Raw genomic sequence first — 43,978 nt, 5'->3', positions numbered from 1 at the left:
CCGGTGCCGCGAACGGCCCCGGGAGCAGTGTGCTCCCGGGGCCGTCGGACGTTCAGTCGGTCAGGCCGCCCGACGACGCGCACGCATCGCGACGAGGACACCACCGAGGAGGACTAGCAGGACCCCCGCGCCGATCGTGCCGAACGGCAGCTCGGTACCCGTCGTCGCGAGCGAGCCGCCCGACGCCGAACCGTCGACGCTCGTCCCGTCGGCCGCGACGATCCGCACCTCGGTCCACCCGATGAGCGAGCCGTCGGCCGCGTAGACCGCGACCCGGTGGTCGCCCAGCGTCGCGTCGGCCGGGATCGTGGCCGACAGGTCAGCGGCGGCGTTCGTCGTGCCGGTGGCGATTCGCGCCGGCGTCGAGTACAGCCACACCTCGACGGCCGTCGCGGCGAAGCGGTCCTCGAGTCCGACCGTCACGGTCTCGCCCCGCCGCACCGTGTCGGCGAGCGTGATCGCACCGCGGTTGGCCTCGGTGAAGCTCGTCCCGGGCAGTGGCGTGACCCCACCGGTCGGGGGCGTCACGGGCGGCGTGGTCGTCCCTGGCAGCGACCCGAGACGCAGGGCCTCGGAAGCGTAGCCGTCGGCGAACCAGTACACGGGACGCTTGCCGTCGACTGACAGCGAGGCCGGCGCGGTCGCGAAGCCCTCGTTGTTGAGGTTGGGCAGTCCCGCCGGACGCTCGACCTGAGCGATCCCGGGCTGCTCGGTCCCGTTCAGCGTGATCTGTGCACCGGTACCCGCACAGCCGTCGTCGCACACGGCCCACAGCACGCCGAGCGTCGTGTCGTAGTCGAGCGCCATGACCGCTGGGAGGCCCGGGTCGATCGTCGAGATCAGCGTGGCCGAGCCGTCGGCGTTCAGTGCGAAGGCGTACACGTCGCCGGTGTCCTCGACGCCGACGAAGAACAGTCCGTCACCATGGCCCGCGTAGTTCGCCGGGTCGTACGTCGCCTTCGTGTTGTCGTCGAAGAGCTTGCCGGCGAGGTCGCCGTCGGCCACCCACTCGACGGCCTCGACACCGAGGTTCGCACCGACCGTCGGCAGCAGGACCGTGAGGTCCCACTCCTGGGAGGCGACGACGTCGGGGCCGGGCGCGTTCGGGTCGACCTTGAGCACGGCGTTGAGCGTCGTGCCCTTCACACTGTTGTCGCGCTCGACGCCGACATAGACGGAACCAGCGCCGTCGACCGTGATGCCCTCGGTGTCGGGGCCGGCAGCGGACGGGTTCGACGCGTCCTTCTGGAAGCGGGCGCGCTTGCCCTTCTCCCAACCGTCGACGAACGAGACCGAACCGTCTGCGGCGATCGCGAGCTTCCAGAACGAGCCGGTGCCATTGTCGACCGCCCAGAGGAACGCGCCGTCGGCGGTGACCTGGGTGTCGAGGCCGGAGCTGTCCTCGAGGAACATCGGCGTGGTGTCGAGCACCGTCACGTCGGGCGAACCGGGCCACGGGCCGACCGGGATCTCACCGGCGCAGACGTTGGCCGCACCCTTGGTGGCCTCGGCCGTCGCTGCGAAGGCGCCGGTCGCATCGGGGCAGCGTCCCCAGGTGTTCGCCGGGTGGCCCTCGCTCCAGGTGGTCGAGTCGAGCAGTGCGTCGCCCTCGAAGAGACGGACCGTGTCGCCGCCGCCGAGACCGAAGCCGAGGGCTGCGCGCTCGATGACGAGGTAGCCGCCGGCCGCGATGCTCGTGCCGGTGGGGATGGCGTAGGCGTGAGTGTCGTCGTCGTCCTTCACGACGATGCCGGAGACGTCGAGCGCGGCGGTCGTCGGGTTGACGAGCTCGATCCAGTCGTCGGGCGATCCGCCGTCGGACTCGACCTCGTTGATGCGCACCGGGTTGCCGCACGCGTTCCGCAGGCCCTTGGTGGAGACGGCGGTGTCGACGAACTCGCCCGTGCCGTCGGGGCAGCGCGCGAAGACGCCGTCCGCGTGGGCCGCGTAGGTGTACTCGGCGACCGTCGCGCCGGCGGCGTTCCGCACGGTGGTGGTGTCGCCGTTGCCGAGCCCGAACGCGAAGTTCACGTTCTGGTCGAAGACGAAGTAGGCGCCGGGCTCGAGGATCGTGCCCGCGGGCAGCGGGGTCGTCTCGGCGGCGTGGCTCACCGGGTCGTTGTCCATGAGCGTCCAGCCGGAGATGTCCAGCGCGGTCGCCTCGAGGTTGACGATCTCGACCCAGTCGGTCGTGTCCTTGTTCGACTCGACCTCGTTGATCGCGACGTTCGGGAGGACGCAGTCGTTCGCGGCACCCTTGGTGATGCGTGCGAGCGTGAAGGCGCCTTCACCGTCGGGGCAGCGGGCGAGCGTCGCAGCGATGAAGTCGCCGTCGATGGCCGCGTGGCCGCTCCACGTTCCCGAGCGGTCGATGAGCGTGCCGGTCGCGTCGAACAGGCGGATCTCGTCGGCGCTGCCGATGCCGATCGGGTCACGGAACGCGCCCTGCGTCTCGGTACCGCCGACCAGGCCGATCGTCGCTTCGTCGACCACGAGGAACTCGCCGGGAGCAATCGACGTGCCGGGCAGGAACTGCCAGCGGTGGTCGTCGGAGTTGTCGCGGATCTCGTAGCGCGAGATGTCGAGGGCCGTCGTGCCGGGGTTGAAGAACTCGACCCAGTCGGATGGCTGGGAGTCGATCTCGTTGATGCGGATCTCACCGTCGGTCTCGGGGACCTCGGGTGCGGTGAAGACGTTCGTGGCGCCCTTCGTCGACTCGGTGGTCTCGGCCCAGCCGGCGCGGTCGGCGGTGACGCCGTAGGTGACCGGCGCGTGTGCGGTCCACGAGTACTCGTCGGCGATCGCCGCGGTCGGGTCGAACAGGCGGACCGAGTCCTCCTTGCCGAGGCCAAACCCGAGCTGGTCCTCGTCGACGACGAGGAACGCACCGGGCTCGACGACGGTGCCGGCCGGGAACGCGTAGTTGCTGTCGTCCTTGTTGTCCTTCACGACCCAGCCGTCGAGCGTGACCGCGGTCGACGCGGTGTTGGTGAACTCGATCCAGTCGCCGGGGACGCCCCCGGAGGACTCGACCTCGTTGATCTGGAGCCCCGGCGCTGGGGCGGCGATGGCGGCGGCTGGCGTCGCGATGAGGGCGGTTGCACCGATGGCGCACGCGGCGGTCATCGTCAACACGCGGTTGAGGCGGGGCATGGGTCTCCAGGGCACGAAGGGACGGGGATCACGTCCCATCCCATCGGCGTGGGGTGGCCGGGTGGAGGAGCGGCGGTGACCGGGAGGTGAACGGCGGGTGGCTTCCCAGGCGGGACGTGCCACGATCCAGCAGATCGGCCGCAGCGACCAGGACTACGCTCACCCCATGACCGACGATGCGACCACCGACACCGCTCCGCGCGCAGACCTCACCGGCTGGGTGCGGACCCCGTTCACCGGCGGCGGCGTCACGCACGACCGCTTCGAGAAGGGGTCCGGGCCGGGCGTCGTCCTCATCCCCGAGCTGCCCGGGCTCACGCCCGAGGTCCTCGGGCTCGCGGAGCACCTCGTCGCGGAGGGCTTCACCGTCGCGATCCCGTCACCGTTCGGGACGCCCGGACACGAGGGGACCCTCGGCTACACGCTCGCGAGCGTCAGCAAGGTCTGCGTCTCCGCCGAGTTCAAGGCGTTCGCGACCGGCGCCCACCGACCGGTCGCCGACCACGTCCGGGCACTGGCCGGCGACCTCGCGGCCCGCACGCCGGGCCCTGGCGTCGGCGTCATCGGCATGTGCTTCACCGGCGGTTTCGCGCTCGCGGCTGCCGTCGACGAGCACGTCCTCGCGTCCGTCATGAGCCAGCCGTCCACGCCGTTCCCCGTCAGCCGGGCCCGCCGCATCGACCCCGGGATGTCCAGCGCCGAGTTCGACGCCGTCGCAGCCCGCGCAGCTCAGGGCTCGGTCTGCGCACTCGGCCTCCGCTTCAGCGAGGATCGAGCCGTCCCACGGGAGCGCTTCGCGACCATCGCGGCCAAGCTCGGTGACGCGTTCGAGGTCATCGAACTCGACTCCTCTCCCGGCAACGCGGCCGGCTTCTCGAAGACCGCGCACTCGGTCCTCACGGGCGAGGTCCGCGAGCGCGACGGCCACCCGGCGTTCGAAGCACGCAAGCGCGTGGTCGCCTTCCTCCGGGAACGACTCGCGACACCGTCCGCGTCGGCCTGATCTTCCCAGCCGCCCGTCACGCTGCGATCATCGACTCCATGACCTCGACACGACACGACCGCGCGACACCGAACCTGCCGTCACGCAGCTTCGACGCGACGGAGACGTTCTACTCGGCGTTCGGCTTCGAGCGCACGTTCCGAGACGAGGGCTGGCTGATCCTCGTCCGCGGTGGTCTGCAGCTCGAGTTCTTCCCGGCACCCGACCTCGACCCCGCGTCGAGTAACTTCATGTGCTGCCTGCGTGTGGCCGACGTCGACGAACTCTACGACGCCATCCGACGTTCAGGAGTCCCCGAGGCGACCGTCGGCGCGCCTCGCCTGCACCCGGTCCGGATGCAGGACTGGGGACTCCGAGCCGGATTCCTCATCGACCCCGACGGCACGCAGCTCACCCTCATCGAGCAACGCGACTGATCCGCGACAGCGCGATGTCCGCGGGTCGCTGCTCGGGACCGCCCTAGAAGAAGGTGATCCCGTGCGGCGCGCGCGGCGTCTGGAGCATCGATCGCAGCAGGAGCGGCGCAGCGGGGTCGGCCGCCTGCAGCACACCGGCTGCGGCGAGCGACACCGGGGAGACCGCGCCGAGCAGGAGCGAGCCGAGGTCGGCGACGTCGAGCGCGAGGTCGGCGCCGGCCGCGTCGGTCTCATCGCTCAGCTTCGTGGCGGTTCCACGGCCACCGGTCACCTCGAGGCGGAAGGTGCCCGCCGCGTAGCCGAGGGCGTCGGTCACGGCGATCGTCAACGTGCCGTCGACCGCGAATGGCCGTGACGCGAGCACGGCCGGGAGGTCGAGGACGCGCAGCCACACGTGGTCTTCTTCGTGCTCGATGTCGTAGGCACGGTTGTCGCCGAGGGCCGAGACGATCGGGTCGTCGAGCCGGGCGCGGTTGTACTTCACGACGTCGTTGAGGTCGATGGAGAGCAGGAACTCCCAGAGCGACAGGTAGGCCGCGTCCGTTGCGTAGACGAGGTCGATGATCTCGATACCGGTCTGTCCGCCGGGCTGCTCGACCATGCGCCACGTGACGTAGCCGTCGACCTCTTCGCCGTCGGCGGGACGGTGCACGGCGGCGCGGGTGTCCTTCGCCGGTTCACCATCGCGACCCAGTGTGCCCAGGACCAGCGGCCAGGATCCGGTGTTGCGGACCATGGACCCGATCGAGCGCTCGTCGAAGCGATCGAACACCTGTCGTGCGACGCCGTCGACCAGGTACTCGGGGGTGACGACCGACACGATGCCGCTCGTCGGCGCGAGGAACGGCAGCGCCTTCGCGCGCTTCACGACGACGTTGCGCTCACGGATCGCGGAGCCGAACCCGAAGCGACGGTAGATGGTGCCCTCGCTGGCGGTGAGGGCCGCGATCGCATAGCCGTCGGCGACGCCGCGCTCCAGAGCCTGCGTCATCATGCGGCGCAGGATCCCGCGGCGGCGCTCGGTCGGGCGGACAGTGACGTCGGAGATCGCCTGCGTGTTGATGCTGCTGCCGTCGCCCCAGCTGAGCGCCTTCGGGAACCAGGAGAAGGTGCCGGCGGGCCAGGTCTCATCGACCGAACCGGGCTGCGGCTTGCGGACATAGGCGCCGAGCAGGACCGCTTCGTCGGCGATGAGTTCGTTCACCTTGCGCTTGCGCGCCTCCGGCTTGGGGGTGGACTCGTGGAAGCCGAATCCGATGGCGTCGAGGGCTGCAAGGCTCTCGGGCGTCGGTTCGCCGTCGGCCCCGTTCGCGAACGGGAACTCACGGAGCTCGTACCGGGTGTCGAAATCTTTGCTGTTGGCCACGACTCCAGCCTAACGACCCGGCCTGACACGCCCCCGGGAAGCGCGGTGGGAGAGCGACCTCACGGCAGGGTGATCGACACCTCGACCGTGTACTCGTCGGCGGTCTGGCCGAGCACCCGCTGCCGGAGCTCAGTGGTCGGCATCGTGATCCCCCGCTCCGCGATCGCGTCGAACAGGGCGACCACCGCGGGGTGGGTCGATCCCTCCGGGAGCTCGACGCCCGGTTCGGATCGCCAGACCGCGGCGAGCTCGGTCCGCTCGGGCAGCACGTCGACCGTGGTCTCGTCACCACCCCACGTCGGTTCGAGCTGCGACGAGGTCGGCCAGCAACAGACGATCTCGACCGCGCCCTGCTCACCCGGACGGAGCGCGGTCCAGAACGTGCCCGTCGGGCCGACGCCGGCTTCCTGCAGGGCGACGTAGAGCTGCGAGAACTGCTCGTTCGCGTCGTCGTCCGTCACGGCGTCCTCATCACCGCGGGGCACAGTGAGCACCCGTCCGACGTAGGGCTGGGGTGGGAGCGCCCGTTCGAGGATCTCGACCGGTGCCGCGAGCGACGCGACGACCGAGCGGGCCTGCGCGAACGCGTGGTCCTCCTGCTCCCGCTGTTCCAAGACCAGGCGATGGTGCACGTCGATCGCGGTCGACGGGTCGGCGCCGGCGACGGAGACACCCACCGCGGCGAGGGGAACACCGGCATCGCGGAGGGCCTTCACGATCACGCCCGAACGCACCTGCTCCTCGCCGTAGCGGCGGTAGCCGGAGTCGGGATCGACGTCGGCCGGAACCAGGACACCCTTCTCGTCGTAGTGGCGGAGCGCCTTCACGCTCAACCCGGTCATGCCTGCGAACTCTCCGATGTGCAACATGCTTCAAGCATCACGCCTCCCCCTACGGGAGAGTCAAACCGGCGCGTCTCATTGGTGCTGGCGACGGCTCAGAGCGCACCTCGGCGCCCGACAGGCTTCAGCAGGGAGGGGCGTTACTGAAGTTTATGGAGCCATCCTTCAGTAAGGACGATCGTTGGTGAAGGATACGGTCCGAGCATTCGCTGTCGCCCCTGCCCCCACGAACGCCGCGACGCAGTCCTCGACTGCTGTGCCCCAGGGGCCATCAGTGCTTCTGGGCTCGGAACCGGCGCGACACTGCAACCCACAGCAGACCGCCGATCATCGCGTACGCACCTCCGAGGATCAGCCATCCGACCGCGGTCTCTCCGACCGATGGCCGGATGACGATCGCGGTGAGCGCGACAGGCGCGACCATGACCCCGAGCGATGTTCCGAAACCGAAGACGCCCTGGTAGGCGCCGATCCGCTGCGGTGGCGCGTAGGCGTAGCTCAGGGTCCACCCGGCGGCCGACGTCAACAGCTCGGCCAGGGTGAGGACGACGACAGCCCCGCAGAACAGCGAGGCGCCCGGCAGGTCAGGGACCAGCGTCGAGGCAGCGAACAACGCTGTCGCGCCAAACAGGAGTCCGCCCGCGAGAGCGAGCGCACGAGCCGACCGTGAGGGTGTGTCGGCGAGGGAGGAGATCGGGACCTGCAGCAAGACGACCAGGACGGTGTTGACAACGATCGCGACGGGGATGAGGACGTAGCGATCCTCAGTTCCGGTCGACACCCACAGCGGCAGCAGGAAGTCCAGGATCAGGTAGAACGACGACAGCGCGGCGATCCCGAGGACGAAGACCGTGAATCCGTGGTTGGCGAACACCGACAGCGGCGATCCTTCCCCAACCGGTCGGGCGTCGACCGGCTTCGGCCGAGGGGCGCGCAGCAGCAGGAAGATGCCTCCCATCTCAGCTACCGCCATCGCAAGGAACGCTGCGCCGTACGGAGTCGGGTCAGGAAGTACGAGGACGACCGCAGCGAGCGCGGCTCCGATCGCGATGCCGAGATTGCCGACCGCACGCATCAGAGCGCGACACCTCGTCGCGGCCGCGGTCGGCAGCCGCTGACCGATCCACGTCGCGAGAGTCGCCGCGGAGCTCCGGTCGAATGCAGCCACCACGCTGAACGCGATGACAGCCATCAGCCAGTCGTCGTAGAACACGAGCGAGCCGTACCCGACTGCGACACCGCAGGACGAACCGACGGTGACCGCCTTCGGGCTGAAGTGGTCGGCAACGAACCCGCCGAAGAGCGACCCGACAAGCCCGAACGCCCCTGTGATGAAGACGGCGACCGCGACCGTCTGCTCATCGATGCGCAGCCCACTCGACAGGTAGATGACCGACAGCGCCACGAATCCTCCGCGCGCCACGGCTTTCGCAAGTCCGTTGGACAGCATGGCGACGACCGTCCGCCGATCCCCGTCACTGAGATCGTTCGGAAGATGCCAGCCGGCGCGCAGTCCGTGCAGCAGCGAGGTCACTGATCCCCCGACCGGGTATGCAGACCGAAGGTCCACTCCGACTTCACTGCCTCGGAGAAGTGCACGCGTTGCCAGGCCCGAAGCCCGGCGGTGTCCGACGCCGCTGGTGCGATCTCGGCCTGGTCTGCGAACCAGGACTGGAGCAGGCGGACCCGCTCGTCGAACTGGGCGAGATCGGGCGCGGTGATGAGTGCCTCAGCGGTACGGATGTGCGTTCCGTGGGCGGCTCCGTGCCGCAAAACCGATCCGGGGGCGAGAAAGTACCGGGCGAACTCGACGCCGCTCTGGCGGTGGACCTCGTCGAGCGTCGGAACCGTCAGGATCGTGCCCTCCGACGTCAGCAACTGCGTCGTGCCGACGATGCCGGAACGCGTCGCGGTCGACTGCTGCGGTTGTCGCCCGAGCGCGCAGCGGATGGCTGCCTCGACGATCGAGAAGCCGTACTTCAGGAGCAGCTGCTCGAAGGTGAAGGCCCCTCCACGCCGGAGGGCGCACTCACCGAAGACGTAGCCGTCGGTCGGCGACCAGAAGATCTCCATATGGAATGCCCCGCGCCAGGCGCCGAGGGCGGACAACGCCGACTCAGCCATCGGCGACACGTCCCTGTACACGTCAGGCGCTTGTGCCGGGTCGAGCTTCACCATCGTCATCGGCGCACCGGCACTCAGCGATTGCAGCGGCGGAGCACCGTAGTGACTCATCGAGAGGAACTCGATGCGACCGTCGAAGACGATCCCGTCGACCACCCACTCCTTCGCGACGTCGACGCACGATTCGAGGAGGAAGTCCTTGTCGCCGGCGTCGGACTCGCCGAGGGCGATCAATGCCGCACGGAGCTCGGGCTCATTCCGGACGATCGCGGTGTGCATCGTCCCTGCGCGCGATGCCGGCTTCAACACGTACGAGCCAGGCCAGGGTACTGAACCGGCGTCGAACGTCCGCACATCTGGAATCGGCCAATGGGCGGCGGTCGGGATCCCCACTGCCTGGACCGCGCTCTTCTGCACGCGCTTGTCCCGGAAGACCGAGACATCACCCGAGCGGGTGAGCCGCGACGTGTCGGCAAGCGCGGCGAGCGCGTTGCAGGCGCCGAGCGCGAACTCGTCCGTCGTGTATACACCGTCGAACTGCTCGGGACGCGAGCCGGCGAGCATCAGAGCGGCGAGACAATCGTCGAGTCGACTGTGGTCCTCGACCAGCAGGACTGGCAAGTCTCCAAGCTCACGAAGCCCAGCTCGCGCACTGGCTCGTGAGCAGATGACCACCGTCTCGACGCCGAGGGCCGCTGCAGTATCGACCGCCGGCCAGTCGAGCCCGATCATCAAGAGCCGTGAACCGGCGACGTCGCGGGTGCGGTCGTTCGAGCTATCGGCCATGAACCGTCTCCAAGTACCACTGCTGCACAGTCCGTCCTATGTCTGTCTTCGGCAGCACGCGCCCATCCACGCTCCGGACCGGGACGACCTCGTACGCAGTGCCACAGACGAAAGCCTCATCCGCCTCGAACACCTCACTCGGCCGGACATGGCGTTCTTCCGTTCGCAGACTCAAGGACTCAGCACCGTTCAGGATCGTGCGTCTCGTGATACCTCCGAGAAACGTGTCTGCGATTGGCGTCACCAACGTGGAGCCGAAGACCAGGAAGACGTTCGCTCCCGTGACATCCGCAAGCCGGCCGTCATGCGTCGTGAACAGCGCGTCGTCGGCACCCGCCTGGCGCGCTTCCTGTGCGGCAAGTGTGCCGATCGTGTAGACCGTCGAGCATTTGGCCAGAACCGGAACAGTGTCCGGAGCTGGCCTCCGCCACTGCGACCAGCTGAGGTCGATGCCGTCTCGGGTGGCGAACGGAGCGGGCCACACCGCCGCAGCGAATGCGAGATGGACGGGCGCCCCCTCTCCGCCGAGCCCCAGCGCCTCTCCGCGCCAAGCGATGATCCGGAGGTAGCAGTCGCTCACGTCGAGCACTGCGAGATAGCTCTCGATCTCGAGGCAGATCCGTCGCCCGTCGAGCGGCAAGCCGAATCCGAGGTGCTCAGCGGAAGCTACGAGACGCGAGACGTGACGGTCAAGCTCGAAGGCCCGGCCGCCGTAGACGCGAATGCCCTCATAGACCGCCCCCGCGTAATGGAGGGCGTGGGACATCACCGAAGCCGTGGCATGCTCCGCGGGGAGAATCCGGCCATCCACCCACAATTGCTTCCGAGCCATCATGCGTACACGACCGAGATGTCTGCGTCGAGCTGATGGTGGAAGTCCCGCAGCTCACCGAGATCCGCGTGTGCAGAAAGAACGAAGGCCGGGTACCCACTGAAGGCAGGGTAGGGGAGGATGACTTCGCCGGGCCACATCATTTGGACGATGTCGAGAACGGCTGATCGCTGGCTCACCATATCGAGTCCTCGAATCTCCTGGATCACGCCGCTGCCGCGACAGGGCACGATGTAGTTACCGGCTGCTTGCACCACCGAGGTCGTCTCGTAATCGAACACGCTCGGGCGCCGCCCGGTAGCGGCAGCGAGTACCTCCGCGAAGAAGTCGATCCCGGTCGCGGCGCTCACGAGGGTGGCAGAGACACCTGAACCGCCGATGCGGGCGCCGATCTCCAAGATGTTAGGGGTGCCGTCCGCATCGAGACGGAGCTCGGTGTGCGTCGGACCACTGTCAATATCAAGCGCTCGGTGTGCCTCCAGAACGACTCGGCGGATGTCGTTCTCGCTTTTCAGGTCCAGGCCTGACGGGATCTGGTAGATCGACTCCTCGAAGAACGGACCCTGGGGCTGTCCTTTGTATCCGATGGACAGGATGCGGCTTGCTCCGGCGAAGGTCATGGCTTCGACCGCGAACTCCGGCCCTGCGATGAACTCCTCGACGACCACCTCGGTCGACGGACCGAGATCGGTCATCGCGGCGGCCGACCGGACAATCGCATGAGCAAGCTCATCGTGATCGACCACAAGCTCGACCCCTGTGCTCGAGAACCCGTTCGATGGTTTGACGACCACCGGCAGGTCGAGTGACTTGGCTTCGGCGAGCAACGCTTCACCTGCGGGCCCCGAACAGTATCTCGGGCTGGGTAGTCCGCTACGCACCAAAGCCGACCGCATAGCCCCTTTGTCTCGCAGGCGTGAGATGACCCGAACCGACAGTCCGGGCAGCTGATGCATCGCTGCTGCACGACTCACCGCCGGTAGCGAGGCCTCATGCATGCCGAAAATACCGGATGCGCGAAACCGACCGATGACATCACTCAAGAACTCGACGAACTCTGTTCCTCCGATCGGGCCCGACCAGTGCGCGATCACGACATTCGTACTCTGTTCTCCGAGATCCCAATCGGAGGACTCGTCTTCGCGAGGAATCACGACCACGCGGCATCCGAGCTTCTGCGCACTTGAGATGAATCCGTCGAAGCGTCGTCGTGGATGAACGACGACGGCCACTTCCGGTTGATGCTCCCCGGTCACGCGGAGGGTGTTCTGCTGAAGTCCAACGGGGGTACGGCATCGAAATGTTCGACGTGACGGCGAAGAATGCGCTGTTCGTCGGTCAGCGCATACTTGTCACCCGCGACAGTACTTTCGACGAGGTACCGGCGCACCATCTGGGTCGCGTTCCAGCGGTACTCGTCAGGCGTCAATGAGTCACGTTCCAGGGCTTCAATGTCCACGACCAACGCACGCAATGCCTCGACCGCGCCGCCTTGGTCGATACCGATCACCCCACCGCGGATCTCCAGAGCTCCGCGATCCTGGAGGTACGAGAACAGGAAGATGCCAGTGCCCGCGTCGAAGTTTCGCTCGGGGTGAGGCTCCAGTGGATAGCGGAACACCCGTTCAAGCAAGATCATGCTGAAGAGCTCGTCGAAGTAGGGAACGTCACCTTCACGCGCCATCAGGAGCAGCTTGACGTCAACCTTGATCTCTTCAATCACACCGATGAACCAGTGCATCTTCAGCACCGCGTTATCGGCCATGGACCACGGGCCCGAGAAGTGTGCACGGTCGTGCAGATACCCCCACAGACTTCGCACTTGAAAGCAGAGGTACTCGTCGAGTCGGGCTGAGCTCGAGAAGCGGTTGGGATCGTCCAGCAGGAGGCCGGCATTTGCGGCCGCGATCGTGCGGTGGATGTCGAAGAACTTGCTGAAGAAGAAGACCGCGTAGAACTGACGCTCGATCGGTCGGAGCGCGGCGACACTCTCTGGAAAGAAGACGAGGCAGTTACCGAGAGTGAACCCCTCGGAACCAGCGAGCAGGATCACGTCCATGTGCACGTCGTGGTCGTGCGGGTAGGTCGATTCCACCTCAGCCAGCAGCCTGGACTGATGGCGTTGGATGAAGAACAGCTCAAGTCGGACACCGGAGGGTGTCGTGCTGTTCGTTGCGCGAGTGACGCCGACGAAGAGGGCAGCTTCGCCGTCGCCGACACGGGAGAAGGCATCACGCGATCGGTCGAAATATGGCTTTTCGTCGAGTCCTCTATCGAGCCAATCGGCAATGTCGTCCGCGAAGGCTTGCGCCTGAACGTCCCGACCAATGTCCCCGAACACTGCAACGACTTGATCTCGGATACGAGTCAGTAGCTCTCGGTCCGAATCGGTCGGATCAGGGATGACCCCCAGGGCAGTTTGACGCAGTCGAAACGCATCGATGAGGGGCACCACCTGGTCGCGAAGAACGTCCGCTGTGGCCGCGTTGGCAGGCCGGATCAAGTTCTCCAAATTGGTTTCGAGCATGTTGGTCCTCTTCTTTAGTCGGCCATCAGCACGTGCGGAGAGACGGGTGAGCGTGCAAGGTGAAAGCCATGTCGACAGGCCCATGGTCGATGAGTGTCGTCAGCCCGAAGCGGTCAGCCGCCGCTTGTGTGGTGATACACGAGTCGGCGAGTCCGGCCGCGCAATCGGCTGCTGCTTGCGAGTTGCTGCTGCTCGAGATCCACCTGACCGCACCTGGAACGAGTGCTCGCGGTGCGGGGTGAGCCGCGCAGGTGGAAATGACCGCACCTTCAGTCGCATCGGTGCGCGCGAGGACCATCGAGTGCGTCGGCATGAGAAACGTGTCGATGATCGTCAGCTCCCCAAGGTTGCTGAACACGAGGTCATGGAGAGCCGGGTAGGCAGCGCAAGCCATGACCGCTTGCGACGCATCTTCGAGCGCCTGGACCGCTCGCTCCACACTGCTGTGAAGCTCCACTCGGCCCGTCACCTGATGATCGCTCAGCCATCTCCGCGCAGCCGCCTCGAGATTCGAGCCCTCCGGGCCCAAGGTATGAATGCGACTGATCGTGCCGAGATACTGCGGATCCACGTAATTCCCCCGTTGTTGGACTCGTGCATTGGGGTGTCTGCTCTACGGAGGCTCCCCGGCACGATGCGAGATGGCATCCAGAGTGCTCGGAGCCAGCAAGATCGAGCATAAGGTGGGCGAATAACATATATCAAGTATCAGAGGGATAACAGGCGACTGTTGCCGTTTCACCTCCACCTCGCGGTGAGGCCCGAAGACGGCGACACTTGCGCGAGGTCCCGGGCAAGGCCGTCGGTGAGTGACCTCAGCACCGCTCAGCGGACCTCGCGGTCTTCGGCCAACCGGTAGCCTTCACGCGTGAACATCGATCCCACCGCATTCACCATCTTCTCCGTCACTGCCTGGCTGCTCGGCTTCATCCTGTTCGTGCTGCTGTGGATCTTCATCATCCGGACCGCGGTCCTGTCGGCGCTTCGGAAGCACCACGCGGAGACACAGGCCGAGCGCCGAGCCGCCGCAGGACGCGGCCTGCCGCAGTAGAGGCCGCGCAACTGATGCCACTTCCCCACGACACGGAGCACCTCCGGTTCCGGCGCATGACACCGGCGGACCTCGACGAGATGGCGAAGCTCCTCGGCGACCTTGCGGTCATGCAGTTCTACCCGGCGCCGAAGACCCGCGAGCAGGCCGCGGCGTGGATCGCCTGGAACGAGGACAACTATGCCCAGTACGGTCTCGGCCTGTGGATCATCGAGACCCGCGACGGCGACTTCGTCGGTGACTGCGGCCTGACGTGGCAGCGGGTCAACGGCGATCTGAAGCTCGAGGTCGGGTACCACGTGAGTCCTGCCTGGCAGGGTCGAGGGTTCGCGACCGAGGCCGCCGCCGCCAGTCGGGACTTCGCCCAGGAGCACACGGACTCGTCAGAGCTCGTCGCGATCGTCCACCCCGACAACCGGGCGTCGTCGCGCGTGGCGGAGAAGATCGGCATGCGGCGCGTGGACGACGACCTCGGGGCAGACGCGTCGGTGCGGCACGTGCTGAGCATGCGACTTCGATCGACGGCCGGCCTCAGCGACGCCGATCACCTCACTGAGTAGCCGCCGCACCTACCCCCGCGCCGCCACGAACGCCGCGACGCAGTCCTCGATGTCCTGCTCACTGTGGGCGGCACTGATCTGCACCCGGATGCGGGCCTCGCCGCGGGGCACCACCGGGAAGCTGAACGGGATCACGTAGATGCCCTGCTCCAACATCCGCGCCGCGACCTGCACCGCCTGCTGCTCGTCGTCGAACATCACCGGGATGATCGGGTGCGAGCCTTCCAGCAGCCGGAAGCCCTCCTCGGTCATGCGGGCACGGAACAGGTCCGCCTTGCGGAACAGTCCCTCGCGCAGCTCGTCACCCTCCGCCGCGAGCTCGACGGCCCGACGCGCCCCGGCGACGAGCGACGGCGCCAGGCTGTTCGAGAACAGGTACGGCCGGCCCGACTGCCGCAGCACGTCGACGATCTCCTGCTTCGCGCTCACATACCCGCCCGACGCACCACCGAGCGCCTTGCCGAGGGTGCCGGTCAGGATGTCGACGCGGTCCTGCACCCCGAACAGCTCGGGCGTCCCGCGACCGCCCGGGCCGACGAAGCCGACGGCGTGTGAGTCGTCGACGAGCACGAGCGCGCCGTAGCGGTCGGCGAGGTCGCAGATCTGGTCCAAGGGCGCGTAGAAGCCGTCCATCGAGAACACGCCGTCGGTGACGATCACGGTGCGACGTGCGTCGGCCGCGTTCATGAGCTGCTGCTCGAGGTCGGCCATGTTGCGGTTGCGATAGCGCAGGCGGCGGGCCTTGCTCAGGCGGATGCCGTCGATGAGCGACGCGTGGTTGAGCGCATCGGAGATGATCGCGTCATGCTCACCGAACAGCGCACCGAAGACCGCTCCGTTCGCGTCGAAGCAGGAGGAGAACAGGATGGTGTCCTCCGTGCCGAGGAAGGCGCTCAGCTCCTGCTCGAGGTCGCGGTGGATCTGCTGCGTGCCGCAGATGAAGCGGACACTCGCGAGCCCGTAGCCCCACTCGTCGAGCGCCAGCTTCGCCGCATCGACGATCGACGGCTCGTTGGCGAGGCCGAGGTAGTTGTTGGCGCAGAAGTTCCGCACCTCGCGGCCGTCGATCGTCACGTGACTGCCCTGGCGGGACGTGATCGCGAACTCGCGCTTCGTGAGGTCGTCGGCCTCGATGCGGTCGAGCTGGTCGCGCAGCTGCGTCTTGATGGTGCCGTACATGTCGTCTCCTCGGGGTCGAGTGGGCGGTTGAGCTGAGTGTGGCGGTCGCTCAGGCGGCGGTCGCGGCGTGGGCGGCGACCGGTGCCTGCTCGTCGACGACGCCGGTGATGACGACGTCGCGGGTGTCGGTCCAGTCGATGAGCACCTTGCCGGCCGCTCCCCCGCGCGCGGTGTCGAACGCGTCCTGCCAGGAGGCGAGCGGGAAGCGGGCAGTGACGAGCGACTCGAGGGCGTTGCGGAGTTCGGGGCTGTGGTCGACCATCGCGCTCGCGTGGTGCCAGGTGTCGAACATCTCGCGGCCGTAGATGCCCTTGATGGTGATCATGCGGGTGATGACCTTGGTCCAGTCGATCTCGATGTTGGTCGAGGGGAGACCGAGGAGCGCGACCTTGCCGCCGGTGTTGAGGTTCTCGATGAGCTCGCTGGCGGCGGCGGCCTGTCCCGACATCTCGAGGCCGATGTCGAAACCCTCGAGCATGCCGAGCTCGGCCTGGGCGTCGGCGACCCGTTCCTTCGAGACGTCGACGACGCGGTCCGCGCCGACGGCGAGGGCCTTCTCGAGGCGGTCGGCGACGACGTCGGTCGCGACGATGTTGCGCGCACCGGCGACCCGACAGACGGCGATGGCCATGAGGCCGATGGGGCCGCAGCCGGTGATGAGGACGTCTTCGCCGAGGATCGGGAAGCTGAGGGCGGTGTGGACGGCGTTGCCGAGGGGGTCGAAGAGGGCGCCGAGGTCGGGCGTGACCTGGTCGCCGTGGACCCACACGTTGGTGGCTGGCAGGACGACGTACTCGGCGAAGGCGCCGTCGAGGTTGACGCCGAGGCCGCGGGTGTGACGGCACAGGTGGCGGCGGCCGGAGCGGCAGTTGCGGCACGTGCCGCAGACGAGGTGCCCCTCACCGGAGACCGCTGCGCCCACGGGGATCCCCTCGACGCGGCTGCCGACCTCGACGACCTCGCCGGAGAACTCGTGGCCGGGCACGAGCGGGGCATCGACCGCGCCGGCCGCCCACGGGTCCCACGACTCGATGTGGAGGTCGGTGCCGCAGATGCCGGTGCGGTGGACGCGGATGAGGACGTCGTCGGAACCCATGGCCGGCATCGCGCGCTCGACGAGTTCGAAACCGGCGGTGTCGGGTCGTTTCCAGAGGGCGAGCAACGGCGTTCCTTCCTGCGGGAGCGGCGACGGCCGGTGGTGCCGGCTGTCGCGGACGGGCGTCCTTGCGCTGTCCTGGTGACCAACGTAGTCAGATCGATCCGTCATGAATATTGAGGGTTTCCACGCGACCAGTTAGCTTGAGCTGATGAATCTCTCTCAGATGCGGATCATGCGCGAGCTGGCCGAGCGCGGGACGATCGCGGCGGTCGCGCGGCACCTGCATGTCACGGCGCCGGCGATCTCGCAGCAGCTGGCCGCCCTGCATCGCGAGCTGGGCGTCGCGTTGACGTATCGGGTGGGGCGGGAGATCCGTCTGACCGAGGCGGGTATGGCACTGGCCGAGATGGCCGGGACGGTGCACACGCTGATCGACCGCGCGGCCGAGACAGTGCGCGAGTACGGCGGCGACACGGGTGCGCGGGTGCGAGTGGCGGCGTTCCAGAGTGCGGGGCAGGCGTTGCTGCCGGAGTTACTGGAGGACGCTGACGGCGGACCGTCGCTGGTGTTCGGCGAGCACGATGTCGCGCAACCGGAGTTCGCCGGGCTCGTCGACCAGTACGACCTCGTCATCGCGCACCGGATGGACCATGACGAGCCGTGGCCGTCGGAGCAGCTGTCGGTGACGACACTGCTGAGCGAGCCGTTCGACGTGGCGATGTCGGTGGACCATCCGCTCGCGGGCCGGTCATCGGTGTCGGCGGCCGAGCTCGCGGACGAGTCGTGGATCGCAGCGCACGCTGGCTTCGCGCCGGATGTCGCGCTGGGGGTGGTCGAGGCGACGGCGGGCGTGCGGTTCCACCGGGCGCATCGGGTGAACGACTACCACCTGGCGGCGTCGCTCATCGTGGGCGGGGAGCTGCTGGCGCTGTTCCCCCGGTACACGGCGCCGCGGGCCGACCCGCGACTGGTGCTGGTGCCGCTCGAGGACGTGCGGATCGCCCGCAACATCGACGTGCTCGCGCGGCCGCATGCACTGGCTCGGGTCGCGGTGGCGGGGACGCTGGAGCGATTGCGGGAGGGCGCTGATGCGCTGCAGCGGGCGCGTCCGTCGGCGCCGGTCGGGCCCGGGGTGCATCACGTCGAGGTGTGGCTCGCGGACGTGGAGGCGGAGCGTGCGAGCTGGGCCTGGCTGCTGTCGCGTATCGGGTTCTCCATGGAGAGCGAATGGCCGGGCGGCGAGTCCTGGGAAGCCGGCGACACCTACGTCACGCTGACGGCGTCGCCGAACCTCGGTGCGGAGTCGCACGATCGGCGACGTCCGGGCGTGAACCATCTCGCGTTCCGCGGCGGCACGCGGGAGGCTGTCGACGCGATCATGACGGCGGGCCCCGAGCACGGCTGGCGGCCCCTCTACCAGGATCGCTACCCGCACGCCGGTGGCGAGCAGCACTACGCGGGCTGGCTCGAGAACGAGGCGGGCTTCAAGGTCGAGGTGGTCGCGGGTCCCGCAGTCGACGCTCTGCACAGCCTCAACGCCGCCGTCCCACCATCAGCGCCTGAATGCTAGGCTTCACTCACCACATCCCCCACGCCTCTCATTGAAGCGCACTTGGGGGATTTTTTGTTCAGCATCGCCACCCGCGTCTCGACGCTGACGATCGCGATGATGACCAGGCCGACGCAGCCGAGCCCGGCGATGGTGTTGCCGCTGAGCAGGAAGATTCCGCCGAGCCCGAGGCAGACGAGCAGGAGATCATTGAAGCTCCCGGCCCGGGCTGTGACCGATAGGTCACGCTCAAGACAAGCCGACTCGTCGACCCGACCCTTCGCGAGGAGACGATCCCGGAGCATGTTGGATCCCAGGCCCGACGACATGACGATCACCGCGTAGGCAGCGGTCACCATCGGCAGCGGGACCTCCTGCCAGAGAACCGACTGGACGAGCCACACGAGCACGATGGCGGCTGCCACGGCGGCCGTGAAGATGTACCAGAGCTTCCCCATCAGGCTCCTCCCTCGCTGCGGTCGGCCGATGCCGAACATCTCATCGACGCTAGGCGCAGGGTGAAGTGACGTCAATGCACTGGTGACATAAGCCACACGCGTGGTCCGCGAGACCAGCTACTCCGCCGCTGATCGCGCGCCTCATGACGGTGCGGCGCAGGGTCAGCTCGCGACGACGCCAACGCCAGCGGGTCCGCTCAGAGTCGGTGGTCGGTCGCCCTCGTCACCGCTTGCCGAGATAGATCTCACTGGCACAGAGCGCAGCGACCTCTGGAAAGGTGAGGCCCGATTCGGAGGAAGCGAGCTCTGGCACGCACAACATGACCTCCATCGGCTCGATACCGAGCTTGTCGGTGACAGCGAGGACCGAACTCCAGGCTCTGGAGAAGTTGTCGGTCGTGACCGGCGTGCCGGTTGCGACCAGCGCCGCGGCAGTCGCCTGCTGCACTCGCTCGGAGGAGTACGAGCCGCCAACCACCTCGCGTGCTTGTTCTATCGGATCATCCGCAGTCTGCAGCGAAGGAGCGTCAGCTGGCGGCGACTGCATCGAGGACTGGCTGTCCGACTGGACGGCTGGAGGACGCGATCCGCCGACGACAACGCTGACGACGACGATCGCACCGATCGCCGCGATGATCGAGCACGCGATCAGAAACCGTCCCGCCTTCGTTTGCCTGAACTTCAGCGGCGCGGGTGGGTCTCCCCCGGAATCCGTTTCGGATAGCGGTTCAGCCATGCGGAGGTCACTCTCCATCGGGTCAAGTCGGAGTGGTCGATGCCGGCCGGGGATACCGGGCTCGTCGATCCACCTTGCGCCAGCCTCCCACGACTCGGGCGCGTGACCCATTCTGGGACTGATGACCCCCGCCCCTCCCCCGCCAGACTGTGCTTGGCCCGGTTCGCGGGTCCGTCACCTGCCGTCGATGATCCGATGCTGCTGCGGGTCGCGTTGACCCGATGCAAGGACCGTCCCCATGAGCTCGACCACCCCGCCCTCTGCCACGCCCGCCGGCTGGTACCCCGACTACGCGGACCCGACGCAGCAGCGCTACTGGGACGGTGCCGCATGGACCACCCACACCGCGCCCGCCGCAGTCATGTCTCCGCAGCAGGCGGCGACCACTCCGCTCGTCAGCCAGCCGCTCCAGCTGCAGAAGTCCGCGCCGCCCGCGTTCGCCGCCGCGCCGGTTCCGTCCCCGTACGCCACACAGCCCGGCACCACGTCCGGCATGAGTGGCAAGGCGAAGGGTTGGATCATCGCTGGCGCTGTCGTCGGTTCGCTCCTGCTTGTCGGTGGTGTCTCGAACGCGATCAACGGCGGACGGACCGAGCCGGTTGTCGTCGCCCAGACCGCAACCCAGACGCCGACAGCAACACCGACACCGGTTCCGACCGCGACGGTCGAGCCCATCGCCGAGCCCGCTGCGCCGGCCGTGGTCGATGTCGCCGCCTTCCAGGCGGGCGCAAGCAAGCACACCGCCGACATCGACAAGGACCTCGACGACATGGTCACCACGCTGGCCGAGGGCGGCACGTGGCGGTTGATCTCGAACACGGCCGAGATCAGCTTCAACCTCGGTCAGCTGGAGTCGCTGGACGTACCGGCGTCGATCGCCGCCGAGTGGGCGCCCGCCCTCATCGGGCTGCAGACCAACCTCGACACCCTGACGACGGCGGTCTCGGGCGGCGACCCCGCAACGATCCAGGGCGCGATGGACGGCGTCCGCGCGTCGGCCGCCGTGCTTCGAGACATCGGTACTCGGGCGGTGTAAGGCCTAGCCTGGCCGTGCTTCGCGACGTGGGCACTCGGGCGGTGAAAGTTGACGCTCAAATCCGACCGCATGATCGAAGGATCGTTTCCTGGGTGGGGAGATCAAACTGGCCGAGATGGTTTGGCAATGACGGCCAACTGATCGACGTCTACTGACTCCTCGGCGCTACCCGCGGTACCCGCGCGACCGAAGGATGCGCTTGATCTGCCGCATCGCGTCCAAGTGTTCCTGCTCAAACTGCCACGGCGACGCCGTGAATTTGAGTCCACAAACGCCGACGAGTACAGCGGCAAGCGCCACGAGGATGGCCGCGGGACTGAACTGGCCTTGGATCATAACGATGACGCCCGCTGTGCACAGGAGCAGCGCCAGCAACGCTCCGGCCACGGCCATCCAACGTAGTCTTGGGCGACGTTCTGCCGCGGCACGTTCACCCCGAAATGCTCGTTCAAAGACGAGATCCTCGTTGCTCAACTGGTTCAGCGGCTGACCAAGCGTTGAGTGGTCATTTAGCGTCACGTTACCCGTCACGTGCCACTCCCCCTTGATGTCACGCATGTCTCCCCCTACTTCACTCTGTCGGTGGCGCGCCGCGGCTTGCGGCACTCCCGGAACGTGAACCCAACATAGAAGCAAGGTCTGACATCGGCAGGGCGTGAGGCGTACTGGAGCGTGCGGCGCTCGTCTCAGGTGTGAAGGGCGACGATCGTGTCCTCGCCGTTCCGCGCCAACCTCCCCGATGCCAACCCGAACTCGAGCGCCTCGTCGAGGCGGGCTCCGATCGCGGAGGTGACTCGCTTGCCACCGAAGATCGCGAGGGTCTCGCGTCGGAGTTCGTCGGGCGAGAGGCCGGCCGACTCCTCCGCGGCGATCGCCATCGCGTTCGCGATCTCCGCCAGGGAGATGTGCTCGATCGCTCGGGCCGCTTCGGCCGAGGACTGCCGCGCACCACGCCAGGTGAGTGGGTCGATCGACGTCGGCCAGGCGAACGGTTCGTCGGAGCGATCCAGCAACTCGGCCGGGACCTTGTCGAGGATCGACTTCGCCCGCGAACCCACCACCCGGTCGAGACCGAACGCACCCGCGACCAGCTTCGCCAGACGCGTCACGTGGATTGGCCCCTCGGCGTCCACCGCCGCACGGATCGCGCCCTGCACCGCGACGACCGACTGACGACCCGGCAACCGGTCGAGCACTTCGATCCCGCCCAGCGTGGGTGCGTCCCAGGGCTGGTACTCGGACAGCTCCGGGTGCCGGTCGGACGTGTCCGCCACCGGCACCGCCTCGACGGGCTGCGCCACGCCGACCTTCCGGTCGCGGAACTCCGACAGGGTCTCCAGCGACGCCAGCCGCTCCGACCACTCGCGCACGCGGGCGCTGCGAACGGGTGCGGGCGCATCCAAATCATCGGGAGCGACATCGGCATCATCGGCAACCGACGCATCAGTCGCCTCCGACTCCGCAACACCCGACACCTCGGCCGCCGCGCTCCCCGCAATAGCCCGCTCCGCCGCAGCCTCAACCGCCGCGACCAACCGGTCCAGCACCTCCTCACGGTGGTGCAACCACTCCGGCAACCACACGCGCTCGACGCCCGGCCACCGCATCAGGCCGCTGAGCACTTCGACCGGCAGTCCGTCACGGTCCGCGACCGTACGACGCTCACGCCACGACGCCCCGTCGAGCAGCACCGCCACCAGCGGCCGGTCGGGCTCCGCCTCCGTCGCGATGCTGATGTCGACTCGGAAGTCCGACAAACCGACGTCCGTCCGCACGGCATGCCCTGCGTATCGGAGCTCGTCGGCGATCTCGTCGCGGTGGCGGTCGATGATCGACTGACGACGCCCATCCTCGCCGGCGGCTTCGCTGCCCCGCTGCGCCAGCTCCAGATACGCCTTCAGGTGCTTGATGCCGATCGACGACGTCTGCTCCGCCCGCAACTCCGACGGGTCGAAGCTCGCGAACAACACCACCTGCCGCCGCGCCCGCGTCACCGCGACGTTCAACCGCCGCTCGCCACCGGCTCGCGTGAGCGGCCCGAAGTTCAACGGGATCACGCCCTTCTCGTTCGCACTGAACGCGATCGAGAACAGGATCGTGTCGCGCTCGTCGCCCTGCACGTTCTCCAAGTTCTTGACGAAGAGTCCGTCCTGCTCGTCGAGCGCCAGCGCGATCCGCGGGTCGGCACTGTCGCGCAGCAGATCCTCGATCAGCGTCCGCTGCTGCGCGTTGAAGGTGATGACCCCGAGCGACGGCGTCTCGTCCGGCGAGGCCTCGAAGCGACGCGAGATCTCCTCGACGATCGCCTGCGCCTCCACCGGGTTCGTCCGCAACGACTTGCCACGACCGCCCCGCTCGAATTGCCCGTCGAGCCGCACGAACGCCAGCCCGTGACCCGCGACCCCACCGTCGCCCGCACCCGCGAACGGCGCCGGGAACGACGACAACTGGCTGTCGTAGTAGTGGTGGTTCGAGAACGCGATGAGCGACTCGTCCTGGCTGCGGTAGTGCCACGACAGCCACTTGCTCGGCACCCGCGCCTGCACGCACTCGGAGAGGATCGACTCCTCGTCCTGCAGCACCTCGCTCGTGTAGTCGGCGTCGTCGTCGATCGTCGCACCAGCCTCGGCGAACGTCGTCGGCGGCATCTGCTTGCTGTCGCCCACGACCACGACCGAGCGCGAACGCCCCATCGCCCCGATCGCGTCGGCGACCCGGATCTGCGACGCCTCGTCGAACACGACGATGTCGAACAGCTCGGCGGCGGCCGGGAAGAACCGCGCGACCGACTCCGGGCTCGCGAGCGTGCACGGCATGATCTGCGTGATGAGCTCGCCGAAGTTCTCGAGCAGCGCACGGACGCTCATCCCGCCGCGCTGGCGGTCGATCTGGCGACGCAGACCACCGACCTGACCGCTCTCCGACTGCGAACTGAACGTCCGCAAGCCGAGCACCGACGCCGGGATCGCCCGAGGCAGTTCCTCGCGCACGGCCTTCACGCTCGTGGTGAAGCGGGTGACACTGCGGTTGTGAGCGGTGGCGTCGAAGGCGTCGAGCGTGGTGGTGCGCTCGCGCTCGTCGATCGACGCCTGCGCGAGGCCCTTCTCGAACGCGAGCGTCGCGTCCTCGGTCTCGATGCGACCGACGAGGATCGCGGCACGGACGTCGTCGAGACCGTGGGTGCGGAGCGGCTCGATGACCCGCACGAGGTCGAGCCAGCGTTCCAGGACGACGGGCTCGGCGGCGTCGAGACGGCGGGCGTCGCGCGTCGACCACCAGGCCTGCAGGAAGCCTTCGCCACCCGACCACGCCGACAGGCGCTCGGTGCTGACGGACGCGGTGCGCAGGAAGTCGCTCCAGGTGCTCGCGAGCGTCGTCAGTGCCTGGGCCGCCTGCTGCGACGGCTGGGTCGTGGCATAGTGGTCGCGGACGGCGGTGATGAACGCGTCGTCGGGCGTGCCCGGCAGGCGGAAGCCCTCCGACAGCCAGCGGTACCAGCCGAGGAGTTCGCGGACGGGTTGGGTCGGCTCGACAAGGGGGTTCCAGCGGTCGCCGACGAGCGGCAGGGCGGTGGACCGGAGCGTGCCGCGCAACTGGACGAGACGGCCCTGCGCCGCCTTCGCCTCGGTGAGCTGCGGCACGAGCTGCTTGACCTTGAATGAGGTGGCGTCAACGGCGAGCTCATCGCTCAACTGCGCGAGCGCGGCCCGGAGCCGCTTCTTGCGACCGAAGAAGCTCGACGCAGCGGCCTGCTCGGCGGCGTGGAGGGGGCCGGCGATGTCGCGGTCGAGGATGGCGGGCGTGAAGGTCGAGCGCCACTCGGCCTGGGCGTCGCGGAGCTGCTCGGCGGCGGCGAGGGCGTCGTCGAGCCGGGTGAAGTCCTCGGGCCTGGTCCCCGCCATCAGCGCGCCGATCGGCAGACGCGGTGCGGCGACGGCGGTCGACCAGAGGCGGAGGTCGGGGCGCGACGCGAGGCGCAGGGCGTCCATCGGGAGGCCTGCGTCGAGGGTCGCTGCAAGGGCTGCGTCCAGCGCTCGGCCGGCCTGCTGCACGGTTGCGGCGTCGAGCCCGGGAGCGGACGGGCCGTCGAGGAACGCCCACGGGTGCGTCGTGCTCGGGCGTGCGAGGTCGGAGCGCTCGGGGAGGTCCCGGAACACCTGCCGCAGCTGCTCGAAGGCCTCGGACGTTCCGGCGGCGACGAGCTGCTCGGGGATCGCCATCGGGACGAGGTCGTGGTCCATCGCGAGCAGTCGACTCCGCGCGGAGTAGAGGGAGAAGCCGGCGGCGTTGACCTCGTGGAGGCGATCGGCGTAGCGGGTGAGGGTGCGAAGGCCGGACTCGGACAGCTCGCGGTTGGTGCTCAGCGCGTCGACGTCGGCCTTGGTGCGGAGGTCGAGGCCCGTCTTGATCTGCGCACGGACGACGTTGGGCCGTGCACCCTTGTCGTGGAGGTCCAGCGAGAACGCGCCGAGTCCGACGTCTTCGAGTCGCTGCTTCACGACGTTGAGCGCCGCACGCTTCTCTGCGACGAACAGGACCTTCTTGCCCTCGGCGAGCGAGCGGGCGAGGAGGTTGGTGATGGTCTGCGACTTGCCGGTTCCGGGAGGGCCTTCGAGCACGAAGGTGCGGCCGGCGACCGCCTCGGCGACGGCGTCGAGCTGGGAGGAGTCGGCGGCGACCGGGCAGTCGAGGCCGAGGCGGTCGAGGTCGGTGTCGGTCTGCGCCGGCATCGGGTCGGCGTAGGCCTCGAGCGGCGAGTTGATGAGGTGGTCGACGAGGCTGTTGGAGGCGAGCGTCTCCCAGTTCTCGTCGAGGTCCTTCCACAGCCGGTACTTCGCGAACTGGAGAATCGACAGCGACGCCGTCTCCTCCACACGGAACGGGAGGCCGGCGTCGAGGATCGCCTGGCGCACCGCGGTGAACGCGGCCGGGAGGTCGATGCCGGAGCCGTCCTCGACGGGGTTCGCGAGTCCGGGGATCTCCAGGCCGAAGCTCAGCCGCAGCTTCTCGAGCAGGCAGTAGTTGGGTGTGGAGGAGCCCGACTCGTCGAGGGTGAGGCGGTAGGAGGAGCCGCGGCTCGTGGTCGTGAGCGTGACGGGCACGAGCACGAGGGGTGAGCGGAGGTCGCGGTCGCCGAAGCGCCAGCTCAGCATGCCGAACGCGAGGTAGAGGTTGTTGGCGCCGGTCTCCTCGACGATCGTCTTGGCTTTGTAGGCGAGGGCGCGGAGCTTCGTCGGGTAGGCGGCCTCGGTGACGTCGATGAAGGCGCTCTTCTTGTCTTCGAGGAAGGTGATGCGGTCGCTCTCGGCGAGGTCGCGGCCGAAGCGGATGCCGCGCTGCTGGTCGATCGTCGCGACGGTGTCGGAGGCGACGAGGGTGAGCGGGGTGCCGTGGTTGATGCTGTCCTCGAGGCGGCCAAGCGCGGGGCCGGGGACGGCGAGCTCGAAGCCGGAACGGTCGGTGTAGTTGATGAGCTTGTTGCGGAGGCTGAGGTCGAGGAGGGCGTTCTTCCAGGTGGACACGCGCTTCGGGACGTCGGGGCCGTGGCCGGCGGCGGTCGATTCGGCGGTGGCCGGGGCGTCCTGCGTGAGGGCGCGGGCTTCGGGTGCCTGGTAGAGGGTGACGACAGGTTCGCCCTCGGCGTTGATGCGGCGGCTCGGCAGCGGGTAGATCTTGCGGAGGCGGGCCTGGACGACGTCGGTGATGCCGATGAAGTCGTCGAGCGGGCCGGCGAGGTGTTCGGTGTGGGGCCGGCGGGAGGCGTCCGCGAAGGTGATGGAGGTGCCGGTGAGCATGGTGGTCTCGATGACGCCGATGCGGCCGAGTTCGAGGGAGTTGACGGCTTCGGAGACGTCGGTGCTGGCGACGACGTCGAGGGTGGTCTGGACTCGCCAATAGCCGAGGAAGATGTGGTCCTTGAGCAGCCAGAGGAGGGGGTGGATGCCGATGGCTTCGAGGACGGACGCAAGCAGGATGGTGGTGTCGAGGCAGGTACCGAGGTGGCTGGTGAGGACTTCCTCGGGGGTGCGGACCTTCTGGCCGCTCTGGCCCCAGCTGGCGGGCGGTTCGGCGTAGCGGATGTCGCGGGCGCGTGCGGTGTCCCAGACGGCGGCGACGATGGCGTCGATGCGGGCGGGGTCGTCGAGTTGGTAGGTGGCGAGGGAACTGTTGCCGGTCTGCTTGTCGAGGAGGTCGGAGACCTCGAGCATGAGCTCGCTGACGACGAGGGCGTTGGGTTGCACGTGGGCGGCGAGGAGTTCGAGGCCGAGCTGCACGGGTGCGGCGATCCACTGGTTGGACGCGAGCACGGTGACCGGGCTCTCGACCATGCCGAGCTGGGTGCCGGCGGCGTCGCGGACGGTGACACGGATGACGCCGGGACGCTGCTCTTCGACGAGGAGCATGCGGCGTGGGTCGAGGAGGACCTCGGGGCTGCGGAGGAGGGTGGTGCGGTCTTCGCCGAGGTCAGCGAGGAGCACCTTGGTGTCGGCGAGGGCGCCGTCGGCGGTGACGACGTCGATCTCGACGGACGCCGCCCGGCGTTCGCCACCGTGGTTCTCGAGGACGATCTCGTCGATCACCGCGATGCTGCAGTGCGCCATCGCGTAGCTGAGCGTCGGCGTAGCGCTGACGCGGATGGAGACGGATGAGGGGCCTGCGGCGTCTGCGGCAGACGAGGAGCCTGCGGCGCCGTCAACGGAAATGGAGCCTGCGGCGCTCTGCCGGTCTTCCGCTTCGCGACCGTCGGCCAACCCTGTCGACGCATCCGCCCCGGTCCCTGAGCCTGTCGAAGGGCCCATCTCGTCTTCGCTCGCCGTCTTCGTCAACACACCCGTCTCGGTCCCTGAGCCCACCTCTCCGGTCCCTGAGCTTGTCGAAGGGCTCAACACCCGCCCCTTCAACTCCCCAACAACTGCAGCCTGCTCCGCGGCCCCGACGCTCTCCAACAACAGCTGCATCGAATCCAACGCCCGATACGCAGACTGCTCCGTGAACCCCGCGTTATGCGCCCACGCGTTCCGAACCTCCCGAAGTTCACTCGCGTACCCGCGAGCGCTCCGCGACAACACGCGGTCGAACGGGTACCCCAGCTCCCCGATCCGCTCCGTCATCGCCCGAAGCATGAGCGACACGTCGGTCGCGGAGTACCGCCCGGGCCCGCCCCCGGCGGCGCGGTCCTTCTCCTCGAGGATCCGCGTCCACTCAACCCCGGGCACTGCCTCGGCGAACGCACCCTCGACGACGGGGCGAAGCCCCAACCCAAGCTGCTCGAGCCCCTGGCCGACGGCGGAGTTAAGTTCAGAAGCGTCCACGTGTGGGCCTTTCATTGGGATGATCCGAATGAGTTGACAAGGCGCGACCAGCTCGGCGCCACAAGAGTACGCGACCACCAAATCGCTTGATGCTGGCTGTCCTGAAGCGAACCAAACTGAGGCGCGTCAGCTCACACGGTGACGGAACTTGTCCATGTACTCGTTCCGACCATGCTCACTCTGACCGGTGAAGCCCTTGAACGCTCCCAGCTTGTATGAGGTGACACCCGATGCAGATGTCTGTCGTTCAAGCTCAAAGTCCTGTTCGAGAACAGCAAGCCGTCGCTCAACAGCGGCATGGTTGAACTCACTTAACGCGGCGATGAGTCTCTCAACGCTCACGAAGTCCTCTGCGTTAGCGAGAGCACGATATACCGGGTCATGCACGTCTGCGGAAAGCTCGGGCAGCTCGCCCGCGACCCCTTCGTGGTTCAGGGCGGCCCGGATCGAACGGCCAACGGCCTCGGCAACAGGCGGTGGGAAGGCGTTGCCGATCTGTCGATACTGCGCCGTCTTGCGACCTGCGAACTCCCATCCGTCAGAATCCTTCCACCCCTGAATGCGAGCGACCATCGGGATCGTTAGCTTTGGAAGCTTCTCAGATGGCGGCGGCGCGTCCGGGCCCGGCGCCGCATCAGCAACGCCCTTTCCGTCGACACCGAGAAGCTCCCAAGCGCGCTTGGCGCGGGTAGGACCAAGGTCCGCGCCACCATGCTTCTTGCTTCCGCCGACAAGGGTGGGACCGATTCCGTTGGCCATCTCTACCCACTCATCCACGTGTGGCCAGCCGTTCGCGCCCATGAGGTCCCTCAGAGTCTCGCCGACTGTGACCGTGCGCGGCTCCGGCTCGGGCCACCGGAAATACGCAGCCTCTTCGGGACGCATAGCGACGAGAACGAATCGCGGCCGGAGCTGCGGCACCCCGTAGTCGGCGGCATGCAGCAGGCGCCAGTCCGCAACGTAGCCAAGCTGCGCGAGGCGGTCCAGCACGCGCTGTCGGTACCCGGAGAATCGCGCAGCGGCGAGTCCGCGCACGTTCTCGAGCATCAGAGCTCGGGGTTGCACCACAGCCACCTGCTCGACCGCCCAGGCGAACAGATCCCGTTCATCAGATGAACCGAGCTGTTTGCCTGCAATCGAGAAGGGCGGGCACGGAACGCCACCCGCCAGCAGATCCACGTTGGCAAAGTCCGCCGGAGTCCACACGCTCGGATTCGCAACGTCCCCGACGGCAACCTCTCCTCCAGAGTTCTGACGGAGGGTCTCCGCTGCCGTCTCGTCCAATTCCACGGCGAACGCGTGATGGAACCCAGCGTTTCGAAGACCTAGCGCCTGCCCGCCAGCGCCGGCACAGATCTCGACGACCTGCAGATCTACCATGTCAACACTCCAATTGAGCCTTAGGCGGCCAAACCAGCGCGTGCCCTCGCCCGACCGAACTAGAACACACCTTCGATCCTAGGATACCTGAACCTTGCCTCCACCAGCACGACGAAATCAGGCCATCATGCTTGGCGAGTCTCGCGATCGAACCGCTCAAATCTGCCTCATCGACGATGAGGCCACAAGCAGCGCCTCGACACGCGGGCGATTCGCGCAGTCGCCCCATCCGATCAACGCGGCGACGGAACCTTGAGACCATAAAATGCGAACGACTCCTCACGGACGGCTACCCATGCCTCCCCCGAAATATCGAAACCCAGTTCCGCCGCCAGCCGCCGCTCAACCGGCCATGTGCCCACAAGAACAATCAGGCCACGACGGCGGAGGTCTGACTTAGCTTCCCGCGCCCGCTTCATTGGGTCACCGAGACCCGCGCCGACCACCGCGATTGACCCGCGGGGAATTACAACCTCTGGAAGCGCCTCAAAGAGAGCAACCAATCGGCGCCGAAGACCAGCCGGTCCGAAAACTACATCCAGATGTTCAGGAGTCAGCTGTCGCAGCGGCTCCGGTGGTAGAGGCGTCTCCGGCACCACGATGAGAGCGTACCTGCGGACGGCGCCAGCAATGGGGGATCGCTTGAGATCACGGTTGCCGTTTCCGCCGGTGAGCCACGCGCGGTGAGTGCGCATTAACCACACCTCGAAGGTGTGACGTCTTGCGTTAATGCGAAAAAGAAGAGTGACTTCACACTGACCCTCTCGCGGGATCATCCACGTCCGTCCGACCGTACCTTTAATCTCCACCGCTATTCCAAGAATAGAGGTGTCGAGCGGCGGCTCCTTTATTAGCCCCAATCGGTTTATGACGTGATACTGAAGCTTCGTTCCGACCGATGCGCGCTCATCCGAGTCAACCTCAGGGCTCATGAGGTCGAATCGCCACGTTCGCGGTCCGTCGAGGACATATTTCACAGCGTCATCTACCGCCGCACTCAGAAGATCGGTGATCGGCAGCGATCGGAGCCACCGGTAAACAACCTGTAGGTCATGGTCGACAGAGGGATCCTCAATTGCATGGGCATCATACACACCAACCCTGCGCGCCTCGGGCTGGCAGATATCACCCGGACCAGGTATGTCCTGTCTCGAGTGATTCATTGCACCCTAAGCCTGACGTGCGTACGGCGCGCCAGGTACGGATTCCCTAGCATGGTTCACGAGAGCTCTTTGCAAGGGCGCGGGCATCAGATTCCATCATGCATGCACGGTAGATGCAATTAGCGCTCGATACGAAACACAAGATCTTCGATCCTTTCAGTGAACGCCAGGGCCATTTTGTACAACGAGATCACGTCGTCCGGGGTTAGCGAAATAGGAAAGGTTGCATAGTCGTTGTGCACGACCTGATTACGGAGATTACCCAGTCGCATGAACGCATCGTGCTCGTTTTTCATGTCGTCGTCCGAACTCAGCTTCTCCTTGAATCCCGAAATGCATTGTTCGCCGAAGCTCGCAAAGAAGGGTGCTGCCTTTTCTTCTTTCCACGCAAACAACGAGTGATAGCTTCTCACCATGACGTTGACCTCGACGAACTTGGACAACTCGATGGATCCATGATCGCGGAAGAGATCAATTGTTATCCGCTTCACGCGTTCCTCTAGACTACTGGCGGCAGCGACAAGGAGATGCTTATGGAAACTGCGATTTAGGGCGGTCAGCCCTGAGGGACTACTACTCAAGTCGGCAACCAGCGCTTCGTAGTCTTCGTGAAGCACGCCTACCGCAAGGTGAGATGCCAGCCCGTCCAGGGCATCCTTTCCCTCGCTTGTCGGAGAGTCCACGGAAGTCACTGCGTCGCCGCCAGTTCCCTCTCCACCGCAGAGATGCGGGCCCGGATGTTGACTGGCTTCGTCGAGCCCTCCTGAAGAGTACTCGTGAATTCCGTGCTGGCTTTCGCGCGATTGACCGCCGCTACCAGGACCCTCGTCGCAACATCGGGCTTCCCCAGACGAATCCACGCGGCGAAGAAACTCTCGAACAAGACCCCGCTGAACTTACTTCCCCGCATGAATACATCAGCGGGGGCGGTGTCAAATTTTGCCAAGAAGCTCGTAAGGTCAGCGATTGCTCCGTCGGACTGCTCATCTGTATACTTTTGCGCTTCAAGGCAAAATGTGTTGATAAATCCAGCCATCGACCCTGCGTACCTATCGAGACCCCTAGCGAGCGCGAGGCCCCGGAGGAGAAATTCCGTGTCGCGCATACGCGGGTCGGGGCTAGCCTGACCCACAATCGAGCGCCAAGAGGAGCTCAGGTTGACCTTCAGTACGCCGTCGAATAAAGCCGAGTGGTAGAGGCTGGCACGAATCTCCTGCGGAGATAGGTTTACACCACCAGTGTTGAGTCGACTGAAGATTTCAAAGACAGCAGAATTTCCGGCTGGACTAGTTTGCTTCACGACAATGTTGCGAATTGTACGCAAGTCGAGGTTTGTTCTCTCGTCTTTCAGGCCTTTATACATCAGGCCGTTGTAGCGATTCGAAGTACCACTCGCCGACTTGGCAAGGGCGAGTTTGAAAGGCTCAAATAGAGCATCATTCTCGAGCACTTCTTCATCGAGGGTACCAGCGCCCAAAGTTGACCGGAGCTCTCCCCTTATGCTGGGCCTAGGGAATCTCCCTTTCGCATAGAAGTAAATGGTCAGTAGTCGCTGCTGACCATCTATGACGAGAAAGTTGTTTCTACTCTCCTCGTAGAGAAACACCTGCGGGACCGGGAGGCCAATAAGTAGCGATTCGATCAGTTTAGATGCACGCTTCTTATCCCAAACGTAGTTTCTTTGAAAAGCCGGAATCTTCATTGCGCCGGACTCGATAAAGTTGACGATAGTTGAAAAGTTCCAGTCGTTGGGCGACGACACGATGTCAAACTCGTCGACTTCCAGCTCGTCAATTTCCTGCGAAGCATCATCGAGCCAGGAATCAGACGCAGGTAGGTCAACGACACCGCCTTCACGCATTTGACCTTCTAGCTCGTCAGTCTCGACCACTGTATTCTCTGGCATAGTTCCCCTCACCCGCGCCCACCGTCGGACGTTCCCGCCTTAGGTTAGCGGCATAGCGACCGTGGTGGTCAAGCTGATCTTTCAGTGACACCTCAGACAACAGAGTCGGCGAGCACCGCGGCGTTCAGCTCTCAGGGCACGCGGGTACCGACATCCCGATCCTGGGAGCTCGACTTACGAGCCAGAGCTTTTCGTATTGCTTGAGGAGAAATGGAGGTCAGCCCGGAGAGTCGACCACCGGGCCGCTGCCAAGGCAGGGTGAACAAATTGGGAGCTGTTAGATATTGAGTGAGGATTGTATGAGCCGCTGTCGCGGCATACTGCGGCTCGGACTGACCGATGCTCAAGTTCCTCGCTCCACATCCAACAGCGCATCCACAGACCCCACCTCGGCAACGAGCGCATCCCACCCACGCTCCCCCGCGACCGCGGCCTCGCCGTCCGTGAGCAACCGCAGGGTCCGCACGTGTCCGATCACCTGGCCGGCCTCGTTCCGAATCTCGTCGAACGACGCTCCCCAGCGCGACGGCGTCACCAGGAGTGCAGAGATCGCCGTCCCGTTGAGGAACGGCGTGCCGTTGCGCCACGGCGCGAGCACCGGGGGCACCCGCCGGTTGGTCGCGATCTCGTTGATCACGATGCGCAGCGCGACCATCGCGGCACCCTGCTGACCGTCGACGACCTCCACCGCGAGCTCGATCCGCTCACCGGAGTCGGTCTCCAGCCGAGACACCCCGGACGTGAGGATCGTCACCGGCCCGTTCTCAGGGCGCTTCTCGATCACCATCACCGACCCACCGATGCGGTCCTTGAACACCACCGGATCCAAGCCCAAGGCATCGAAGATGTGGAGCGGGAAGGCGTTTTCGCCCGGGACAAGAGGGACATCGTTGCTCATGCGGCGAGCCTAGCCAAACAGGTGATCGGCGAACCAGAGGGCAGGCACCGAGCCCACAGATCGAACTGGAGCCGAGCCGCCCTACGGCATCACCGGCAGAGCACCCGAGGCGTGCTTGCTCAACAGCTTCACCGACTCCTCGAAGACCGCCCGGTTCTCGGCCGGCAGGACGGAAAGCAGCAGCCGCTCGATGTTCCGGGCATGCAGACCAGCGGCCTCGACGACCGCCCGCTCACCCTCCGCCGTCAGCTCGATGAGCTGCACCCGGCCATCGTCGGCAGAGGCCCGGCGACTCACCAGCCGCTGCTCGACCGCGCGATGCACGAGCCGCGTCGCCCCTCCGGACGTGACGACCTTCGCCTGCGCGATGTCCCGCACCGACAGCCCGCCAGCGCCGGCACGACCGACGATCAGCAACAGCTCGAACAGCGAATGGCTGAGGCCGGTCTGCTCTTCGAGCTCCTTACCCAGCAGGTACTCGAGGCCGTTCGCCGCACCCAGCAGACGACCGAACACCAGGATGCGCGGATCACTCGCCGCCTCCTTCGCCGAAGCGAACTCCTTCTCAGTCGTCACGTCTCCACAGTAGACGCCGGGGACAGGCCGCCGACCGGTCGGGAGATCTCCGTGCAAGGATCGGGAATAGCTGACGAGTCAGCTTTTGTTGCACCTTCATGTACGCCGCACCGCGGCATCGACTCGGGCGCACCGAGCCTCGTCCAACCGAAGGATCCACCACCATGACGCTCAACTTCGACGTCTTCGACCTCGACTTCCCCGCCGGTTCGAAGAACAAGTCCGCCGTCCTCGTGACCGGCGAAACCGAGGCGCTCCTCGTCGACGCCGGCTTCACCCGTGCCGACGGCCACCGCCTGGTCGCGGCCATCCTCGACTCCGGCAAGACGCTCACGACGGTGTTCGTCAGCCACGCCGACCCCGACTTCTACTTCGGCCTCGAGGTCGTCGCGGACGCCTTCCCCGACGCGGCGCTCGTCGCCACCCCCATCGTCATCGAGCACATCAACACGTCGTTCGATGGCAAGTTGACCGCCTGGGCCTCCCTCGGCGCGAACCTGCCCACCCGGCTCGTCCCCCTCACCCCGCTCAGCGGCGACGCACTCGTCGTCGACGGCCAGCGCCTCGAGCTCAAGGGCGCTTCAGCCGCCCTCCCGGACCGCCAGTACCTCTGGAATGCGGAGCACCGCGCCATCCTCGGTGGCGTCCTGCTCTTCCAGCAGGAGCACGTGTGGACCGCAGACACGGCGACGCCGGAACTCCGCGCAGCCTGGATCGAGCTCCTCGACGAGATGCAGGCCCTCGACCCGCAGCTCGTGATCGCCGGCCACCGCCTCCCCGACACCGCGAACGACGCGACCGCCATCGACTACACGCGCTCGTACCTGCAGGCGTTCGAGACGATCGTCGCAGCGTCCGCCGATGGTGCTGCCGCGACGCAGGCGCTCGTCGAGCAGTACCCGTCCTCGGGCATGCTCATCGCCGCCCAGATCGGACCGAAGGTCGCGAAGGGTGAGATGACATGGGGCTGAACGAGACCACCACAACCGAGCCGTCCTCGGCACCACGCGACGTCGTGCGGAGGCAGTACCTCGCCTCCGCCGCCGGCGACCTCGACGCACTGCGGGCGACCCTCGCGCCCGACGTCGAGTGGACTGAGATGGCTGGCTTCCCACTCGCCGGCACGTACCGGACGCCGGAGGGCGTCACGAGCAACGTGATGGAACGACTCGGCGCCGACTGGGCCGACTGGACCGCACACGACGACACCTACGTGGTCGACGGCGAGAACGTCGTCGTGCTCGCCCGGTACACGGCGACGCACCGCGGCACGGGTAAGGAGCTGAACGCCCGGGTGGCCCACCACTTCGTCGTCCGCGGTGGGCTCATCGTGCGCTTCGAGCAGTTCGTCGACACGGCACTCGTCCGCGACGCGAGCCGGTAGCGACGGACGTTGGCAAGCGACGGGGCGGGGCTGACATGCCCCGCCCCGTCGCTGTCGGCCTGGACCACGAACCGAAGACGGCAGTGATCCGGAGCGTCGACCTCGGTACGGTGGAACCAACGCAGCAGAGAGGCACCACGCGCATGTCCACTTCGAACCAGCCGCCCGCCCAGAACCAGCCCTACCCGCTGCCGGTGCCCGGACCGGCCCCGGTGAAGACCGGCAAGCGTGGCAATGGACTCGGCATCGCCGCCCTCATCGTCGGTGGGTTCGCGCTCATCGGGGCGTTCATCCCGATCCTGAACTACGTCGCCGGGTTCGTCGGACTCGTCGGCCTCGTGCTCGGCATCATCGCGCTGTGCCTGAAGAACCGGAAGAAGGGCTTCGCCGTCGCCGGCACGATCGTCTCGGCCATCGCGATCGTCCTGAGCATCATCCTCGCGATCGCGTACACGGCCGGGTTCGCCGGACTCATCGGCGACGCGGTCAAGACCGCCGAGGCGAAGTCCTCCGAGGCCGCCAACAAGGAGATCTCCGTCGTCTACGAGGTCAACGGCACCGCGACCGACGCCTCAATCACCTACTCCACGTACTCGGCCGGCAGCAGCAGCACCGAGCAGTCCTCCGGTCAGGCGCTCCCCTTCATCAAAGAGCTGACCGTCAAGGCCGGCCAGCAGTACGACTTCGCCTCCTACTCCCTCCAAGCGCAGAACGGCGCGGAGGACACCGGGTCCGTCAGCTGCAAGATCACCGTCGACGGCGACGTGGTCGCCGAGCAGACCTCGACGGGGGCGTATGCGACGGTGTCGTGCTCCGCGTCGGGTGCCGATGGGGTGACGGAGAACAAATAGGGTCATCGGCCGGCGGTTGCTCCCGACTACGCGAACGACAAGTCAGAGCCGCCTCCGGCTCCTAAGTGGCGCGCGAGGTCAGAGCTAGCTCAGCGTTTAGAGGACTCGTTCTGCGAGCGGCCGCTGTCCGGAGTCTTCACAACAATCGCCCGAACCGTTGACGCGCTTGGCGCCCGAACGGCCGTTGTCGCCGAGCGCACTACAGCGGCGTCTCGGATGGCTGAGCCGCGGACACCGGACAGGTAGGTTCCACTACTAGGCAAGTTCTGCATGACCTGATCCTCCGAGCACGGGATTCAGTTTGGTGTCGAAGTAGTGCTTGCGCCGCACCCATCTGAACCCCTCGTGTTTTGTAATAGTAGCAATCTCGATCGGGCCTCCCACCGTCGGAGGCCCCGGAGTGAAGCGAACGAACTGAATCGTTGAGTAGACGAGGAACTCTGCCAGGTCAATCGCGTCCTGGATCGGCATGGGTGCCGCGATGAGCTGAGCGTTTAGCTCAGGTTGGACCGCCGCTCCGAGCTGGATGGCATCATCGATGTTCGCCACCGCTCCAGTGTTGAGCAAGGCTTGCGGGAAGGCGATGCTCGTGCCGTTGAGGATCCGAGCAATCGCATCTGGCTGTCCCCACCACTGAGCCCCCGTCGTCCCGGCGGTAAGAACCTCAGTAAGCGCGGGCTGGCCGTCAACGCTCACGTTCATTACGTACGCTGTCGGCTCGTCAGCTTCAGCTGAATATCCTGCCACGAGGAACCCGAGCTCTCCAGGATTGACGCCGTCTGCCTCCACGAGCGGTTGGTACTTCTCCCCATGGAGGTAGTCCCGCATAGATTCGGCGACACTCTCAATCCGATAGGCGTCAGGATCGAGTTGCCACCCCTCAGTTGCGCTTGACCCGCCTTGAAATCTTCGTCGCGCATCCTTAGCCAGGGTGGCGATTGAAGAGGGACCTATATTCCCCAGACCCCAAGTCATCGCGCCGATTGGAAGGGATTTATGGAGATTGAAGATCTTGTTTGCATTGTTGTATGTGTTCACAACACTCTGCTGACCATCTGGAAGACCCACGGTGAGCGTACTGGCGCTGTCGGCGGCAAGAACTAGCCCATCGTTGACCTTTATGAGCAACGCGACCGTCATTCAAACATCATCACATGGATAACGAGAAATGAGACAGTGACTCGCCGTCAATTCGCAACCGATGCGTGACCCTTTCGACGATCGCAGCCCGTCTCGCGTTACGTCGTCAAACAGATACCTAGACCCACCAGGTGGATTGACACAGGAGATGCTCCAAGTTGTAGATCGAACACTTAGAGCAACCGAGTCCGTACCGTGCGCAAGCGGATCGAGGGATGCGACTCATCACGACTCGTGGCGTGGAGATAAGTAGTTGCATCCTCCGTCCAGGTGCAGAGCGTCGCTGAGGACAACGGGTCAGTCAGCTGTGAAATCACCGTCGATGGCGCGGCGGTCGCGGAGCAGACGTCGACAGGTGCGTGTGCGACGCTGTCGTGCTCCGCGTCGGATGCCGACGGAGTGACGGAGAAAATAGCGACCGGCAACATCGGCCCACTCTCGCTCGACCGATACTCGAAAAGCCTGCAAGACTTTTGAGGGTCCATGGTGGGCCGACACACGTCGATGCACCGCGGTTTTCAAGCGCCCCGGCAAGCCCGAGAGCAGATTGCTACAGGCCGGAAGCCGCTCGTTCCAACGCCCCCAATACCGACTAGGAGGAGCCCCTTGACGAGGGCTAGTTGTGCAGTTCCACCAACGTTGCACCCGCTTTTCCCGCGTCTTTTACGGCATCGCCGGTTTTTATACCCTTCACAACTTTCCCACCGCTCGTCCGCCCAGTCGTAAGCAACACGTACTTCGGCTTCGTCACAACGTATAGGTCGCCCCGGTTGCTAATGTGCGATCCATGGTGTGGGGCTACAAGGACACACATCGGTGGGACTAGAGACGCTGCCGACATCTGCCGCTGAAACTCCCGCCATGGAGACACTGCTCCGAGTGGAAGGTCACCGGTGTGCAACCAACCATGCGTACACTGCAAGCGCACATCATCCACGTTGTTCGCGATGCTGCAGCCTCCTAACCCGGTAACCGCACCAGCACCCGCACCCCCGTAGAGCGCCATCGAAGACCAGTTCGTAACCTCCCTCGAGGACACCCCCGGGACCAGCTCCGCCGCAGTCCGCATGGCTCCACGAATCGCACCCCGGTGCGACCTGAGCAGATCCTCATGGGTCCTCACATCATCAGGATCGAAGGGAGTGTTTGCGCGAACCTCATCATGGAACTTGTCGATGGCGGCGATTGGAGGAGTGAGTTTGAGGGGTATGAGCTTCCAACCACCGGCTGATGTACAGGGCAGGGGCGCGCCGGTCGTCATCTGAGGTCGACCGGGGCTACCCGCACCGTCCGTCGAACCACTTTGATTGTCCCCAACGACCCGCACGACCTCCTTGACGCCGTGATCCCGGAGATAGGTGTCCGCCTCAGCATCGGAGTCCGCCAGCCGTGCCACGGCCGTTCCGTTCTGCCGGTGCGAGCTGCGCGTTTGTGTCAAGAGCTTCTCCACAGGGGAGAGCCAAGGAAGAACGACGGTTTCCACGTGCACACCGTCGGCTTTCAGCGAATCCAAGAGTTCCGTGATCCCATTCACATGATCCTGATCGATGTGGGATATGAAAACGTAGTCCACTCTCCTAATTAAACGGTCCCGCAGTTCGGCCACGAAGGCCAGGATGGCGGTGCGCAGGGTCGCCTTGGAGGGATGGGCTCCAACATCGTAAACGTAGGTGAGGAAGCCGCTCGCACTTTCCACAATTGTTGAATGGAATCCGCCATGACCGACTCGATATTGAAACCGATCAGCCGACATAATGCTACCGCCAGTGTGTGTGGACAAAGATGACCTCCGTGTAGCCGGGCATGATCACGGATTGGTGCATCTGTCGTCTGATCTGATGATCAGCACTCAGTCAAACAATCCATTCTTTCGCTCCTCGGAGCCTAGCGCCCACTACTAGTTTCGCCTATCAAAACTTACAATCGTGCACCTTGAGGATTGATGAGGTTAGCCCGACGCTAGTGGGCAAACACGTATCACTGGCGCGCTCGGGAACGTTGCCCACGAGATCGATGTCCATCGCGGGGCCAAGATACCGAGCCCGCGACGAGTCCGAGGAACACTATTGAGACCGTGAGAAGCCCACCGGATCTCTGATTCCACCAGACGACAACTTCTCGGCCAGAACCTAGGCGGACTGCCCTTGTATAAGTCGGTCCAGAAGCACTACGAGGGCGAGTTACGCCTGCAGCTCAGCCGCACGAGGAGCGCTTCCAGGCGCGAGGTCCGGCTCACCTAAATCATGCGGCCAATCGACGAGCTCCCGCGCTGGAGGAGTCTGGGGATCGGAGAGCATTGTCGCACTCACATCGAGAGGCGGCGCACGAGCTCCTCGACGGTCGCGAACTTGATCGACTCGACACCCTCTTCGTCGTCCTCGTCGGGCTCGACCTCGACGGCCTCGAACGCGAGGTCGGCATCGAGCTGCACGAGCACCGAGCTGTCGGGGAACTGCTTCGGCGCGTCGAACGAGAGCAGGACGGCGTCGATGAAGACGATCACCGAGCGCAGCACGAGGTCGTCACGCAGGTCGGTGGTCTCGATGACCTCGTCCGACTCGACGGCCTCCTCGATCTCCGACGCCACGCGGTCGAGCAGCACCTTCCACTCAGCCGTCGGCGTTGACAGCACCCGCTGCGCCAAGTCGGCGAGCGCCGCCGGCTCCGGCTCGCCCTCCTGCTCCTCGGGCTCGGGGTCGACGTTGAGCATGACCTCGGCGTCGATCGCGCCGAAGCGGGCGAGCCCGTAGACGAAGGTGTCTTCGATCTCCGGAGAGGCGACGAGGCCCCGACGCGTGAGTTCTTCGGCCAGGGCAGTCAGCGATGCAGTCATGCGCGCCAGGCTATCGCGACCGGGTGAACGGAGGCGGAACGTGCCGTCGCGCTGAGTTGCCCGGATGTGTCGGAAAGCGGGCGAGATTGGAACAGTTCCGGGCGACTCAACACAGGTGGCGACGCCCGCGCACGTTGAGTCGCCTGGAAAGGTGAAGTTCGCCCCCTCTGCGATGCGGCGATCAGTGTTCTCGGAGTCCGGCGAGCAGGAGTTCGACGGCTGCGCGCGCCTCTGATGCCCAGAGGGGACGATCGATCGTAGACGAGATGCCGTGGAGCACGATCATGATCGCCCCGACAGGCGTGCCGGGGCGGATGACGCCATCGGCGGCCGCTTGCTCCAGGAGGTCGGCGACGGCACGTTCGACTGTGATGCCGCCGTCGGCCAGTACTGCAGGGTCTGTAACCGCTGCCAGGGCGCGGGCGAGACCCGTGTGGGCGAGCACGTACTCGACGAACCCGCGAAGGAACATGTCGAGGTTCACCCCCGGAGACCGCGCCGGGTCGTTGGCCTTTTCGCAGAGTGCGGCGACCTCGCCCTCGTACACTGCGGCAGCCAGCGCGTCACGGGTAGGGAAGTGTCTGTAAAGGGTTCCAACCCCCACGCCGGCGCGCGCCGCGAAGTCATCGAAGCGCAATTGCTCGTCCCGGTCGAAGACATCACGCGCAGCGGCCACGATCGCGTCCCGGTTGCGTCGGGCGTCCGCTCGCAGGGCTCGGATTTCGGCCATGGCGACACCTCTCATTGACAATTGGAGATTGTCTCCATATATACTCCCAAATGGAGACAAGCTCCATTTTACGGAAGAGGCACCAGTTGCGCATCTTGATGTTTGGCCGAGGGGTGATCGCGACGCTGTACGGTCGGGTGTTTCAGGCGGCCGGCCACGACGTCGAGTTCTACGTGCGTCCGGGGCGCGCCGCGGAGTACGGCGACGAGGTGCAGCTGGACTGGATCGATGCGCGCCGCAAACCGTTCGGCCGGCGGGTTCGGGAATCGTTCCGGACGCCGTTTCGGGAGGCCCTCGACCCGGCAGATGGATTCGACCTGATCGTGCTGAGCGTCGGGCACCATCGTCTCGCGGAGGCGACCGCGTTTTTGGCTCCCCGCATCGGAGACGCGACAGTGTTGGTGTTCGGCAATGTCTGGGAGGAACCACTGACCGCAGTCGCGCCGCTCCCGGCCGAGCAAGTCGTGTTCGGGTTTCCTGGTAGTGGCGGCGGCTTCGGGGACGACGGGGTACTGAGTGGCGCAATGCTGCCCTCGGTCATCATCGGTACGCCGGATGTCTCGCCCAACCGGAGGGAGGAGGAAGTCCTCCTCGCCTTCCGGCGAGCTGGCCTCGCCGTTCGGCAGGAAAGGGACATCCGAGGGTGGCTATGGTTGCACTTCATCGCCGACGCCGGCATGTTCGATCAGGCGATCCGGAGCGGGTCGCTGGCGAACATGACGGGCGACCGGCGTGCATTCCGCGACGCTTTCCTGACGACCCGTGAGCTGCTGCCCGTTCTTGAGGCTCGAGGCGTCGACCTCCGATTGCACCGCAACGCGACGCTACCGTTTCGGCTGCCTGGCCTGATCGCTACGGCCTCCGCATGGGCGACGAGGCTGATTCCGATGGCCAGGCGGAGCCTCGCAGCACACACGGATCCGCACACACCGGAAGCCTCAGCGGTCCTCGAAGACACGCTGCGCGAGACGCGCCGTCTGAATATCAGCACCCCTCGCCTCGAACGCTAGCAACCTGAACTTCTCCCGACGGGCGCAGCTGTCAGCGGCACACGCCATGATCGCCGTATGCCCTTCGCAGACGAGCTCCTCGGTACCGCGGTCGCCCGCACCCTCACACGCTCGCTCCAGGAGGCCGCGCCGGGCAACCCGTTCGACGCCACGGCTCAGGCAGCCGAGCGACTCGACGGCCTCGCCCTCCGCGAGCGCGCCGACCTCCTGCGCGACGCCCTACTCGAGGACGTCCCGGGCGACTACGCGACACTCGCCGGCATCATCCGCACCGCCCAGGCCACGAACCCCGCGTTCACCGGCTGGCTGATCTGGCCGGTGACGAGCGCCGTCGCGGCCTGTGCTGTCGACGAGGGCACCCCCGATGCCTTCGACGACGCGATGCGACTCCTCGCCGAACTCACCGAGCGCCTCAGCGCCGAGTTCGCCATCCGCACCCTGCTCCGCCACGACGTCGACCGCGCGCTCGCCATCGTCCTCGACTGGACCATCTCCGACAACGAGCACATCCGCCGCCTCGCCAGCGAAGGAACCCGCCCCTACCTGCCGTGGGCCGTGCGCGTGCGGGAGATCGTCGCGAACCCGGGCGTCACCGTCCCGATCCTCGACGCCCTCTACCGCGACCCGAGCGAGTATGTGCGCCGCTCCGTCGCCAACCACCTCAACGACCTCAGCCGCGACGACCCCGACCTCGTCGTCGCAACTGCCGGCCGTTGGCTCGCCGACCCCGACGCCAATACTCCGGCGCTCGTCCGCCACGCACTGCGCACCCTCGTGAAGCGCGGCAACCCGGGTGCCCTCGCGGCCCTCGGTTTCAAAGCAGCGACGACCGAGGTGGAGGGGTTTGGCATCGACAGCGCCCACATCCCGTTCGGCGGAACGGTCCGATTCGTCGCGACCGTCCGCAACACCGGTACCGACACGGCCCGCTTGGCGATCGACTACGTCGTGCATCACCAGAAGGCGAACGGCTCGCAGACGACGAAGACGTTCAAGCTGACGACGACCGAGCTGGCCCCCGGCGAGCACATCCTCCTCACCCGGGAGCACTCGTTCCGCGCGATCACCACCCGTCGCTACCACCCGGGTGCGCACGGGATCGCGCTGCAGGTGAACGGGGTCGCGACCGAACCGCTGGCGTTCGAACTGCTGCCGCCGGTGGAGTGAGGCGGGCGTCACCACGGCCGAGCCCCGGTGCCTGAGCCTGTCGAAGGCCGCACCCGGACGAGCTCGGCGAACCGGGATGGTGCACGACCGAGGGACGGCATTCGGAGGACCACGGCGAACGTTCGAACCTGAACGGCGGCTCCGGATCCACGCCAGGCAGGAATGCAGGACCCCGCCGGAACCGTTCCCCTGAACATGACAACCATCGGAATCATCGGTTCAGGAAACATCGGCTCTCAGCTCGCACGCCTCACGGTGGCGCAGGGTCACGACGTCATCGTGTCCAACTCGCGCGGACCGGAGACGCTCACCGACCTCGTCTCGGAGCTCGGCGAGCACGCCACCGCCGGCACCGCCCTCGACGCGGCCGAGCGTGGGGACATCGTGATCGTCACCATCCCGCTGCACGCGATCGACACCGTCCCCGTCGCACCGCTCGCGGGCAAGGTCGTCATCGACACGAACAACTACTACCCCGAGCGCGACGGCCACATCGCCGAGCTCGACGAGGAGACCACCACCACGGCCGAGATGCTGCAGGCGCACCTGCCGGAGTCGAAGGTCGTGAAGGCGTTCAACCACATCTACGCCGCCGACCTCACCACCAAGGGCAAGCCGTCCGGCACCCCGAACCGCCGGGCCCTCGTCATCGCCGGTGACGACGCCGACGCGAAGGCCACCGTCGCCGCACTCATCGACTCCTTCGGCTTCGAGCCGCTCGACATCGGCGCGCTCTCCGAAGGATGGCGCATCCAGCGCGACACCCCCGGCTACGGCCCGGACGTCGACGCCGACAAGCTGCGCGAACTCGTCGCCGAGGCCAAGCGCTACCGCGACATGTAAGTCACGCCGCACCGCGAATCGCCCCGAGTGGTCGTCCAGGAGGTCCTGGCACGACCACTCGGGGCGA

Annotated in this window: 37 protein-coding genes and 2 pseudogenes; 13 read left to right on the top strand and 26 right to left on the bottom strand. The window is 66.2% G+C overall.

What is annotated here, in order from left to right; all coding sequences use genetic code 11:
- Nucleotides 1-60 precede the first annotated feature (60 nt).
- On the bottom strand, nucleotides 61-3,153 hold the full coding sequence (locus IFU11_RS17820) for a lamin tail domain-containing protein (protein ID WP_192019822.1): 3,093 nt from the start codon (nucleotides 3,151-3,153) through the stop codon (nucleotides 61-63).
- A 166-nt stretch (nucleotides 3,154-3,319) separates the two neighbouring features.
- Here IFU11_RS17820 and IFU11_RS17815 point away from each other — a divergent pair, with 166 nt between their 5' ends.
- Both IFU11_RS17815 and IFU11_RS17810 read left to right on the top strand, forming a co-directional pair.
- A complete protein-coding gene (locus tag IFU11_RS17815; RefSeq protein ID WP_192019821.1) occupies nucleotides 3,320-4,156 on the top strand; it encodes a dienelactone hydrolase family protein in 837 nt (278 codons plus the stop codon).
- Between the two features lie 38 nt (nucleotides 4,157-4,194).
- Nucleotides 4,195-4,572, top strand: a complete 378-nt coding sequence (locus IFU11_RS17810; protein ID WP_124767467.1) for a bleomycin resistance protein — start codon at nucleotides 4,195-4,197, stop codon at nucleotides 4,570-4,572.
- Nucleotides 4,573-4,615: 43 nt separating this feature from the next.
- Here the strand turns inward: IFU11_RS17810 and IFU11_RS17805 are convergent, their stop codons facing one another.
- From IFU11_RS17805 to IFU11_RS17770, 8 genes are all read right to left on the bottom strand, one after another.
- On the bottom strand, nucleotides 4,616-5,938 hold the full coding sequence (locus IFU11_RS17805; RefSeq protein ID WP_192019820.1) for a GNAT family N-acetyltransferase: 1,323 nt from the start codon (nucleotides 5,936-5,938) through the stop codon (nucleotides 4,616-4,618).
- 59 nt (nucleotides 5,939-5,997) lie between these two features.
- On the bottom strand, nucleotides 5,998-6,807 hold the full coding sequence (locus IFU11_RS17800; protein WP_192019819.1) for a MerR family DNA-binding transcriptional regulator: 810 nt from the start codon (nucleotides 6,805-6,807) through the stop codon (nucleotides 5,998-6,000).
- 244 nt (nucleotides 6,808-7,051) lie between these two features.
- Nucleotides 7,052-8,230 (bottom strand): MFS transporter, encoded by a 1,179-nt coding sequence (locus IFU11_RS17795; protein WP_192019818.1) that lies wholly within the window; start codon nucleotides 8,228-8,230, stop codon nucleotides 7,052-7,054.
- 80 nt (nucleotides 8,231-8,310) lie between these two features.
- Nucleotides 8,311-9,690 carry an ATP-grasp domain-containing protein gene (locus IFU11_RS17790; protein ID WP_192019817.1) on the bottom strand — a complete coding sequence of 460 codons (1,380 nt, stop codon included), beginning with the start codon at nucleotides 9,688-9,690 and terminating at the stop codon, nucleotides 8,311-8,313.
- On the bottom strand, nucleotides 9,680-10,456 hold the full coding sequence (locus IFU11_RS17785) for an aminotransferase class IV (protein WP_192019816.1): 777 nt from the start codon (nucleotides 10,454-10,456) through the stop codon (nucleotides 9,680-9,682). The genes IFU11_RS17790 and IFU11_RS17785 overlap by 11 nt, the downstream gene beginning before the upstream one ends.
- A gap of 65 nt (nucleotides 10,457-10,521) precedes the next feature.
- Nucleotides 10,522-11,778, bottom strand: coding sequence for an ATP-grasp domain-containing protein (locus IFU11_RS17780; protein ID WP_192019815.1), 1,257 nt, complete (start codon nucleotides 11,776-11,778; stop codon nucleotides 10,522-10,524).
- Nucleotides 11,775-13,049 (bottom strand): DUF6421 family protein, encoded by a 1,275-nt coding sequence (locus IFU11_RS17775; RefSeq protein WP_192019814.1) that lies wholly within the window; start codon nucleotides 13,047-13,049, stop codon nucleotides 11,775-11,777. The genes IFU11_RS17780 and IFU11_RS17775 overlap by 4 nt, the downstream gene beginning before the upstream one ends.
- Nucleotides 13,050-13,074: 25 nt before the next feature.
- The gene (locus IFU11_RS17770; protein WP_192019813.1) at nucleotides 13,075-13,620 is read right to left on the bottom strand and encodes a bacilysin biosynthesis protein BacA; all 546 of its coding nucleotides are present in this window, start codon (nucleotides 13,618-13,620) and stop codon (nucleotides 13,075-13,077) included.
- Nucleotides 13,621-13,917: 297 nt separating this feature from the next.
- Here IFU11_RS17770 and IFU11_RS17765 point away from each other — a divergent pair, with 297 nt between their 5' ends.
- Nucleotides 13,918-14,100 carry a hypothetical protein gene (locus IFU11_RS17765; RefSeq protein ID WP_064296776.1) on the top strand — a complete coding sequence of 61 codons (183 nt, stop codon included), beginning with the start codon at nucleotides 13,918-13,920 and terminating at the stop codon, nucleotides 14,098-14,100.
- Between the two features lie 14 nt (nucleotides 14,101-14,114).
- Entirely contained in the window at nucleotides 14,115-14,660 is a 546-nt protein-coding gene (locus IFU11_RS17760) for a GNAT family N-acetyltransferase (protein WP_192019812.1), read from the top strand.
- A 9-nt stretch (nucleotides 14,661-14,669) separates the two neighbouring features.
- On the opposite strand, the gene IFU11_RS17755 is transcribed toward IFU11_RS17760, so the two are convergent.
- Both IFU11_RS17755 and tdh read right to left on the bottom strand, forming a co-directional pair.
- Nucleotides 14,670-15,839, bottom strand: coding sequence for a glycine C-acetyltransferase (locus IFU11_RS17755; protein WP_192019811.1), 1,170 nt, complete (start codon nucleotides 15,837-15,839; stop codon nucleotides 14,670-14,672).
- Nucleotides 15,840-15,888: 49 nt separating this feature from the next.
- The gene (gene tdh / locus IFU11_RS17750) at nucleotides 15,889-17,001 is read right to left on the bottom strand and encodes an L-threonine 3-dehydrogenase (RefSeq protein WP_137244318.1); all 1,113 of its coding nucleotides are present in this window, start codon (nucleotides 16,999-17,001) and stop codon (nucleotides 15,889-15,891) included.
- Between the two features lie 145 nt (nucleotides 17,002-17,146).
- Between tdh and IFU11_RS20425 the strand changes: the two are divergent.
- Nucleotides 17,147-18,010 (top strand): annotated as a pseudogene (locus tag IFU11_RS20425) (LysR family transcriptional regulator); the annotation flags it as partial.
- A gap of 21 nt (nucleotides 18,011-18,031) precedes the next feature.
- The gene (locus IFU11_RS20420; RefSeq protein WP_244631922.1) at nucleotides 18,032-18,508 is read left to right on the top strand and encodes a VOC family protein; all 477 of its coding nucleotides are present in this window, start codon (nucleotides 18,032-18,034) and stop codon (nucleotides 18,506-18,508) included.
- Here the strand turns inward: IFU11_RS20420 and IFU11_RS17740 are convergent.
- Together IFU11_RS17740 and IFU11_RS17735 are read right to left on the bottom strand one after the other, a co-directional pair.
- Nucleotides 18,505-18,984 carry a hypothetical protein gene (locus IFU11_RS17740; RefSeq protein WP_192019809.1) on the bottom strand — a complete coding sequence of 160 codons (480 nt, stop codon included), beginning with the start codon at nucleotides 18,982-18,984 and terminating at the stop codon, nucleotides 18,505-18,507. The genes IFU11_RS20420 and IFU11_RS17740 overlap by 4 nt on opposite strands.
- Before the next feature lie 184 nt (nucleotides 18,985-19,168).
- Entirely contained in the window at nucleotides 19,169-19,681 is a 513-nt protein-coding gene (locus IFU11_RS17735; RefSeq protein ID WP_192019808.1) for a hypothetical protein, read from the bottom strand.
- A gap of 238 nt (nucleotides 19,682-19,919) precedes the next feature.
- Here IFU11_RS17735 and IFU11_RS17730 point away from each other — a divergent pair, with 238 nt between their 5' ends.
- Nucleotides 19,920-20,717, top strand: coding sequence for a DUF2510 domain-containing protein (locus tag IFU11_RS17730; protein ID WP_192019807.1), 798 nt, complete (start codon nucleotides 19,920-19,922; stop codon nucleotides 20,715-20,717).
- A gap of 165 nt (nucleotides 20,718-20,882) precedes the next feature.
- Here IFU11_RS17730 and IFU11_RS17725 read toward each other — a convergent pair whose 3' ends face one another.
- The 9 genes and pseudogenes from IFU11_RS17725 to IFU11_RS20595 form a co-directional block, all read right to left on the bottom strand.
- Nucleotides 20,883-21,275, bottom strand: coding sequence for a DUF3040 domain-containing protein (locus IFU11_RS17725; protein WP_192019806.1), 393 nt, complete (start codon nucleotides 21,273-21,275; stop codon nucleotides 20,883-20,885).
- Between the two features lie 128 nt (nucleotides 21,276-21,403).
- Complete coding sequence (locus tag IFU11_RS17720) at nucleotides 21,404-27,319, bottom strand: DUF4011 domain-containing protein (RefSeq protein WP_244631914.1); 5,916 nt, start codon at nucleotides 27,317-27,319, stop codon at nucleotides 21,404-21,406.
- 342 nt (nucleotides 27,320-27,661) lie between these two features.
- Nucleotides 27,662-28,045 (bottom strand): annotated as a pseudogene (locus tag IFU11_RS20870) (Swt1 family HEPN domain-containing protein); the annotation flags it as partial.
- A gap of 111 nt (nucleotides 28,046-28,156) precedes the next feature.
- Nucleotides 28,157-29,410, bottom strand: coding sequence for a DNA cytosine methyltransferase (locus IFU11_RS17715; protein ID WP_192019804.1), 1,254 nt, complete (start codon nucleotides 29,408-29,410; stop codon nucleotides 28,157-28,159).
- A 233-nt stretch (nucleotides 29,411-29,643) separates the two neighbouring features.
- On the bottom strand, nucleotides 29,644-30,573 hold the full coding sequence (locus tag IFU11_RS17710) for a NaeI family type II restriction endonuclease (RefSeq protein WP_192019803.1): 930 nt from the start codon (nucleotides 30,571-30,573) through the stop codon (nucleotides 29,644-29,646).
- A gap of 119 nt (nucleotides 30,574-30,692) precedes the next feature.
- Complete coding sequence (locus IFU11_RS17705; protein WP_371742830.1) at nucleotides 30,693-31,256, bottom strand: HEPN domain-containing protein; 564 nt, start codon at nucleotides 31,254-31,256, stop codon at nucleotides 30,693-30,695.
- 5 nt (nucleotides 31,257-31,261) lie between these two features.
- On the bottom strand, nucleotides 31,262-32,479 hold the full coding sequence (locus IFU11_RS17700; RefSeq protein ID WP_192019802.1) for a DUF262 domain-containing protein: 1,218 nt from the start codon (nucleotides 32,477-32,479) through the stop codon (nucleotides 31,262-31,264).
- Between the two features lie 343 nt (nucleotides 32,480-32,822).
- Nucleotides 32,823-33,377, bottom strand: a complete 555-nt coding sequence (locus tag IFU11_RS17695; RefSeq protein ID WP_192019801.1) for a suppressor of fused domain protein — start codon at nucleotides 33,375-33,377, stop codon at nucleotides 32,823-32,825.
- 81 nt (nucleotides 33,378-33,458) lie between these two features.
- Nucleotides 33,459-33,953, bottom strand: a complete 495-nt coding sequence (locus IFU11_RS20595) for a MarR family winged helix-turn-helix transcriptional regulator (protein ID WP_192019800.1) — start codon at nucleotides 33,951-33,953, stop codon at nucleotides 33,459-33,461.
- Between the two features lie 164 nt (nucleotides 33,954-34,117).
- Here IFU11_RS20595 and IFU11_RS17685 point away from each other — a divergent pair, with 164 nt between their 5' ends.
- The 3 genes from IFU11_RS17685 (at nucleotide 34,118) to IFU11_RS17675 (ending at nucleotide 36,188) form a co-directional block, all read left to right on the top strand.
- Nucleotides 34,118-34,924 (top strand): MBL fold metallo-hydrolase, encoded by an 807-nt coding sequence (locus IFU11_RS17685; protein WP_192019799.1) that lies wholly within the window; start codon nucleotides 34,118-34,120, stop codon nucleotides 34,922-34,924.
- Nucleotides 34,915-35,337 carry a nuclear transport factor 2 family protein gene (locus tag IFU11_RS17680; protein WP_192019798.1) on the top strand — a complete coding sequence of 141 codons (423 nt, stop codon included), beginning with the start codon at nucleotides 34,915-34,917 and terminating at the stop codon, nucleotides 35,335-35,337. The genes IFU11_RS17685 and IFU11_RS17680 overlap by 10 nt, the downstream gene beginning before the upstream one ends.
- A 143-nt stretch (nucleotides 35,338-35,480) precedes the next feature.
- Nucleotides 35,481-36,188, top strand: a complete 708-nt coding sequence (locus IFU11_RS17675; RefSeq protein ID WP_192019797.1) for an MmpS family transport accessory protein — start codon at nucleotides 35,481-35,483, stop codon at nucleotides 36,186-36,188.
- Between the two features lie 255 nt (nucleotides 36,189-36,443).
- Here the strand turns inward: IFU11_RS17675 and IFU11_RS17670 are convergent, their stop codons facing one another.
- The 4 genes from IFU11_RS17670 to IFU11_RS17655 all read right to left on the bottom strand — a co-directional run bounded on the left by IFU11_RS17670 (nucleotide 36,444) and on the right by IFU11_RS17655 (nucleotide 40,891).
- On the bottom strand, nucleotides 36,444-37,328 hold the full coding sequence (locus tag IFU11_RS17670) for a hypothetical protein (RefSeq protein WP_192019824.1): 885 nt from the start codon (nucleotides 37,326-37,328) through the stop codon (nucleotides 36,444-36,446).
- A gap of 616 nt (nucleotides 37,329-37,944) precedes the next feature.
- Entirely contained in the window at nucleotides 37,945-39,081 is a 1,137-nt protein-coding gene (locus IFU11_RS17665; RefSeq protein ID WP_244631916.1) for an MBL fold metallo-hydrolase, read from the bottom strand.
- 552 nt (nucleotides 39,082-39,633) lie between these two features.
- Nucleotides 39,634-40,161: a cytochrome C5 gene (locus IFU11_RS17660; protein ID WP_192019795.1), complete on the bottom strand. Its 528-nt coding sequence runs from the start codon at nucleotides 40,159-40,161 to the stop codon at nucleotides 39,634-39,636.
- 181 nt (nucleotides 40,162-40,342) lie between these two features.
- Nucleotides 40,343-40,891, bottom strand: coding sequence for a TetR/AcrR family transcriptional regulator (locus tag IFU11_RS17655; RefSeq protein WP_192019794.1), 549 nt, complete (start codon nucleotides 40,889-40,891; stop codon nucleotides 40,343-40,345).
- Between the two features lie 86 nt (nucleotides 40,892-40,977).
- On the opposite strand from IFU11_RS17655, the gene IFU11_RS17650 reads away from it, so the two are divergent.
- The 3 genes from IFU11_RS17650 to IFU11_RS17640 all read left to right on the top strand — a co-directional run bounded on the left by IFU11_RS17650 (nucleotide 40,978) and on the right by IFU11_RS17640 (nucleotide 43,911).
- Nucleotides 40,978-41,901, top strand: a complete 924-nt coding sequence (locus IFU11_RS17650) for a ketopantoate reductase family protein (RefSeq protein WP_192019793.1) — start codon at nucleotides 40,978-40,980, stop codon at nucleotides 41,899-41,901.
- A gap of 57 nt (nucleotides 41,902-41,958) precedes the next feature.
- Nucleotides 41,959-43,068 carry a DNA alkylation repair protein gene (locus tag IFU11_RS17645; RefSeq protein ID WP_192019792.1) on the top strand — a complete coding sequence of 370 codons (1,110 nt, stop codon included), beginning with the start codon at nucleotides 41,959-41,961 and terminating at the stop codon, nucleotides 43,066-43,068.
- 195 nt (nucleotides 43,069-43,263) lie between these two features.
- Complete coding sequence (locus tag IFU11_RS17640) at nucleotides 43,264-43,911, top strand: NADPH-dependent F420 reductase (RefSeq protein WP_079003400.1); 648 nt, start codon at nucleotides 43,264-43,266, stop codon at nucleotides 43,909-43,911.
- The last annotated feature ends 67 nt before the right edge of the window (nucleotides 43,912-43,978 follow it).

This window comes from Plantibacter sp. CFBP 8804, assembly GCF_014841225.1.
GTDB lineage: Bacteria > Actinomycetota > Actinomycetes > Actinomycetales > Microbacteriaceae > Plantibacter > Plantibacter auratus.
This window is presented reverse-complemented; position numbering and strand designations above follow the sequence as displayed.

Bases quoted from the DNA above. Each gene is read 5' to 3' on its own strand.
- IFU11_RS17820 (WP_192019822.1), bottom strand. From the start codon at position 3,153: ATGCCCCGCCTCAACCGCGTGTTGACGATGACCGCCGCGTGCGCCATC.
- IFU11_RS17815 (WP_192019821.1), top strand. From the start codon at position 3,320: ATGACCGACGATGCGACCACCGACACCGCTCCGCGCGCAGACCTCACC.
- IFU11_RS17810 (WP_124767467.1), top strand. From the start codon at position 4,195: ATGACCTCGACACGACACGACCGCGCGACACCGAACCTGCCGTCACGC.
- IFU11_RS17800 (WP_192019819.1), bottom strand. From the start codon at position 6,807: ATGTTGCACATCGGAGAGTTCGCAGGCATGACCGGGTTGAGCGTGAAG.
- IFU11_RS17795 (WP_192019818.1), bottom strand. From the start codon at position 8,230: ATGCTGTCCAACGGACTTGCGAAAGCCGTGGCGCGCGGAGGATTCGTG.
- IFU11_RS17790 (WP_192019817.1), bottom strand. From the start codon at position 9,690: ATGGCCGATAGCTCGAACGACCGCACCCGCGACGTCGCCGGTTCACGG.
- IFU11_RS17785 (WP_192019816.1), bottom strand. From the start codon at position 10,456: ATGTCCCACGCCCTCCATTACGCGGGGGCGGTCTATGAGGGCATTCGC.
- IFU11_RS17775 (WP_192019814.1), bottom strand. From the start codon at position 13,049: ATGCTCGAAACCAATTTGGAGAACTTGATCCGGCCTGCCAACGCGGCC.
- IFU11_RS17760 (WP_192019812.1), top strand. From the start codon at position 14,115: ATGCCACTTCCCCACGACACGGAGCACCTCCGGTTCCGGCGCATGACA.
- IFU11_RS17755 (WP_192019811.1), bottom strand. From the start codon at position 15,839: ATGTACGGCACCATCAAGACGCAGCTGCGCGACCAGCTCGACCGCATC.
- IFU11_RS17740 (WP_192019809.1), bottom strand. From the start codon at position 18,984: ATGTTCGGCATCGGCCGACCGCAGCGAGGGAGGAGCCTGATGGGGAAG.
- IFU11_RS17735 (WP_192019808.1), bottom strand. From the start codon at position 19,681: ATGGCTGAACCGCTATCCGAAACGGATTCCGGGGGAGACCCACCCGCG.
- IFU11_RS17730 (WP_192019807.1), top strand. From the start codon at position 19,920: ATGAGCTCGACCACCCCGCCCTCTGCCACGCCCGCCGGCTGGTACCCC.
- IFU11_RS17725 (WP_192019806.1), bottom strand. From the start codon at position 21,275: ATGCGTGACATCAAGGGGGAGTGGCACGTGACGGGTAACGTGACGCTA.
- IFU11_RS17720 (WP_244631914.1), bottom strand. From the start codon at position 27,319: ATGGCGCACTGCAGCATCGCGGTGATCGACGAGATCGTCCTCGAGAAC.
- IFU11_RS17715 (WP_192019804.1), bottom strand. From the start codon at position 29,410: ATGGTAGATCTGCAGGTCGTCGAGATCTGTGCCGGCGCTGGCGGGCAG.
- IFU11_RS17710 (WP_192019803.1), bottom strand. From the start codon at position 30,573: ATGAATCACTCGAGACAGGACATACCTGGTCCGGGTGATATCTGCCAG.
- IFU11_RS17700 (WP_192019802.1), bottom strand. From the start codon at position 32,479: ATGCCAGAGAATACAGTGGTCGAGACTGACGAGCTAGAAGGTCAAATG.
- IFU11_RS17695 (WP_192019801.1), bottom strand. From the start codon at position 33,377: ATGAGCAACGATGTCCCTCTTGTCCCGGGCGAAAACGCCTTCCCGCTC.
- IFU11_RS17685 (WP_192019799.1), top strand. From the start codon at position 34,118: ATGACGCTCAACTTCGACGTCTTCGACCTCGACTTCCCCGCCGGTTCG.
- IFU11_RS17680 (WP_192019798.1), top strand. From the start codon at position 34,915: ATGGGGCTGAACGAGACCACCACAACCGAGCCGTCCTCGGCACCACGC.
- IFU11_RS17675 (WP_192019797.1), top strand. From the start codon at position 35,481: ATGTCCACTTCGAACCAGCCGCCCGCCCAGAACCAGCCCTACCCGCTG.
- IFU11_RS17670 (WP_192019824.1), bottom strand. From the start codon at position 37,328: ATGACGGTCGCGTTGCTCATAAAGGTCAACGATGGGCTAGTTCTTGCC.
- IFU11_RS17665 (WP_244631916.1), bottom strand. From the start codon at position 39,081: ATGTCGGCTGATCGGTTTCAATATCGAGTCGGTCATGGCGGATTCCAT.
- IFU11_RS17660 (WP_192019795.1), bottom strand. From the start codon at position 40,161: ATGACTGCATCGCTGACTGCCCTGGCCGAAGAACTCACGCGTCGGGGC.
- IFU11_RS17655 (WP_192019794.1), bottom strand. From the start codon at position 40,891: ATGGCCGAAATCCGAGCCCTGCGAGCGGACGCCCGACGCAACCGGGAC.
- IFU11_RS17645 (WP_192019792.1), top strand. From the start codon at position 41,959: ATGCCCTTCGCAGACGAGCTCCTCGGTACCGCGGTCGCCCGCACCCTC.
- IFU11_RS17640 (WP_079003400.1), top strand. From the start codon at position 43,264: ATGACAACCATCGGAATCATCGGTTCAGGAAACATCGGCTCTCAGCTC.